The sequence below is a fragment of the Streptomyces coeruleofuscus genome, from assembly GCF_039532725.1.
GTDB classification, from domain to species: domain Bacteria; phylum Actinomycetota; class Actinomycetes; order Streptomycetales; family Streptomycetaceae; genus Streptomyces; species Streptomyces coeruleofuscus.
The window spans coordinates 940564-997817 of the sequence record NZ_BAAASE010000001.1 but is presented as its reverse complement, the minus strand read 5'-3'; the positions used below and the strand labels follow the sequence as shown (position 1 = coordinate 997817).

48 protein-coding genes, 1 tRNA gene and 1 pseudogene (1 of these 50 running past the window's edge) are annotated in these 57254 nt (G+C 71.7%); 21 read left to right on the top strand and 29 right to left on the bottom strand.

Going from position 1 to position 57254, the window contains the following annotated elements; all coding sequences use genetic code 11:
- The 6 genes from zwf to ABFX81_RS04300 form a co-directional block, all read left to right on the top strand.
- Positions 1-1496: the 3' portion of a glucose-6-phosphate dehydrogenase gene (gene zwf / locus ABFX81_RS04325; protein WP_086842038.1), read on the top strand. The gene continues 172 nt to the left of window position 1, outside the view; 1496 of the gene's 1668 nt are visible here — the last part of the coding sequence; its start codon lies off the left edge, out of view; its stop codon occupies positions 1494-1496.
- On the top strand, positions 1493-2428 hold the full coding sequence (opcA, locus tag ABFX81_RS04320) for a glucose-6-phosphate dehydrogenase assembly protein OpcA (protein WP_086842040.1): 936 nt from the start codon (positions 1493-1495) through the stop codon (positions 2426-2428). Before zwf ends, opcA begins: the two co-directional genes overlap by 4 nt.
- Complete coding sequence (gene pgi, locus ABFX81_RS04315) at positions 2421-4085, top strand: glucose-6-phosphate isomerase (RefSeq protein ID WP_086842042.1); 1665 nt, start codon at positions 2421-2423, stop codon at positions 4083-4085. The genes opcA and pgi overlap by 8 nt, the downstream gene beginning before the upstream one ends.
- A gap of 1 nt (position 4086) precedes the next feature.
- A complete protein-coding gene (gene gnd, locus ABFX81_RS04310; RefSeq protein WP_086842044.1) occupies positions 4087-4971 on the top strand; it encodes a phosphogluconate dehydrogenase (NAD(+)-dependent, decarboxylating) in 885 nt (294 codons plus the stop codon).
- 3 nt (positions 4972-4974) lie between these two features.
- Complete coding sequence (locus tag ABFX81_RS04305; protein ID WP_086842046.1) at positions 4975-5562, top strand: histidine phosphatase family protein; 588 nt, start codon at positions 4975-4977, stop codon at positions 5560-5562.
- 73 nt (positions 5563-5635) lie between these two features.
- The gene (locus tag ABFX81_RS04300; RefSeq protein WP_086842048.1) at positions 5636-7102 is read left to right on the top strand and encodes a membrane-associated oxidoreductase; all 1467 of its coding nucleotides are present in this window, start codon (positions 5636-5638) and stop codon (positions 7100-7102) included.
- On the opposite strand, the gene ABFX81_RS04295 is transcribed toward ABFX81_RS04300, so the two are convergent.
- Complete coding sequence (locus tag ABFX81_RS04295; protein ID WP_086842050.1) at positions 7089-8885, bottom strand: TIM barrel protein; 1797 nt, start codon at positions 8883-8885, stop codon at positions 7089-7091. The genes ABFX81_RS04300 and ABFX81_RS04295 overlap by 14 nt on opposite strands.
- A gap of 14 nt (positions 8886-8899) precedes the next feature.
- Positions 8900-9775 (bottom strand): shikimate dehydrogenase, encoded by an 876-nt coding sequence (locus ABFX81_RS04290; RefSeq protein ID WP_086842052.1) that lies wholly within the window; start codon positions 9773-9775, stop codon positions 8900-8902.
- Between the two features lie 142 nt (positions 9776-9917).
- Here ABFX81_RS04290 and ABFX81_RS04285 point away from each other — a divergent pair, with 142 nt between their 5' ends.
- Entirely contained in the window at positions 9918-10589 is a 672-nt protein-coding gene (locus ABFX81_RS04285; RefSeq protein WP_086842054.1) for a TetR family transcriptional regulator, read from the top strand.
- Positions 10590-10765: 176 nt separating this feature from the next.
- Positions 10766-12124, top strand: coding sequence for an MFS transporter (locus ABFX81_RS04280; RefSeq protein WP_086842056.1), 1359 nt, complete (start codon positions 10766-10768; stop codon positions 12122-12124).
- A gap of 46 nt (positions 12125-12170) precedes the next feature.
- On the opposite strand, the gene ABFX81_RS04275 is transcribed toward ABFX81_RS04280, so the two are convergent.
- Positions 12171-12581: a VOC family protein gene (locus ABFX81_RS04275; RefSeq protein WP_086842058.1), complete on the bottom strand. Its 411-nt coding sequence runs from the start codon at positions 12579-12581 to the stop codon at positions 12171-12173.
- Positions 12582-12825: 244 nt separating this feature from the next.
- Here ABFX81_RS04275 and ABFX81_RS04270 point away from each other — a divergent pair, with 244 nt between their 5' ends.
- Entirely contained in the window at positions 12826-14058 is a 1233-nt protein-coding gene (locus ABFX81_RS04270) for a serine hydrolase (protein ID WP_086842059.1), read from the top strand.
- A 99-nt stretch (positions 14059-14157) separates the two neighbouring features.
- Here the strand turns inward: ABFX81_RS04270 and ABFX81_RS04265 are convergent, their stop codons facing one another.
- Positions 14158-15219, bottom strand: a complete 1062-nt coding sequence (locus ABFX81_RS04265; protein WP_086842061.1) for a Rossmann-fold NAD(P)-binding domain-containing protein — start codon at positions 15217-15219, stop codon at positions 14158-14160.
- Positions 15220-15369: 150 nt separating this feature from the next.
- Positions 15370-16029 (bottom strand): GTP cyclohydrolase II, encoded by a 660-nt coding sequence (gene ribA / locus ABFX81_RS04260; protein ID WP_059421618.1) that lies wholly within the window; start codon positions 16027-16029, stop codon positions 15370-15372.
- 41 nt (positions 16030-16070) lie between these two features.
- On the opposite strand from ribA, the gene ABFX81_RS04255 reads away from it, so the two are divergent.
- Positions 16071-16799, top strand: coding sequence for a creatininase family protein (locus tag ABFX81_RS04255; protein ID WP_086842063.1), 729 nt, complete (start codon positions 16071-16073; stop codon positions 16797-16799).
- A 158-nt stretch (positions 16800-16957) separates the two neighbouring features.
- On the opposite strand, the pseudogene ABFX81_RS04250 reads toward ABFX81_RS04255, so the two are convergent.
- The 5 genes and pseudogenes from ABFX81_RS04250 to ABFX81_RS04230 all read right to left on the bottom strand — a co-directional run.
- Positions 16958-17830: pseudogene (locus tag ABFX81_RS04250) on the bottom strand (lysylphosphatidylglycerol synthase transmembrane domain-containing protein); the annotation flags it as partial.
- A 368-nt stretch (positions 17831-18198) separates the two neighbouring features.
- Positions 18199-19170, bottom strand: a complete 972-nt coding sequence (locus ABFX81_RS04245) for a class I SAM-dependent methyltransferase (RefSeq protein WP_428837142.1) — start codon at positions 19168-19170, stop codon at positions 18199-18201.
- 71 nt (positions 19171-19241) lie between these two features.
- Complete coding sequence (locus ABFX81_RS04240; protein ID WP_086842067.1) at positions 19242-20447, bottom strand: glycosyltransferase; 1206 nt, start codon at positions 20445-20447, stop codon at positions 19242-19244.
- A complete protein-coding gene (locus tag ABFX81_RS04235) occupies positions 20444-20842 on the bottom strand; it encodes a 6-carboxytetrahydropterin synthase (protein ID WP_086842069.1) in 399 nt (132 codons plus the stop codon). Before ABFX81_RS04235 ends, ABFX81_RS04240 begins: the two co-directional genes overlap by 4 nt.
- 193 nt (positions 20843-21035) lie before the next feature.
- Positions 21036-22016 (bottom strand): MDR/zinc-dependent alcohol dehydrogenase-like family protein, encoded by a 981-nt coding sequence (locus tag ABFX81_RS04230; protein ID WP_086842071.1) that lies wholly within the window; start codon positions 22014-22016, stop codon positions 21036-21038.
- A gap of 108 nt (positions 22017-22124) precedes the next feature.
- On the opposite strand from ABFX81_RS04230, the gene ABFX81_RS04225 reads away from it, so the two are divergent.
- Complete coding sequence (locus tag ABFX81_RS04225; RefSeq protein ID WP_086842073.1) at positions 22125-22883, top strand: CDP-alcohol phosphatidyltransferase family protein; 759 nt, start codon at positions 22125-22127, stop codon at positions 22881-22883.
- A gap of 11 nt (positions 22884-22894) precedes the next feature.
- Here ABFX81_RS04225 and ABFX81_RS04220 read toward each other — a convergent pair whose 3' ends face one another.
- A complete protein-coding gene (locus ABFX81_RS04220) occupies positions 22895-23275 on the bottom strand; it encodes a winged helix-turn-helix transcriptional regulator (RefSeq protein WP_059421625.1) in 381 nt (126 codons plus the stop codon).
- A gap of 113 nt (positions 23276-23388) precedes the next feature.
- On the opposite strand from ABFX81_RS04220, the gene ABFX81_RS04215 reads away from it, so the two are divergent.
- Entirely contained in the window at positions 23389-23790 is a 402-nt protein-coding gene (locus tag ABFX81_RS04215; RefSeq protein WP_086842075.1) for a Rid family hydrolase, read from the top strand.
- 30 nt (positions 23791-23820) lie between these two features.
- Here ABFX81_RS04215 and ABFX81_RS04210 read toward each other — a convergent pair whose 3' ends face one another.
- On the bottom strand, positions 23821-25320 hold the full coding sequence (locus ABFX81_RS04210; protein ID WP_086842077.1) for an ABC transporter substrate-binding protein: 1500 nt from the start codon (positions 25318-25320) through the stop codon (positions 23821-23823).
- A 167-nt stretch (positions 25321-25487) separates the two neighbouring features.
- Between ABFX81_RS04210 and ABFX81_RS04205 the strand changes: the two genes are divergently transcribed.
- Together ABFX81_RS04205 and ABFX81_RS04200 are read left to right on the top strand one after the other, a co-directional pair.
- Positions 25488-26450, top strand: coding sequence for a nucleotide-binding protein (locus tag ABFX81_RS04205; protein WP_086842079.1), 963 nt, complete (start codon positions 25488-25490; stop codon positions 26448-26450).
- A 42-nt stretch (positions 26451-26492) separates the two neighbouring features.
- Entirely contained in the window at positions 26493-26885 is a 393-nt protein-coding gene (locus ABFX81_RS04200) for an SCO5389 family protein (protein WP_086842081.1), read from the top strand.
- Positions 26886-26898: 13 nt separating this feature from the next.
- Here the strand turns inward: ABFX81_RS04200 and ABFX81_RS04195 are convergent, their stop codons facing one another.
- Entirely contained in the window at positions 26899-27441 is a 543-nt protein-coding gene (locus ABFX81_RS04195) for a hypothetical protein (protein WP_086842083.1), read from the bottom strand.
- 171 nt (positions 27442-27612) lie between these two features.
- On the opposite strand from ABFX81_RS04195, the gene ABFX81_RS04190 reads away from it, so the two are divergent.
- Entirely contained in the window at positions 27613-28224 is a 612-nt protein-coding gene (locus tag ABFX81_RS04190; protein ID WP_086842085.1) for an HD domain-containing protein, read from the top strand.
- Between the two features lie 23 nt (positions 28225-28247).
- On the opposite strand, the gene ABFX81_RS04185 is transcribed toward ABFX81_RS04190, so the two are convergent.
- The 7 genes from ABFX81_RS04185 to ABFX81_RS04155 form a co-directional block, all read right to left on the bottom strand.
- Complete coding sequence (locus tag ABFX81_RS04185; RefSeq protein ID WP_086842087.1) at positions 28248-29102, bottom strand: alpha/beta fold hydrolase; 855 nt, start codon at positions 29100-29102, stop codon at positions 28248-28250.
- 143 nt (positions 29103-29245) lie between these two features.
- Entirely contained in the window at positions 29246-31288 is a 2043-nt protein-coding gene (gene fusA, locus ABFX81_RS04180) for an elongation factor G (protein ID WP_346137631.1), read from the bottom strand.
- Positions 31289-31627: 339 nt separating this feature from the next.
- Positions 31628-32542, bottom strand: a complete 915-nt coding sequence (locus ABFX81_RS04175) for a YceI family protein (protein WP_086842090.1) — start codon at positions 32540-32542, stop codon at positions 31628-31630.
- A 228-nt stretch (positions 32543-32770) separates the two neighbouring features.
- Positions 32771-33607, bottom strand: coding sequence for an NmrA family NAD(P)-binding protein (locus ABFX81_RS04170; protein WP_086842092.1), 837 nt, complete (start codon positions 33605-33607; stop codon positions 32771-32773).
- A gap of 101 nt (positions 33608-33708) precedes the next feature.
- On the bottom strand, positions 33709-34836 hold the full coding sequence (locus ABFX81_RS04165; RefSeq protein WP_086842093.1) for an iron-containing alcohol dehydrogenase: 1128 nt from the start codon (positions 34834-34836) through the stop codon (positions 33709-33711).
- Positions 34833-35702 (bottom strand): dioxygenase family protein, encoded by an 870-nt coding sequence (locus tag ABFX81_RS04160; protein ID WP_086842095.1) that lies wholly within the window; start codon positions 35700-35702, stop codon positions 34833-34835. The genes ABFX81_RS04165 and ABFX81_RS04160 overlap by 4 nt, the downstream gene beginning before the upstream one ends.
- 54 nt (positions 35703-35756) lie before the next feature.
- A complete protein-coding gene (locus tag ABFX81_RS04155) occupies positions 35757-37496 on the bottom strand; it encodes an FAD-dependent monooxygenase (RefSeq protein ID WP_086842097.1) in 1740 nt (579 codons plus the stop codon).
- 212 nt (positions 37497-37708) lie between these two features.
- On the opposite strand from ABFX81_RS04155, the gene ABFX81_RS04150 reads away from it, so the two are divergent.
- Positions 37709-39535 carry a sigma-54-dependent Fis family transcriptional regulator gene (locus ABFX81_RS04150; protein ID WP_346137630.1) on the top strand — a complete coding sequence of 609 codons (1827 nt, stop codon included), beginning with the start codon at positions 37709-37711 and terminating at the stop codon, positions 39533-39535.
- 98 nt (positions 39536-39633) lie between these two features.
- Here ABFX81_RS04150 and ABFX81_RS04145 read toward each other — a convergent pair.
- A tRNA-Leu gene (locus ABFX81_RS04145) sits at positions 39634-39718 on the bottom strand.
- Positions 39719-39860: 142 nt separating this feature from the next.
- Between ABFX81_RS04145 and ABFX81_RS04140 the strand changes: the two genes are divergently transcribed.
- Positions 39861-41195: a DUF2254 family protein gene (locus ABFX81_RS04140; protein WP_086854152.1), complete on the top strand. Its 1335-nt coding sequence runs from the start codon at positions 39861-39863 to the stop codon at positions 41193-41195.
- 42 nt (positions 41196-41237) lie between these two features.
- Here ABFX81_RS04140 and ABFX81_RS04135 read toward each other — a convergent pair whose 3' ends face one another.
- The 3 genes from ABFX81_RS04135 to sucC are packed head-to-tail and all read right to left on the bottom strand — an operon-like array spanning position 41238 to position 44896.
- On the bottom strand, positions 41238-42779 hold the full coding sequence (locus ABFX81_RS04135; RefSeq protein ID WP_086854153.1) for an aldehyde dehydrogenase family protein: 1542 nt from the start codon (positions 42777-42779) through the stop codon (positions 41238-41240).
- A gap of 44 nt (positions 42780-42823) precedes the next feature.
- On the bottom strand, positions 42824-43756 hold the full coding sequence (gene sucD / locus ABFX81_RS04130; RefSeq protein ID WP_086854154.1) for a succinate--CoA ligase subunit alpha: 933 nt from the start codon (positions 43754-43756) through the stop codon (positions 42824-42826).
- A 9-nt stretch (positions 43757-43765) separates the two neighbouring features.
- Entirely contained in the window at positions 43766-44896 is a 1131-nt protein-coding gene (gene sucC / locus ABFX81_RS04125; RefSeq protein ID WP_086854155.1) for an ADP-forming succinate--CoA ligase subunit beta, read from the bottom strand.
- Positions 44897-45073: 177 nt separating this feature from the next.
- Here sucC and ABFX81_RS04120 point away from each other — a divergent pair, with 177 nt between their 5' ends.
- The 4 genes from ABFX81_RS04120 to ABFX81_RS04105 all read left to right on the top strand — a co-directional run bounded on the left by ABFX81_RS04120 (position 45074) and on the right by ABFX81_RS04105 (position 51668).
- The gene (locus ABFX81_RS04120; RefSeq protein WP_086854156.1) at positions 45074-46756 is read left to right on the top strand and encodes a thiamine pyrophosphate-binding protein; all 1683 of its coding nucleotides are present in this window, start codon (positions 45074-45076) and stop codon (positions 46754-46756) included.
- Between the two features lie 10 nt (positions 46757-46766).
- Positions 46767-48008, top strand: a complete 1242-nt coding sequence (frc, locus tag ABFX81_RS04115; RefSeq protein WP_086854157.1) for a formyl-CoA transferase — start codon at positions 46767-46769, stop codon at positions 48006-48008.
- A 4-nt stretch (positions 48009-48012) separates the two neighbouring features.
- Positions 48013-50157, top strand: coding sequence for an acetate--CoA ligase family protein (locus tag ABFX81_RS04110; protein ID WP_346137629.1), 2145 nt, complete (start codon positions 48013-48015; stop codon positions 50155-50157).
- Between the two features lie 122 nt (positions 50158-50279).
- Complete coding sequence (locus ABFX81_RS04105) at positions 50280-51668, top strand: MFS transporter (RefSeq protein WP_086855412.1); 1389 nt, start codon at positions 50280-50282, stop codon at positions 51666-51668.
- 149 nt (positions 51669-51817) lie between these two features.
- Here ABFX81_RS04105 and ABFX81_RS04100 read toward each other — a convergent pair whose 3' ends face one another.
- The 5 genes from ABFX81_RS04100 to ABFX81_RS04080 are packed head-to-tail and all read right to left on the bottom strand — an operon-like array spanning position 51818 to position 57117.
- Complete coding sequence (locus ABFX81_RS04100; RefSeq protein WP_086855413.1) at positions 51818-52876, bottom strand: TIM barrel protein; 1059 nt, start codon at positions 52874-52876, stop codon at positions 51818-51820.
- Between the two features lie 46 nt (positions 52877-52922).
- Positions 52923-54374, bottom strand: coding sequence for an alkaline phosphatase family protein (locus tag ABFX81_RS04095; protein ID WP_086855414.1), 1452 nt, complete (start codon positions 54372-54374; stop codon positions 52923-52925).
- A complete protein-coding gene (gene eboE, locus ABFX81_RS04090; protein WP_346137628.1) occupies positions 54371-55540 on the bottom strand; it encodes a metabolite traffic protein EboE in 1170 nt (389 codons plus the stop codon). Before eboE ends, ABFX81_RS04095 begins: the two co-directional genes overlap by 4 nt.
- 3 nt (positions 55541-55543) lie before the next feature.
- On the bottom strand, positions 55544-56464 hold the full coding sequence (locus tag ABFX81_RS04085; protein ID WP_346137627.1) for a TatD family hydrolase: 921 nt from the start codon (positions 56462-56464) through the stop codon (positions 55544-55546).
- Positions 56464-57117: an EboA domain-containing protein gene (locus ABFX81_RS04080; RefSeq protein ID WP_346137770.1), complete on the bottom strand. Its 654-nt coding sequence runs from the start codon at positions 57115-57117 to the stop codon at positions 56464-56466. Before ABFX81_RS04080 ends, ABFX81_RS04085 begins: the two co-directional genes overlap by 1 nt.
- Positions 57118-57254 lie beyond the last annotated feature (137 nt).

The following is a 57254-nucleotide window of genomic DNA, read 5'->3' as shown; positions in this document are numbered from 1 at the left end:
CACGCGACCGCCGTCTGCCCAGGATCGCGGGCCCGTCCGGGCTCGTCATCTTCGGCGTGACCGGCGACCTGTCCCGCAAGAAGCTGATGCCGGCCGTGTACGACCTGGCCAACCGCGGCCTGCTGCCGCCGGGCTTCTCGCTGGTGGGTTTCGCCCGCCGGGACTGGGAGGACCAGGACTTCGCGCAGGTGGTGCACGACGCGGTCCGGGAGCACGCGCGCACCCCGTTCCGCGAGGAGGTCTGGCAGCAGCTCGCCGAGGGCATGCGGTTCATCCCGGGCGACTTCGACGACGACACGGCGTTCAAGCAGCTGCGTTCGGCCGTCGAGGAGCTGGACGCCTCCCGGGGCACCAGCGGCAACTACGCCTTCTACCTCTCGGTGCCGCCGAAGTTCTTCCCCAAGGTCGTCCAGCAGCTGAAGAAGCACAAGCTGGCCGACGCCCAGGAGGGCTCCTGGCGCCGCGCCGTCATCGAAAAGCCGTTCGGTCACGACCTCGACAGCGCCTGCGAGCTGAACGCGATCGTGCACGACGTGTTCGACCCGGAGCAGGTCTTCCGTATCGACCACTACCTCGGCAAGGAGACCGTCCAGAACATCCTGGCGCTGCGCTTCGCCAACCAGATGTTCGAGCCGATCTGGAACCGGTCGTACGTCGACCACGTGCAGATCACGATGGCCGAGGACATCGGCATCGGCGGCCGCGCGGGGTACTACGACGGCATCGGCGCCGCCCGTGACGTCATCCAGAACCACCTCCTCCAGCTGATGGCGCTCACCGCGATGGAGGAACCCGCCGCCTTCGACGCGGCGTCGCTGCTCACCGAGAAGCTGAAGGTGCTGCGGGCCGTGCGGCTGCCGGAGGACCTGGGCAGGCACACCGTGCGCGGGCAGTACGCGGCGGCCTGGCAGGGCGGCACGAAGGTCCGCGGCTACCTGGAGGAGGAGGGCATCGACCAGGCCTCCTCGACCGACACCTACGCCGCGATCAAGCTCCAGGTGGACAACCGCCGCTGGGCGGGTGTGCCGTTCTACCTGCGCACCGGCAAGCGGCTGGGCCGCCGGGTGACGGAGATCGCCGTGGTGTTCCAGCGGGCCCCGCACTCCCCCTTCGACTCCACCGCCACCGAGGAGCTGGGCTCCAACGCGATCGTCATCCGCGTCCAGCCGGACGAGGGCATGACGGTGCGGTTCGGCTCCAAGGTGCCGGGTACGTCGATGGAGATCCGGGACGTGACGATGGACTTCGCCTACGGCGAGTCGTTCACCGAATCGAGCCCCGAGGCGTACGAACGGCTGATCCTGGACGTCCTCCTGGGCGACGCCAACCTGTTCCCCCGTCACCAGGAAGTGGAAGAGTCCTGGAAGATCCTCGACCCGATCGAGCAGTACTGGGCCACGCACGGCAGGCCCGCGCAGTACGTCTCGGGCAGTTGGGGACCCGCGGAAGCCGACGAGATGCTCGCACGAGACGGACGGAGCTGGCGCAGGCCATGAAGATCGACCTGACCGACACCACGGCAAGCAAGATCAACAAGGCGCTGGTGCAGGGCCGCCGCGCCATCGGCACGCCCGCCGTGGGCATGGTCCTGACGATGGTGATCGTCACGGACGAGGAGAACGCCTACGACGCGATCAAGGCGGCCGAGGAGGCCTCGCACGAGCACCCCTCGCGCACCCTGGTCGTCATCAAGCGGCACGCCCGCACCCCGCGCGACCGCACGCAGTCCCGGCTGGACGCCGAGGTCCGGGTCGGGGCCGACGCCGGCACCGGCGAGACGGTGATCCTGCGGACCTACGGCGAGGTGTCCGACCACGCCGACTCGGTGGTGCTGCCGCTGCTGCTGCCGGACGCCCCGGTGGTGGTGTGGTGGCCGATGGACGCGCCGGAGGTGCCCTCGAAGGACCCGCTCGGAGCGCTGGCCCAGCGGCGCATCACCGACCTGTACGCCGTCGCGAACCCCCTGGAGATGCTGGAGAGCCGGGTCCGCTCCTACGCGCCCGGCGACACCGACCTCGCCTGGACCCGGCTGACGCCCTGGCGTTCGATGCTGGCGGCGGCGCTGGACCAGGCCCGGGCGAAGGTGATCTCTGCGGCCGTCGAGGCCGAGGCCGAGAACCCGGCCGCCGAGCTGCTGGCCCGCTGGCTGGAGGCGCGGCTGCACGTCCGGGTCGACCGGGTGGTCACCGCCGGGCCGGTGGTGACGGCGGTCCGCCTGGGCACGGAGAACGGCGAGATCGTCATCGACCGCCCCGAGGGACCGCTGGCCACGCTGACGCTGCCGGGCCAGCCCTCCCGCACCCTCGCCCTGAAGGTCCGTGCCACCTCCGAACTCATCGCCGAGGAGCTGCGGCGCCTCGACGCGGACGAGATGTACGCCATCGCCCTGAACGGCGAGGCAACCGAGGAGACCCCTGCTCATGTCTGACTCCCCCTCCGGCTCCCCCAGCCTCACGCGGCGGCCCGAATGGACCGCCCTGGAGGACCACCGCACGGACGCCCTGCCGCAGCCGGATTTGCGTGAGCTGTTCGCGGCGGACCCGGGGCGCGCCGAGCGCTACGTCGTGCACGTCGGCGACCTGCGCATCGACTACTCCAAGCACCTGGTCACCGACGAGACGCTGGCCCTGCTCCAGGAGCTGGCCACCGCCACCGACGTGTTCGGGCAGCGCGACGCCATGTTCCGCGGCGAGAAGATCAACGCCACCGAGAACCGGGCCGTCCTGCACACCGCGCTGCGCGCCCCGCGGGACGCGGTGGTCGAGGTCGACGGCGAGAACGTCGTCCCGGGCGTGCACGCCGTGCTCGACAAGATGTCCGGCTTCGCGAACCGGGTGCGCTCCGGGGAGTGGACCGGGCACACCGGCAAGCGGATCCGGAACGTCGTCAACATCGGCATCGGCGGCTCGGACCTGGGCCCGGCGATGGCCTACGACGCGCTGCGGCCGTTCACGGCCCGGGAGCTGACGTTCCGCTTCGTGTCGAACGTGGACGGCTCCGACCTGCACGAGGCCACCCGCGACCTGGACCCGGCCGAGACGCTGTTCATCGTCGCGTCCAAGACCTTCACCACGATCGAGACCATCACGAACGCGACCTCGGCGCGCTCCTGGCTGCTGGACGGCCTCGGGGGCGACGAAAAGGCGGTCGCCACGCACTTCGTGGCGCTGTCCACGAACGCCGAGAAGGTCGCCGACTTCGGCATCGACGTCGACAACATGTTCGAGTTCTGGGACTGGGTCGGCGGCCGCTACTCGTACGACTCCGCGATCGGCCTGTCCCTGATGATCGCCATCGGACCGGACCGCTTCCGGGAGATGCTCGACGGCTTCCGCATCGTCGACGAGCACTTCCGCAACGCCCCCGCCGAGGCCAACGCCCCGCTCCTCCTGGGCCTGCTGGGCATCTGGTACGGCAACTTCCACGGCGCCCAGTCGCACGCGGTCCTGCCGTACAGCCACTACCTGTCGAAGTTCACCGCCTACCTCCAGCAGCTCGACATGGAGTCCAACGGCAAGTCGGTGGACCGCGACGGCCGTCCCGTGGAGTGGCAGACGGGGCCGGTCGTATGGGGCACGCCCGGTACCAACGGGCAGCACGCCTATTACCAATTGATCCACCAGGGCACCAAGCTCATCCCCGCCGACCTGATCGGCTTCGCGCGGCCCGTCGCCGAGCTGAGCGACGAACTGAAGGCGCAGCACGACCTGCTGATGGCCAACCTGTTCGCGCAGGGGCAGGCGCTCGCCTTCGGCAAGACCGCCGAGGAGGTGCGGGCCGAGGGCGTGCCCGACGAGCAGGTGCCGCACCGCACGTTCCAGGGAAACCACCCCACCACGACGATCCTGGCCACCGAACTGACCCCGTCGGTCCTCGGCCAGCTGGTCGCCCTCTACGAGCACAAGGTGTTCGTGCAGGGCGCGGTCTGGAACATCGACTCCTTCGACCAGTGGGGCGTCGAGCTCGGCAAGGTGCTCGCCAAGCGCGTCGAGCCCGCCCTGACCGAGGGCGCTGACGTCCCCGGTCTCGATCCGTCCACGGCCGCCCTGGTGGCCGCCTACCGCAATCTTCGGGAAGTGAACTGACATGCAGATCGGTCTTGTGGGTCTCGGCAAGATGGGCGGCAACATGCGCGAGCGCCTGCGCAACGCCGGCCACACCGTCATCGGCTACGACACCAACCCGGACAAGTCCGACGTCGCCAGCCTGGCCGACCTCGTCAACCAGCTGGAGGCGCCGCGCACGGTCTGGGTCATGGTCCCGGCCGGCGACGCCACCCAGCACGTCATCGACCGTCTGGCGGACCTCCTCAAGCCGTACGACACGGTGGTCGACGGCGGCAACTCCCGCTGGACGGACGACGAGAAGCACGCCGAGGAGCTGAGCAAGCGCGGCATCGGCTTCGTCGACGCGGGCGTCTCCGGCGGCGTGTGGGGCCTGAAGAACGGCTACGCCCTGATGGTCGGCGGCGAGAAGGAGTACGTCGACCGGCTCCGGCCGATCTTCGAGGCGCTCAAGCCGGAGGGCCCGTACGGCTTCGTCCACGCGGGCAGCGTGGGAGCCGGGCACTTCGCGAAGATGGTCCACAACGGCATCGAGTACGCGATGATGCAGGCCTACGCCGAGGGCTGGGAGCTGCTGGAGGCCGTGGACTCGGTGGACAACGTCCGCGAGGTGTTCCGCTCCTGGCAGGACGGCACCGTCATCCGCTCCTGGCTGCTGGACCTCGCGGTCAACGCGCTCGACGAGGACGAGCACCTGGAGGGCCTGCGGGGCTACGCCCAGGACTCCGGCGAGGGACGCTGGACCGTGGAGGCCGCGATCGACAACTCCGTGCCGCTGCCAGCGATCACCGCTTCCCTGTTCTCCCGGTTCGCCTCCCGGCAGGACGACTCGCCGCAGATGAAGATGATCGCGGCACTGCGCAACCAGTTCGGCGGCCACGCCGTCGAGTCCGCGAAGAAGGCGTAGGACGTGGGAGATCTGCTGCTGGTCCGCCACGGCGAGACGGAGTGGAGCCGGAGCGGACAGCACACCAGCTTCACCGACCTGCCCCTCACCCCGAACGGCGAGGAGCAGGCCAAGTCGCTGGCTCCGCTGCTGGCGGGCCGTTCCTTCGCTCTGGTCCTGACCAGCCCGCTCGGCCGCGCGGTGCGCACCGCCGAACTCGCGGGCCTGACGGGAACCGTGCGGGACGCGGACCTGCACGAGTGGTACTACGGCGCCTACGAGGGCGTCACCTCCGAGGAGATACACCGCACCCGCCCCGACTGGGACCTGTGGACCGACGGGGGCCCGCCCGGCCCCGACGGCGAGCCGGGCGAGTCCCCCGAGGAGGTCGGCGAGCGCGCCGACCGGGTGCTGTCCCGGGTGGCCGGCGCGCTGCCCGAGGGCGATGTGCTGCTGGTGGCGCACGGCCACTTCCTCCGCGCCCTGACAGCCCGTCGGCTGGGGCTGCCGCCCTCGATGGGGCGGCTGTTCCGGCTGGAGACGGGCACGGTCTGCCGGCTCTCGACCGAGCACGGGCGGCCCGTGATCGCGGAGTGGAACACCAGGGCGTGAACACCGCCGCGTAACCGGCCCCGGCCGGGGGTGAGTTGACAGCCTCCGGCCGGGCGCGTCAGAGTCCCCGCTGATGGAGATCGAGGACATGACACCCGCCGAGGAGCGGGTGTGGCGCGCCTTTCCGCGCGGGGATGACGTCGACTTCCGCGGGCCTGCGGACGAGGACCCGGCGCGGGGCGCGGACTGGGGACCCGAACGGACCGTACGGGCGGCCGTGCTGCGGGCCCTGCTGTTGAGCGCCCCGCAGGAGGACGGGGAGACGGCCGCCCTCCGGCTGGCGGGCGCGCGGATCACGGGCGTGCTGGACCTCAAGTACGGAGAGGTCGACCGCGCCGTGCGTCTCAGTGGCTGCCACTTCGAGGACGTCCCCGTCCTGTACGGGGCGCGGCTGCGGCAGCTCAACCTGCGCGAATCCGCCCTGCCCGGACTGGACGCCGCCACCCTCCGCGTGGACGGCGTGCTGCGCATGTCGGACTGCCTGTTCGAGGGGCCCGTCCGGCTCGGCGGGGCGCAGATCTCCGGGGCGCTCTTCATGGACAGGGCCGAGATCGACGAACGGCCCACCGATCAGCCCGCGCTCCAGCTCAACCACGTGACCATCGGCGACGGCCTGTCGGCGCAGGGACTGCGCACCCGCGGCGAGGTGCGCCTGACGGGTGCCTCGGTCGCCGGGACGATCGACCTCAACGGGGCGCGGCTGGAGGCCGGCACCGGTGAGGCCGCCCTCGACGCGGAGACGCTCACGGTGGAGGGCGACGTCCTGCTGCGCGACGTGGACGTCCTCGGCTGGATCGGCCTGCGCGGCGCCCGGATCGCGGGCCGCCTCGACCTCTCCCACGCGCGGCTGGCGAACCCCGGTGACACGGCACTGCGCGCCAGCAGTTGCACCGTCGGGGAACTCTGGCTGCGCAGGAGCCCGCCCATGACAGGTGCCCTCAACCTGCGCCGCGCCCAGCTGGACGTCCTGTTCCTCGAACCGGACGTGGTCCCCGGGGAGGTCCTGCTCAACAGCTTCGTCTACACCTCCCTCACCCCGCACGAACCCGCCGAGCGGCGCCTGGCGATGCTGGAGCGGGACCGCGAGGGCTATGTCCCGCACGCCTACGAGCAGTTGACCGCGGCCTACCGCCGGATCGGCGACGACGACGCCGCCCGCGTCGTCCAGCTCGCCAAGCAGCGCCGCCGCCGCGGCACCCTGCCGTGGTACGGCCGGCTGTGGGGCTACGTCCAGGACGCGGCCGTCGGCTACGGCTTCCGGCCCTTGCGCGCCGCCGGCTGGCTGGTGTCGCTGCTGGTCATCGGCTCCCTGGCCTACGCGCTGCACCACCCCAAGCCGCTGAAGGCGGACGAGGCCCCGCAGTTCAACCCGGTCTTCTACACGCTCGACCTGCTGCTGCCGGTGATCTCGTTCGGGCAGGAGGGCGCGTTCGCCCCCACCGACGGCTACCAGTGGCTCTCCTACACCTTGGTGCTCACGGGCTGGATCCTGGCCACGACGGTCGTCACCGGCATCACCCGGTCGGTCAGCCGCCAGTGAGGGCCCGCACCGCGTGCTGGGCCGCCAGCCGGACGGGGGCGTTGGGGGCTCCGTAACCCCGGTAGCCGTCGTCGCGCTGGACCAGTTCGAAGAAGACGCGGCCGACGGTGCGGGTGTAGCAGTGGCGGAAGACGCCGTGGGCGTCGCGGTCGTAGAGGATGCCGAGGTCGCGGTAGGTCTCCAGCTCGCCGTCGGCGAACTCGAAGCGGGCGGCGAGATCGTCGTAGTAGTTCGCCGGGACGGGCAGCAGAGCGCCGCCGGCGTCCCGGAGGCGGCGGGCCGAGGCGACCACGTCGTCGGTGGCCAGGGCGATGTGCTGGGCGTGGACGGTGTCGTCCGTGGGCGCGGGGCCGACGGTGAGGGCGATCCGGACGCTGCCGTCGGCGTTGGTCACGGCACGGCTGCGCAGCAGACCGTAGGGGTCGGCGACGTCCACGCTCTCCTGGGCGTGCAGGCCGAGCACGCCCCGGTGGAAGAGGGCCGCCTCGTCGAAGTGGTGCCAGGGCTGGACGAGGGCGAGATGGTCGATGCGGCGGACGGTCGCCGGCGCGGGCGCCGGGTCGGAGTCCTCGAAGTCGGCCCGCCAGTCGGGCAGGCCCGGACGGCCGGTGGCGCAGAAGAAGAGCTCCGTGCCGTCGGGGGCGGCGACCGCGTCGAGCGGGGCGTCACCGGGTGCGCGGCGGCGCGGCAGGACGGGCGCCAGCAGTGCCTCCGCACGCCGGGCCGCCGCGCCCGGGTCCGGTGACTCCAGCCCGATGGCGGCGAGCTGGGTCCCGTCGCGGCGGACGGCCGGCCCGGTGTTGACGAGGATCCGGGCCTCCCCCTGCTCCCACAGGGCGACGGGCTTGCCGCGGTGGCGGGCGGTACGGGCGAAGCCGAGGGCGCCGAGCAGGGCGGTGAGGGGTTCGGCGTCGGGCGTGACCAGCTCGGCGAAGGCGACACCGGTGGGGACGACGGGCTCGGGCAGGGCGGCCCGGCCCACCGTCTCCTGGAGGACCAGCAGGGAACGCCGGGCGTCGACGGCGGTCGGACCTGCTTCGGCCTGCCGGAAGACGTCGTTGAAGACCTCCAGGGAGAGCGGTCCTTCGTAGCCGGTGCGCAGCACGTGCCGCACCAGGCCGGCGACGTCGAAGCCGCCCTGTCCGGGGAAGCAGCGGTAGTGGCGGCTCCACTGGAGGACGTCCATGGCGAGCAGCGGGGCGTCGGCGAGCTGGAGGAAGAAGATCTTCTCGCCGGGGATGTCCTCGATGCCCTTGGGGTCCGAGCCGCGCGAGAGGATGTGGAAGCTGTCCAGACAGGTGCCGAGGGCGGGATGCCCGGCCGACTCGACGATGCGCCAGGCGTGGTCGTACGTACTGACGTGCCGGCCCCAGGCCAGGGCCTCGTAGGCCACCCGGATGCCGAACTCCTGGGCCAGGCCGGCGAGCCGGCCCAGCTGTTCGGCGGCGAGGGCGTCGTCGTCCACCGCCCGCGGGGAGACGCTGGAGCAGACGAGGACCGTGTCGGCGCCGAGCCTGCGCATCAGCTCGAACTTGTGGCGGGCCCGCCGCAGGTTCCGGGTGAACTCGTCCTCGGGGACGGCTTCGATGTCCCGCATCGGCTGGTACAGGTCGATGGAGAGGCCGAGGTCGGCGCAGCGGGCGCGGATCTCCTCGGGGGTGAGGGGGCTGGCCAGCAGGTCGTTCTCGAAGATCTCCACCCCGTCGAAGCCGGCCCGGGCGGCGGCCGTGAGCTTCTCGGTGAGGGATCCGCTGAGGGAGACGGTGGCGATGGACGTACGCACGTGGGTACCTCTCTTCAGTTCGATGCCCCTACGGCGCCGGCCAGTTGGGTCAGGTCCGCCAGCATCCGCGCGGCGTCGGGTTCCCGTCCGGTGAACAGGCGGAACGCGTCGGCGGCCTGGAAGGCGGCCATGCCGCCGCCGTCGAGGGTGGCGCAGCCCAGCGCGCGGGCGGTGCGCAGCAGTTCGGTCTCCAGCGGACGGTAGACGACCTCGGCGACCCACAGCCGGGGGTGGAGCAGCTCGGCGGGCAGCGGCAGACCGGGGTGGGCCGCCATGCCGGTGGGCGTGGCGTGGACGATGCCGTCGGCCTGTGCGAGCAGTCGCGCCTGCCGGTCCGGGGGTGCGGCGGCGGCACGGTCCTGGCCGAACGCGCGGTTCAGGGAGCCGGCCAGGGCGGCGGCCCGTTCGGGCAGGGCGTCGACGACGGTGACCCGCTCGGCGCCGAGGGTGAGCATGGCGTGCGCGACGGCCGCGCCCGCGCCCCCGGCGCCCAGCTGCACGACCCGCTCCAGGGGCGCGTCGGGCAGTCCGCGCGCGAAGGACGCGGCGAAGCCGGTGACGTCCGTGTTGTGGCCGACGGCCCGGCCGTCCTCGAAGACGACGGTGTTGACCGCGCCCAGCGCCTCGGCCTGCGGCGCGAGCGCGTCCAGGTGCCCGATGACGAGCTGCTTGCACGGGTGCGTGATGTTGAGCCCGTCGAACCCGAGGTCGCGGGCGGCCCGCACCAGATCGCCCACCGCCTCGGGGGGCACACCGAGCGGGTCGATGTCGATCAGCCGGTACAGCAGGCGCAGGCCCTGCCGGTCGCCCTCCCGCTCGTGGAGTGCCGGGCTGAGCGACGGGCCGATACCGGAACCGATCAGTCCGACGAGATACGAGTCCTTGGGCACACGGGCCTCCCGAGCGGCTCAGTAATGTACGAACTAGTACGTTAGCTATATCAGCCGAGCTCGACCACGGGAAGGCCCCGGTGGGATCAGGCCCCTGCTCCTAGAATCACCGGCACCGGCCCCCTCCGCCCGAAGGAACCTGATGACCAGCGTCGAAGAACCGGCACGTCCTGGCGAGCGCGAGCGCGTCCGTGACGCCGCCCGCACCCAGGCCGAGATCCTCGACGTCGCCACGCAGGAGTTCGCCCGGGCCGGCTACGACGGGGCCCGCGTGGACGAGATCGCCGCCCGCACCCGCACCACGAAGCGGATGATCTACTACTACTTCGGCGGCAAGGAACAGCTGTTCACGGCCGTGCTGGAACGGGCCTACGGCGTGATCCGGGAGGCCGAGCAGCAGCTCGACGTCGAGCACCTGGACCCGGTGGCGGCCATCCGCCGTCTCGCCGAGGTGACCTTCGACCACCACGAGCAGCACCCGGACTTCATCCGCCTGGTCAGCATCGAGAACATCCACGAGGCGCAGCACATCGCCGCCTCCGGGAAACTGGCGAGGATCGGCTCCCCCGCCCTGGACGTGATCGGCCGCATCCTGGAGGAAGGCCGCAGGTCAGGTCTGTTCACGGCGGACGTCGACGCCGTCGACCTGCACGCGATGATCTCCTCCTTCTGCTTCTTCCGGGTCTCCAACCGGCACACCTTCGGCGCGCTGTTCGGCCGCGACCTGGTCGACCCGGCGCAGCGCGCGCACTACCGCGCCATGCTGGGCGACATGGTGATCGCGTACCTCACGGCGGAGCGCGCGGCGGACTGAACGTGCGGCGCCGTACGTCGGCGCACGACCCCTTGACACCGGCGGCACTCGGGCGCAGCATCCCTAGCCATCCCCTACTAACTACCCAGTGGGTTAATTAGCCGCGATCCGGCACTTCCCCCTTCGCTAGCCCTTCTGTTCCCTCCGCCTATGGTGGAGCCCGCTAAGGAGCCGCCGTGTCCGTCCCCGCCACGCCCCGAGGGGCCGCAGCCCCACCCGGTCAGCCCAGGAAAGCCGCGACCGCCGCATGGATCGGCAGCGCGCTGGAGTACTACGACTTCTTCATCTACGGCAGTGCCGCCGCACTGATCTTCCCCGAGGTGTTCTTCGACGAGTCGGACCCGGCCACCGCGACCCTGCTGTCGCTGGCCACGTTCGGCGTCGCGTACGCCGCCCGCCCGGTCGGCGCGCTGGTCCTCGGCCACTTCGGCGACAAGCTCGGCCGCAAGAAGATCATGGTCTTCACGCTGATGCTGATGGGCCTGTCGACGTTCCTGATCGGCTGTCTGCCGACCCGGGACCAGGTCGGCACGCTCGCCCCGGTCCTGCTGGTGCTCTGCCGGGTGCTCCAGGGCATCTCGGCGGCGGGTGAACAGGCCAGCGCCAACTCCATGACGCTGGAACACGCGCCGCCGGGCCGGCGTGGCTTCTTCACCAGCTTCACCCTCAGCGGCACGCAGGGCGGCCAGCTCCTGGCCACGCTGGTCTTCATCCCGGTCGCCGCGATGCCCGAGGACCAGTTGCTGTCCTGGGGCTGGCGGGTGCCGTTCTGGCTGAGCGTCGCCGTCGCCGTCGTCGGCTACGTCATCCGCCGCAAGCTGGACGAGACCCCCGCCTTCGCCCAGCAGGCCGCCGAGCAGGGCGTCGTCAAGATGCCGCTGGTGGTGCTGCTGCGCGAGCACTGGGCGGATGTGCTGCGGGTGATCGCGGGCGCGCTCATCGCCTCGGTCAGCACCATCTTCACGGTGTGGGCACTGGCGTACGCCACGAGCGACGCGGTCGGCATGTCGCGCACCGCCATGCTGTGGGTGGGCGCCCTGGCCAACCTCGTCGCACTCGCCGCGATCCCGCTGTGGGCCACACTGTCCGACCGGATCGGCCGCCGCCCGGTGTACCTGATCGGTGCGGCCGGCAGCGCGGTGACGATGTTCCTGTACCTGTGGGCCGTCTCCACGGGCTCGTACCCGCTGACGTTCGCGCTGGGCATCCTCTGCTTCGGCGTGGTCTACAGCGCCGCGAACGGCGTGTGGCCCGCCTTCTACGGCGAGATGTTCACGACCCGGGTGCGGCTGTCCGGCGTGGCCATCGGCACGCAGATCGGTTTCGCGGCGGCCGGCTTCGCGGTGACGTTCGCCGCGCGGATCGCGGGGCCGGGCGGCGACGACTGGTCGGCGGTGGCCCTGTTCACGGCGGCCCTGTGCGTGCCGCCGGTCATCGCCGCGCTGTCGGCTCGCGAGACCCACCGGGTTCCGACGGAGGCGCTGGGCGTACGCCCGGTCCGGGCGACCACGGAGCCGGAGAAGGTGACGGCCTGAGCCCGGACCGCTCCCGCCGGGCCCTCGCGGGCCCGGCGGGGTCTCGTCAGCCGTTGGACCAGGCCCGGCGGCACAGCACCAGGCGGTAGCCGTCGGGGTCCTCGATGGTGACGCCCCATGCGTTCCAGTAGGGGTTGGGGGATTCGACCCGCTTGCCGCCGTGCCGCTCCAAGCGGGCGATCAGGTCCTCGGGGACCGGGCCATCGGCGTAGACGACCAGTAGATCCTCCTCCGTGGGGCGGGGCTCCACCGGCCGGGCGGACTCGTGCACGAGCTCCAGATGCCAGTCGGCGTCGGGCCAGCCGAGCATCAGCAGGTCGTGGTGGCCCGGTTCGGATCCGCCGTCGGACCGCCACACGACACTGAGCCCGAGCCCCTCGCGCCAGAACCGCTCGGCCGCCGCGAGGTCGCGGGAGGGGCGGGCGATCCGGATGTGGCTGCGACCGTTCACGGGCATGGCGACCTCGTCTCGTGGCGTCCTGATCTGCGGCGGCGATCCGCCTCGCAGCCTAGGAGGCCGGCTGCCGCCTGACATCGGCCGTCGGTCCTGCGCCCCGGAACCTAGGACTCGGCGTGCACGACCTGGATCAGGTTGCCGTTCTCGTGTGATCACGCGTGGTTCCTGCACGAGGATGGGGTCTGAGGCGGTCCGGGCGGGGTATGCCGGATCTCACCTCGACGAGCGCGACGGAGGATGAGCGATGGCACAGCTGCGACAAGAGGTCGACCCGGATGAGGCCGGGCTGGATCCAAAGGCGCTGAGCCGCCTGGACCGGCACTTCGCCGGTCTCGTCGACGAGGGCCGGCTGCCGGGCTTCCTCGTGTCCGTCGCCCGCGCCGGACGCGTCGCCCACCTCACGACGCACGGCCTGCGCGACATCGCGGCCGGGCAGCCCGTCGAGCCGGACACGCTGTGGCGGGTCTACTCCATGACGAAACCGGTGACCGCGGTCGCCGCGCTGCTGCTGGTGGAGGAGGGCCGGCTGTCGCTGGACGACCCGGTCGCCGACCACCTGCCGGCCTTCGCCGACCCGCGGGTCTACGTCGACGGCTCCGGGGCCGACGTCAGAACCCGCCCGGCCACCGGCCCGATACTCGTCCGGCACCTGATGACCCACACCTCGGGCCTGACCTTCGGCTTCTACCACACCCACCCGGTGGACGCCCTGTACCGCGAGGCCGGGCTGGAGTCGTCGGTGCGGCCGGGCTCGGACCTGGCCGAGACGATCGAGGTGTACGCGAGTCTGCCGTTGCAGTTCGAGCCCGGCACGCAGTGGAACTACTCGGTGGCGAGCAACGTCCTGGGCCGGGTCGTCGAGGTCGTGTCGGGGCAGCCGCTCGACGTGTTCTGCGCCGAGCGGATCTTCGGGCCGCTCGGCATGACGGACGCGGGTTTCCACGTCACGGACGAGCAGGCGCCCCGGCTGTCCGAGATGTACGGGGAGAAGGAGGGCGGCGGCATCGAGCGGATCGCCGGGCTGCCGCTGCGCGGTGGCCGGCCGCGGTTCCTGTCCGGCAGTGGCGGCATGGCGGCCTCCGCCCACGACTACCACCGCTTCATGGAGTTCCTGCGCCGCCGGGGCGAACTCGACGGCGTCCGGCTGCTCGCCCCTCGGACGCTGGACCTGATGACCCGCAACCACCTGCCCGGCGGCGCCGATCTGCGGGCCTTCGGCAGCCGCCCGGCCCACGACGAGCCCGGCAACGAGGGGGTCGGCTTCGGGCTCAACGTCTCCGTGGTGATCGACCCGTCCCGCACCCAGGCGCCGTCCGGACTCGGCGCCTACGGCTGGAGCGGGGTGGCCACGACGACGTTCTGGGTCGACCCGGGCCGCGACCTGACGGTGCAGTTCATGACGCAGGTGCGGCCCAGGACCTCCCACACGGTCTTCCGGGACCTCAAGAAGTTCGTCCACGAGGCCGTGTCGGGCTGACCCCCGCCACTGGTCGACCCGGAGCGTGAACCCGACGCCGTCCCGGGTGAGTTCACTCAGCCACTGCTCGGACCGTGCCGCTCGCGGGGACGGACCAGGTCAGTGGTCAAGGGGCTCCCCCGTGCCGAGGCCGTGTTCGCGGCATGCCTGACGGAACCGGTCCAGACAGCGGCCCCAGGGCCCGGTGACGCCGAAGTCGAGCAGGTGGGGCAGGAGGGCGGCCGAGAAGTCGGCGCTGGACTCCAGCGGCAGCAGCGAGGGCAGGTTGTCGATGGCGATCAGGTCCAGCGGGGGGTCTTCGCGCAGCCTGCGGACGGGCTCGTCCCAGTCGGTGGTCTCGTCGTACACCGGAAGGACGTTGAGCGGGGAGCCGACGTCGCACGTGACGTCGCACAGGGTGCGCAGGCGGCGCTCCGGGGTGTCGAGGTCCTGCTCGCGGAGGAAGGGCGGGACCGGGCTGGTGGCGAGCACCGCGTTCACCATCACGTCGTGAGCCAGCAGGGCGCGGCGGTCCAGGTCGCGGGTCTCGGCGAGGTCCCAGCAGGTCGGGTCCGCACCGGCCGTGGCGAAGGCCGTGCGGGCACCGCGGCCGCTGCGCCCCAGGGCCCCGACGACCAGGCCGGTGAACTCGGCGTCGTCCGGGCCGGGCTTCAGCGTCTCGTCCAGGGCCTCCTTCGTCGTGGGCGCCAGCGGCGCCCGCAGCCGGCCTCGGTGCTGGAGCACCGCCAGGGCCGCGCCCAGATATCCGGCCCAGAACCCGAAGGCGGCGAGGCGCCGCCCGGTGTCGTCCACCAGGTACTCCAGGTCGAACAGCGCCCCGCCACCGGCGGCGAACCGGCGCAGCAGGCCGGCCGCTCCCGGCTGGCCCTTGTAGGCGTGGCCGAAGAAGATGTGCCGGTGCGTCAGCTCGGCCGGATGGTCGGGGAGTTCCTTCAGGCCGAGCACGACGGCGTCCCGCGGGGCCGACACCCAGGAGCCCGCGGGCACGACACGGCAGCCGGCCGCCTCGTACTCCTCGGTCGGGAAGACCCGCTGCGGGGAGTCCTCGACGGTCAGTGCCACTCCGTGCTCGACGAGCCGCCGGGCGTCGCCGGGCACGACCGGTGTGCGTCGCTCGGTCGTTCGGGCCTCGTGGCGCAGCCACAGATGGAGCTCGGTCATACCAGGTGGGCCTCCGGACGTGAGGCGCCGGCCGCAAAGGACCGGCGCTCAAGGGGCGGACGTCCACGAAGCGTACGCGGCCCGCCCGGGGGTCGCGCACGAATGCGCCCAGGTCACGTCGAGGGGCTCCGGATCTGCCCCGGCGTCGTCTCAGGAGGAGCTGACCACCGCGTCGAGGTGGGGCAGGTGGTGGTCGAGGCGCTCCCGCTTGGTCCGCAGATAGGTGATGTTGTTCTCGCACGGCGGGATCAGCAGGGGCACCTGCTCGGCGACCTCGATGCCGTGGTTCACCAGCGCCTCGCGCTTGCGCGGGTTGTTGGACATCAGGCGGACGGACTTGACGCCCAGGTCGTCGAGGATCCGGGCGGCCACGCCGTAGTCGCGGGCGTCCACCGGCAGGCCGAGGGCGAGGTTGGCCTCGACGGTGTCCAGGCCCTCCGCCTGGAGGGCCATCGCGCGCAGCTTGGCGAGCAGGCCGATGCCGCGGCCTTCGTGCCCTCTGAGGTAGACGACGACACCGGCGCCCTCGGCGACGACCGCGCGCAGCGCGGCGTCGAGCTGGTCGCCGCACTCGCAGTGCTGGGAGCCGAAGGCGTCGCCGGTCAGGCACTCGGAGTGCAGCCGGATGAGCACGTCGTCGGTGCCGAGGTCGCCGTAGACCAGCGCCACTTGTTCGTCACCGCGGTCGTGGTCCAGGTAGCCGACCGCCTGGAATTTCCCGTACACGGTGGGCAAGGGCGCATTCACGACGCGTTCCACGCCGGTCCGCTGCGGTGACTTCTTGCCGAGTACGCCAATTTTTTCTGTCATGATTCTCGAGTTCCTAAGCAGAGACGAAAGGCCGTGACGTTATGAGTGACTTGGTGCCGGCGGACACCACGGAAGACGTACGGACGCGGGGCGCCGGTGTCTCACGGCAGGTCGCGGTGCTTCCCGTGGGGAGCTTCGAGCAGCACGGTCCGTATCTCCCGCTGGCGACCGACACGCTCGTCGCCTGTGCCGTCGCGCGGGAGATAGCCGGCGCGTACCCGGTGCACCTCCTTCCTCCGGTGACGATCTCGTGCTCGCACGAGCACGCGGCCTGGCCGGGGACCGTGAGCATCTCCTCGGTGACCCTTCATGCGGTGGTACGGGACATAGCGGCTTCGCTCCGCCGGTCGGGCGTCGACGCCCTGGTGGTGGTCAACGGGCACGGCGGAAACTACGTACTGGGCAACGTCGTTCAGGAATCCTCCGCCCGCGGCGAGCGGATGGCGCTGTTCCCGGCCCCGGAGGACTGGGAGGCGGCGCGGGAGCGGGCGGGTGTGGTCGCCTCGCTGCTCACCGACATGCACGCGGGGGAAATAGAGACCTCCATCCTTCTGCACGCTCATCCCGAAATGCTCCGACCCGGTTATGAGACTTCCGATTTTGTCGCTGACGACCGGCGTCATCTGCTCACCCTCGGCATGTCCGGTTATACCGATTCCGGTGTCATCGGCCGTCCTTCGCTGGGTTCGGCGGAAAAAGGGAAGGAACTCCTGGCGAGCCTGGCGGATTCCTTCGGGGCGTATTTCTCACTGCTGACCTCCGACGCGTAGTCAGGCACGGTCGCGGTGCCGGGTCCGGGGGCCGGTGAGGCGGACTCGGACCCGGCGCGCAGGCCCGCGTACCAGCGGGCGACGAGCACGACCAGGCCGGGCAGGCTCGCCACGAGGCTCAGCACCCCGTAGACGACCGCGACGGCGAGTCCCCGGCCGGCGCCCAGACCCGCGGCGCCGAACGCCCAGGCGGTGACGCCTTCCCTCGGCCCCCAGCCGCCGACGTTCAGCGGCAGGCCCATGGCCAGCAGCGCGAGTACGGCGAGCGGCACCAATACGGACACCGAGGCGGCGGCTCCGGCGACGCGGGCGGCGAGGACGAACATGGCGACGTAACCCGCCAGGACGACCACCGAGGAGACCACGACTCCGGGCCCGTTGCGGCGGGACAGCAGCCCCTCCCGTGCCTCGGTGAGCATGGCGCGCAGCGCCCGGCCCCGGCGGGAGGGCGCCGAGCGGTTCATGCGCAGGGCGAGGACCACGGCGAGTGCCCCCAGTGCAGCCAGGACCGCGAGCGGGGCGATGTGCCGGGCCTGGGCCAGCACCGGGGACGGCATGGTCAGCAGGACCACGGCCCCGAGGGCGAACAACGCGATCTGCCCGGCGGCCCGTTCGAGGACGACGGCCTTCACGCCCCGCCGCACGTCCCCCTCGCTCTGCCCGTGCCGCACCGCGCGGTGCACATCGCCGAGCACCCCGCCGGGCAGCGCCGCGTTCAGGAACAGCGCCCGGTAGTAGTCGGCGACGGCCGGCCCGAACGGCAACCGGATCCTGAGGCTCCGGGCGACGAGCGCCCATCGCCACGCGCTGAACACGGTGGTGACGAGCCCGATCCCGAGCGCCAGCACCAGGGTCATCGCGTCGATGCGGCGCAGCCCGTCCAGGAAGACCCCGGTGCCCAGCCGCCACAGCAGCACCCCGAGGATGACGACTCCGGCGAACGTACCGAGGTGGGTACGGACCTTGCGGGAGCCGAGCCGGGCGAGAACGGTGCGGACGGGACCGGGACGGGAGGGCTCCGGGCCGGTCATGGGCACCGGGGTCCCGGCGTCGGCGACGGGGCGTGCGGAGACGGCCGGCTCGCCGGGTCGGCGCACGCCCGTGCCGTCGGCGACCGGGCACGGCACCTCCGGATCGGCCGGGGGCGCGACCGCGACCCCGGTCCCGGCGGGCGAACGCCGGCCCATCGCCGGCGGCCCGTCCGGGGCGGTGGCGCCGAGCCCGCGCGACGGCTCGGCGACTGCCGGGGACGGCGCCGGAACTCCGGTTCCATCGAGCCGGCCCGGACCGTCGGCGGTCTCGGCGCTCTCCGGCAGCCGGGCGGCGTCAGCGGGATTCAGCCGCACGCGCGTCCCCGCCACCGCACCCCGAGGCGCGACGTCCGTCCCCGCCCGTGAACTCATGACGCTCCGCCCTCCGGGCGGCACAGAGCCAGGAGGTCGGTGTGGTGGACGGTGACGCGCAACCGGCCGGCGGCGCAGTCGGCCAGGCGTTCGGCCAGGTAGGCGTCGGCGCGGGCGCGCAGGTCGGGGCGCTGCTCGACTGCGGCGCCGACCCAGCCGCGCAGCCACTGCTCGGTGAGCGCGGCCTGCTCGGGGCCGAGCCGCCACGGGCTCGGATGCAGCCGTACCGTAGCGCCGTGCTCGGAGAACGCCTCGGCCGCCGCCGTCACCGCGTCGGGACCGAGCAGACCGTCGCGGCGCTGGTGGTCGTTGAACGCCTGGGCTATCTCCGAGTCCAGCGGATGTGACGGCGTCAGCTCCACGCGGCCCGCGACGGACAGCGTCAGCAGGGCGGGGCAGCCGGCTCCGGCGCAGGCGGCGGCGAGGGTGTCGATCTCCTCGCGGGTGAGGACGTCCAGCAGGGCGGACGCCGTCACCAGGGACGCACCGCGCAGGGCGTCCGCGGTGAGGCGGGCGACGTCACCGCGCCGCGTCTCCACGGTGACCCGGCTGCCGTCGGCGGCGGTGCGCGGGGAGGCGACGGCGGCGAAGTGCAGCAGGTAAGGGTCGCGGTCGTGCAGGACCCAGTGCTGCGTGCCGTCCAGACAGGGGGCGAGCCAGCGGCCCATCGAGCCGGTACCGCACCCGAGGTCGTGGATGACGACACCGCCCGGCTTGCCCGGCAGGTTGGCGAGCCGGATGCGCAACGGGTCGAGCAGATCGTGCGCCCGCGCGGCGACGTCGGCCGGCTCCCGCAGCTCCAGCCACTCGGGCGCGTAACGGGGCGGATCCTCGGGATCGGCCTCACGCAGCTTCACGGTGGGCCGCGCGCCGGGCGTGCCGGAGGGGCCCGCGCCCGGGATGACGGCATCCGCGGACTCCGCGGCCCGCCATGCCCCGGGACTCCCGCCCGGAATCAGTCCGTCCATCGACTCGGCAGCCTCCCTCGGCCCGGGCTGGGCCGGAATCGTCCCGCTCTGCTGGGTCGTCACCGGGTTCGTCATGCGGCCCTCCGGGGGTCGTTCGGGAGCCGGCGCAGTACCGCCGCCAGGCTCTGTGCGGTCGCCGCCCAGCCGCCGAGGGCGGCGCGGCGGCTGCGGGCGGCGGCCTTGAGACGACGGCGTACGTCCGCTTCGCCGAACCAGCAGCGCAGTTCGGCGGCGATGGCGGCGGAGTTCTCCGGCGGGACGAGGATGCCGGGCACACCGCCGTCGGGAGCGCGGCCGACCGCCTCGGGGAGCCCGCCGACGTCCGTGGCCATGACCGGGATGCCGCGCGCCAGTGCCTCGGTCACGGCCATGCCGTACGTCTCGGCGTAGGAGGTGAGGACCATCAGGTCGGCGGTGGCGTAACTGGCGTCGAGCACGGCGCCGGACTGCGGACCCGCCAGCTCCAGCCGGTCCTGAAGGCCGTGCTCGGCGATGAGGGACCGCAGATGGGCGACGTACTCCGGGTCCTGGGTGAGACTGCCGACGAAGACGCAGCTCCACGGCAGGTCGGTCACCGTGGCCAGTGCCTCCACCAGCCGGTGCTGTCCCTTGCGCGGGGTCACGGCGGCCACGCACAGGAGCCGTGAGACGCCGTCGGTGCCGGGCGCGAGCGGCGCGATGTCGGCGCCGGGCGCCGCGACGTGCACCCGCTCCGGGGGAAGGCCGTGGTGGGCGACCAGCCTGCGGACCGCCCAGTCGCTGGTGGCGATCACCGCCGGCACCGCCCGCAGCACCGCCCGTTCCTTGGCGTCGAGTTCGGCGGCCACGGCCGGGTCGAGCCCGGTCTCGTCGCCGAGCGGGAGGTGGACGAGGACGGCCATGCGCAGTCGTTCCGCCTCCGGCACGACGATCTCCGGGACGCCGCAGGCGACCAGCCCGTCGAGCAGGACGACGGCACCGTCGGGCAAGCCGCTCAGGGCGCGGGCGAGTTCCGTACGGGCCGCCGCCCCCGGCCGGGGCCAGTCACCGGCCACGGCGTGCTTGGTCACCTGCCAGCCGAAGCCGGGCAGGTCCAGGCACACGCGCCGGTCGTAGGCGTTGCCGCCGCTGGGCGCGGCCGGGTCGTCGACGCCGCCCGGCAGCACGAAGTGCACGGTGCGCAGGGACATGGGGATGATCTCGGCGTTCTTCAGGGTGGCGTGCTGCACGGGAACATAATTCAGCCGCGCCGGTGCCGGTCCGCTCTGCCCGGGCCGTTCGATCGTCGTGTCGGTCACAGCGCACGCTCGTAACTCGCCCACGCGATGTGTGATTCGTGCAGGGTGACGGTCAGGCCCGCGATGCCCTTGGCGCCCTCGCCCAGCGCGCCCTTGTGGATGCGCTCGGCGAGCCGGTCGGCGATGACCTTGGCGAGGAACTCCGTGGAGGTGTTGACACCGGCGAAGTCGGGCTCGTTGTCGAGATTGCGGTAGTTCAGCTCGCTGACCACCGCCCCGAGTTCCTGGGTCGCCAGACCGATGTCGACGACGATGTTGTCCTCGTCCAGCTGCTCGCGCCGGAACGTGGCGTCAACGAGGAACGTGGCCCCGTGCAGGCGCTGCGCCGGTCCGAAGACCTCGCCGTGGAAGCTGTGGGCGATCATGATGTGATCGCGGACGGTGATGCTGAACAACGGACGACCCTCCAGGTGCGGCGCGTCTGCTCCCCCGCCATGGCTGCCGGGGATGCCGTGTATTACGGCTCCTTGCCTTCCCCTGTTCAGTCTCCGGTACGTCTTTTCTCAGGTCAGGCGCATTCGCCGTGTCCACCCGGCACTGAAGTCGCACGGAAGCCGTACCGGATGGAACGATTCGTCAGTCGATGCGTCAATCGCTCTCGCCGTAGCGGACCCGGTGACACAGCGCGGGAATCTCGCCGGAGGCGAGCTTCGGCAGCACGTCCGGCAGGTCCTCGAAGGCGGATTCGCCGGTGACGAGGGCGTCGAGGGCCGGGTCGGCGAGCAGGTCGAGGGCGAGGGCGAGCCGGTCGGCGTAGGTGCGGTTGGGGCGGGCCGGGGAGACGGTGCCGACCTGGCTGGAGCGGATGACGAGCCGCCGGGAGTGGAAGGCCTCGCCGAGCGGCACGCTGACCTGCCGGTCGCCGTACCAGCTCAGTTCGAGCACGGTCCCTTCGGCGGTGAGGAGTTCCAGGGAACGGGCGAGGCCCTGCTCGGTGGCGCTGGCGTGGACGACCAGGTCGCACTCGCCGAGGGCGTCCTCGGGGGAGGCGAAGCCGACACCCAGGGCCTTGGCGATGCCGGCCCGGCCCGGGTCGGCGTCGACCAACTGGACGCGGACACCGGGGAACCGGGCGAGCAGGGCGGCCACCGAGCAGCCGACCATGCCCCCGCCGACCACGGCGATCCGGTCTCCGACCAGGGGCGCGGCGTCCCACAGCGCGTTGACGGCGGTCTCCACGGTCCCCGCGAGCACGGCCCGTTCGGCCGGCACGGCGTCGGGTACGGGTGTGACGGCGCTCACCGGGACGACGTACCGGGTCTGGTGCGGGTAGAGGCAGAACACCGTACGGCCGGCGAGCGCCTCGGGTCCCTCCTCCACCACGCCGACGTTGAGGTAGCCGTACTTCACCGGGCCCGGGAAGTCGCCCTCCTGGAACGGCGCCCGCATGGCGGTGTGCTGGCTGACGGGCACGCCGCCGCGGAAGACCAGCGTCTCCGTGCCGCGGCTGACGCCGGAGTACAGCGTGCGGACCAGCACCTCGCCCTCGCCGGGCTCCGGCAGGGCGACGTCCCGGATTCCACCTCGCCCAGGCGAGTCGATCCAGAACGCACGTCCGGTGTGCTTCATCGAAGTCCTCCTGAACGATCGGGAAGCTGCTTGCGTACCGAGGGGTGCACAGGCCGCGCACAAGGTAGCGGCGTTGATCGACTCTGTCACACGGCCGGAGGGTGTTCGGTGGCCCTGAACAACACGTACGACGCGAGGCTCCAGCAGGAGACCGCCCTGGGGGCGGGAGTGCAGATCCTGCTGCTGGCCCTGATCGGAACGGCGATCGGGATGGGGCCGGCGGGCTGGCTGACGGGCCTCGCGTTCGCGATCGCCACCTGGGCGGTGCTCTCCCGGGCCCTGCACCGTTCCCGGCTGCGCTCGTTCGGCGCGGCGAACCGGGTCACCCTCGGCCGGGCCACCCTCGTCGGCGGGGTCACCGCGCTGGTCGCGGACTCCTTCCAGAGCTCGCCGCCCGTGTCGCTGCTCGTCGGTCTGACGGCGGTGGCGCTGATCCTCGACGGTGTCGACGGCAAGGTGGCCCGCCGCACCGGCACCTCGACCCCGCTGGGCGCGCGCTTCGACATGGAGGTCGACGCGTTCCTGATCCTGGTGCTGAGCGTGTACGTCTCGATGCAACTGGGCCCGTGGGTGCTGCTGATCGGCGGCATGCGGTACGTCTTCGTCGGCGCCGCCCGCGTCTGGCCCTGGCTGACCGCCGCACTCCCGCCGAGCACGGCCCGCAAGACGGTCGCGGCGCTCCAGGGCGTGCTTCTGCTGCTGGCGGGCGCCGATCTGCTGCCGTACGCCGCCAACTTCGGGGTCGCGGCCCTGGCTCTGGGCCTGCTGGTGTGGTCGTTCGGACGTGATGTGCTGTGGCTGTACCGGACCTCGCGGGTCGAGAAGGCCCCGGCCCGGCGGCAGGTGCGGGAACTGGTCGCGAGCTGACGCCCGGCCGGTCAGGCGTCGAACCGGTCGCGCGCCGACTCGATGTGCCCGAGGTACTCATGGGTCCAGCCGCAGATCAGGTCGACCGTGGCGCGCAGGGCCCGGCCCGGTTCGGTGAGGGTGTACTCGACCTTCGGCGGCACGGTGGGATGCACCTTCCGGTCGACCAGGCCGTTGCGCTCCAGCATCCGCAGGTTCTGCGTGAGCATCTTGTGGCTGACGCCCTCGACCTCGTCACGCAACTCGCTGAAGCGCAGGGTGCGTTCACCGAGGGCCTCGATGATGAGCAGCGCCCACTTGTTGGCCACGTCCGAGAAGATCTCCCGCGCCAGGGAGTCGGCCCGCCGCAGGTCCGCGTTCTCCGGCAGGTCCCTCAACTGCTTGGTCACCATCTGGTTCCCCAGTCACTGAAAAGTGCGTTCTTCCAGGTCGGCCCACACTCTCCTACGGTTTCCGAGTAACCACAAGAGAGCGCGGATGCGCGCTCGACGGAAGGACGGGAACCATGACCACGATCGACGTCTACGACCACGCCATACCGGCCGAGGCCCACTTCGGCTACGCGCAGGCGATCAGGTCCGGCGATCTGATCCACGTCTCCGGACAGCTCTCGTTCGACGAGGCGGGCGGCTTCCGCCCGGAGGACGACGTCGCCGCTCAACTGGAGGGGACCTACGCCAACATCGACAAGGTGCTGGCCCACTACGGCGTCACGCGCAACCAGATCGTCTCGCAGACGCTGTACGTGGTCGACCTGGTGAAGAACGCCGACGTGATCGCGGAGCGCAACCGGGCGTACTTCGGTACCCACCGCCCGGTCAGCACGGCCCTGGGCGTCACCGAACTCACCTTCCCCGGGCAGGCGGTCGAGATCAGCTGCGTGATCGACACGAAGCTGCCGGCCTGATCCAGGGCGGCGGCCCCTGGCGGGAGCCGGTCAGCGACGCGTCCCGGTGCCCACCAGGGCCCGCTCGTACGGGTCGAGGACGACGCCCCTGACCTTGGTGGAGACACCGGCGATGATCTGCTGATGGGCCAGCGGCACGACCGCGTCCGTGCCGAGGATCGCTGCCTCGGCGGCCATGGCCGCGTCCTGCCGCTCGCCCGTGCCGTCGGTCCCGTCGGCCTTCTCGACGGCCCGGTCGACGTCCTTGTCGCACAGCAGGGCCAGGTTGTAGCCGCCGTCGCAGGTGTAGTCACTGGCGAGGACGCCGACGGGGTCGCCGGTGTCCAGCAGGCTGTTGCGGGCGCCGATGAACGCGTCGAACCTCCCGGCCAGCGCGTCGCTCTCCAGCCGTGAGTACTCGCGCACATCCAGCTTGACCGTGAAGCCGGCCTTTTCGAGCTGCTGTTGCACGACCTGGGCGACCTCGGGCAGTTCGGGCCGGTTGTCGTAGGTGGCGAGGGTGATCCGCGTGTCGTCGGGCCGGGCGGCGTCCGCGCGCCCCTTCGGCCGCACGCGCTTGCTGTCGGCCCATGTGACGGCGGGACCGTAGATGCCCGCGCCCGGGTCCGCGTACCCCTCGAAGACACCCTTTACGATGACGGAGGAGTCGACCGCCGTACGCGCGGCGGCGCGCAGCTTCGGGTCCTTGAAGGGACCACTTGTGGTGTTGAGTTGAAGGCTGGTCGTCCGGGTAGTGCCGGCTTCCTCGAGGGTCGCCTTGTCGAGGGTGGCGGCCTGGGCGACGGGGAGCGCCTCGGCGATGTCGACGTCGCCGGTGCGCACCGCGTTGGCACGCGCGGTGCCGTCCTTGACGAAGCGCGCGTCGATGCCCGAGGCGTGGGCGCGGCCGCCCCAGTAGTCGTCGAAGCGGTCGAGAGTGGCGGAGCCGCCGCTGTCGACCTCGGTGATCGCGAAGGGCCCGGTGGCGGTGCCGACGGGCGTGGGGGCGCCCTTCTTCTCGTACGCCTTCGGGGAGAGGATCGCCAGACTCGGGCTGGACAGGCGCATGGGCAGGACGGGGTCGGCCGCGGCGGTGGTGACACGGATGCCGCGGCTGCCGTCGGCCTCGGCGTCGAGGCTGACACCGGCGAGGGCGGCGGGCACGGGCTTCGCCTTCGTGGCGCGGGTGAGCGCGTCGGCCACGGCGGACGGGGTGACGTCCGTACCGTCCTGGAAGGTGGCCTCGCGCAGGGTGAACCGCCAGGTGCGGTCGCTCTCGCGGCGCCAGGCCTCGGCGAGCGCGGGGGCCGCGGCACCGTTGGCGTCCAGGGCGGTCAGCCCCTCGGTGACCCCGAGCCGGCTGAGGAGCGTGGCGTCGGCGCCGTACGGCGAGAAGTTCTCGGCGGGCGGGAAGGCGAGGGCGACGCGCAGCCGCGAGCCCGACGGCCCACCGTCCGACGACGACTCCCCGCCGGGGGAGGCGAAGCAGCCCGCCAGGCCCGGGACGAGGACGAGGGCGGCGAGAAACCGGAACGAACTCTTGATGCTCACATGACGCACTTGCACAGCATATGCATCAAGGTCGAGGCGCCGGCCGACCGGGGGTCCGCCACTCGGACGCCGTGCAAGTCCCATACGGAGCAAGCAATTTGACAGCAGCGACGATCACTCCCTAAACCTAACCACATGACATTCATTTTCAAAACGGTGGAGCGGTCGTGAGGGTCGCGTTCGTCGGCAAGGGCGGCAGCGGCAAGACCACGCTGTCGGCGCTCTTCTCCCGCCACCTGGCGCGCTCCGGCGCCCCGGTCCTCGCCATCGACGGCGACATCAACCAGCACCTGGCCGAGGCGCTCGGCGAGGAGGAGAAGTCCGCCCCTCCCCTGGGTGAGCGCCTGGGGGAGATCAAGGACTTCCTGCGCGGCACGAACCCCCGCATCACCTCCCGCGAGGCGATGATCAAGACAACTCCCCCGGGACGCGGCTCCCGACTCCTGCGCCCACTCGGCGACGACGAACTGCACAGCCGGCACGTCGGCCGGGCGGGCGGCGTCCCGCTGATGGTCACGGGCGAGTTCGACGAGTCCGACCTGGGCGTGGCCTGTTACCACTCCAAGCTGGGCGCGGTCGAGCTGTACCTCGGCCACCTGGCCGACGGCCCCGGCGAATACGTCGTGGTCGACATGACGGCGGGCGCGGACGCCTTCGCCTCCGGCCTGTTCACCCGTTTCGACCTCACCTTCCTGGTGGCGGAACCCACCCGCAAGGGCGTCTCGGTCTACCGCCAGTACCGCGACCAAGCGGAACAGTTCGGCATCCGCATCGCGGTCGTCGGCAACAAGGTGACCTGCGAGGACGACCTCCTCTTCCTCAAGGAACAGGTAGGGGACGACCTCCTGGCCTACCTGGTCCAGTCCCCCTGGGTCCGCGCGGCCGAACAGGGCCGCACCGAGGGCGGCCTGGACGCGCTGGACTCCCTGGAGCCGCACAACCGCCACGCACTCACGATCCTCCGCGAGGCCGTCGACTCCCACCCCCGCGACTGGGACCGGCTCCACCGACACGCCGTCGAGTTCCACCTGCGCAACGCCCGCGCATGGGCGGACGCCCGCACGGGCGAGGACCTGGCCGCCCAGATCGACCCGGACTACGTCCCGGGCGGCACCCCGCTGAACACCTGACTCCTCCGCCCTCACCGCCAACAGACAGGACGACACTCCCCCATGTCTCTCGACGTCTCCCCGACGCTCCTCGCCGAAGCCGAGCAGGGTGACATCCGGGAGGAGGACTTCGTGGACACGGTCCGCACCTCCCTCCCCTACGCCTACGACCTGATCGCCTCCCTCGCCACCGACCTCCACGACGGCCAGGCCGACTTCACCGACAACCAGACCCCTCCCCCGTCGGAACAGGAGCGCGGCCAACTCCTGCGCGCCCTCGCCAGCGACGCGATCCGCACCAGCCTGGAACGCCACTTCGGCATCACGCTGGCCTTCCAGAACTGCCACCGCGTGGCGGCGTTCCGCCCGGGGTCGCGGGACGGGGAGACGTACGCGCGCTTCACGTCCGTGCGGTCCCAGATCCTGAACCAATCGCCTGAGTTCAGGGACTGCTGACCCACCGCGCCGGCTACTCGATCCCCGTGGCATCGAGTAGCCGGACCACGTCCTTGCGCCCGTATCCGAGCAGTCGGGCGCGGTCAGCGGCCATCAGCACCAAGTGCGCGACGATCTTCGCCGCGTATCCGTTCTTGTTGTCCGCGTCGAACCATTCCTGGGGCTTCTCGACACCCAGGCTGTTCATCACCAGCCCGTGTTGCCGGCGGACCTCCGCGACGGTACCGGCGACCGCGTCCATGAGCGTCTTCCCCGGCCGCTCGCACTCCAGGGCGAAGCAACCCCAGTCGGCCGGCACGCACCCCTCCGGCGGACGCGCCCGCAGCCCCGCATACCTCTCGTCCCCGAACCCGGAGGCCCGGAACTCGTCGTGCACCAAGGAGAACCGATGGAACCCGGGCGGAACCGGAGGCGGTGGAGGCGTGTACTCCCACCCGGCGTCCTCGTACAACTGCCGCTTCACCTCTTCTTCTTCGGCATGCGTCACGGTGAAGCCGTTGGCCTCGTTGCGCCCGGTCGTCGTGCCGTCGGGGTTGCGGTGGAAGTGCAGGCCCATGGTGTGCTCCCGCTGCTGTGATGACAATGGACGAGAAGTTCCCGTCACCAGCTCGAACGGCCCGCGGAGGCAGCCCGTGCCCGCTTCTCCGCAGCATCACCCGATCGCGTGGAAACAGGCGGCGTGGGAACTGGCCGACCAAGCGGGCTCGGCGGTTGTTACGCTCCCCCGGTGAGGATTCCGAGCCCCGCAGAGATCCAAGCGCTGCACGAGAAGCACGCGCCCACCGCCGAAGCGTTCACGCTCGTCCACACGCACTGCGAGATCGTCTGGGGAATCGCCGAGCAGCTCCTCTCCGCGCCCCACCTCGCTCACCTCGACGCCGAACTGGTCCGCGCCGGCTGCCTCCTCCACGACATCGGCGTCTATCGCCTCTACGGGGACGACGGACGGCTGGACCACGAGAATTACATCCGCCACGGACTGCTCGGCCACGAGATCCTCGAGGCGGAGGGCTTCCCCGAAACCCTCCGCCGCTTCTGCTCCCACCACACCGGAGTGGGACTCACGCGGCACGACATCGTGAGCCAGGGACTGCCCCTCCCGCCCGCCGACTACCTGGCGGTCACCGAGGAGGAAAGGCTGGTGATGTACGCGGACAAGTTCCACACCAAGTCCAGGCCGTCGGCGTTCCTCTCCCCCGACGAGTACGCCGCCCACGTCCGCCGCTTCGGCGAGGACAAGGTGACCGCCTTCCAGGACTTGCGTGCGGAGTTCGGCGACCCGGACCTCGACCGGCCGGTGCCGTGCGGCGGCAGCATCCAGCGGGTGGCCGGTCCGTAGGTGACTCACGGCGCCGGCTGGGGCTAGCTGCCCGAGGCCTGGTCCAGGAAGGCCACCAGGGCCGTCACGAACCCCTGCGGATCGTCCCTCCACGGAAAGTGCCCGGCCCTGTTCTGCACGACCAGTTCGGCGCCCGGGAACAGCCCCGCGTACTCCGTCATCACGCGCGCGGGCCCCGCCACGTCGTACTCCCCGGCGAGGACGAGGACCGGTGAGGGAAACGCGGCGAGGGAACTCCGGGTGACGTGGGGGTCGAAGGCACCGTCGGAGGCATAGAGAGCGGCGGCTTCGTCGTTGCGCTGTCGCTGCTCCGCCGCACGGAAGGCCCGGGCCTCGTCGTCCCAGCGGGCGAACCAGAAGGGGGCGACGGCGTCCCAGTCGGCGGCCTTCGCCCGGCCGGCCGTGATGGCCTCCAGGGACGCGTACGCCGCGGCGAACCACGGCTCGTCCCGGCGCAGGCGTGCCGTCCCCAGGCGGTCCTCGGCACTGATGTCGAGGCCGACGGCGAAGACGCTGGGCGTGATCAGGGCGAGCCGGCCCACGCGGTCCGGATGGCGGGCCGTGTACAGCGCGGCCAGGTTGGCACCGGCGGAGTGCCCGAGCAGGTCCAGCCGCTCCGGACCCAGCTCCTCGCGGAGCGCCTCGACATCGGCGACCTGCCGGTCACAGCGGTACGACGCCGTGTCCGTCGGAACAGCCGACCGGCCCGTGCCCCTGAGGTCCAGCCGGATCAGGGTGCGGCGGGCGGTCAGACCACCCAGGTCCCCCAGGTAGACCGAGTCCTGCATCGGTCCACCGGGGAGGCAGACCAGAGGCGGGCCGTCCCCCGTCGCGTGGTAGGCGAGGGTGGTGCCGTCGGAGGCGGTGAAGGTGGGCATGGGCGCGAGGGTGGCAGGAGGGGGAGTCCGGGGCAACCGGATATCCGCCGGGGCGCCAGCCGTCCGCCTGGCGTCGACGGTGGCGTCCTAGCCGTCAGCGGGTCGGCCCCTCCCTTTCCGGGGAGGGACCGACCGCCGGCCCGCTACCGCACCGGCGTCGCGACCGGCGCCGGCGCGTAGCCGGTGGGCCGGGTCGTGAAGGTGCCGCGGCCCTGGGTGCGGCTGCGCAGGCGGGTCGCGTAGCCGAAGAGTTCGGCCAGCGGCACGGTGGCCGTGACGACCGCCGCGCCCGCGCGGGTGGCCGAGCCGGTCACCCGGCCGCGCCGGGCGGCGAGGTCGCCGAGCACGCCGCCCACCGCGTCCTCGGGCACGGTGACCGTGACCTCGGCGACCGGTTCCAGGAGGACCATCGCGCAGGTACGCAGGGCCTCGCGGAGGCCGAGGCGGCCGGCTGTGCGGAACGCCGTGTCCGAGGAGTCCTTCACATGGGTCGCCCCGTCGGTGAGCGTGACGCGCAGCCCGGTCACCGGGTGCCCGCCGAGCGGCCCTTCGGTGAGGGCGTCGCGGCAGCCGGCCTCGACCGCCCGGACGTACTCCTGGGGCACGCGCCCGCCGACGACGGCCGACCGGAAGGCGAACCCGCCCTCCTCGTACGGCTCCACGTCGAGGACGACGTGGGCGAACTGCCCCGCTCCGCCGTCCTGTTTGACGTGCCGGTAGACGAGACCGGAAACGCCCCGGGCGACCGTCTCGCGGTAACTGACCCGGGGGCGGCCGACGTTGACCTCCAGTCCCAGCTCGCGCCGGAGCTTCTCCATGGCCACCTCCAAGTGCAGTTCGCCCATGCCCGACAGTACGGTCTGCCCGGTCTCCGGGTCGGTTCGCACGACGAGCGAGGGATCCTCCTCGGTCAGCCGGGCCAGCCCGGACGCCAGACGGTCGGTGTCGCCTGTCCTGCGGGACTCGACGGCTACCGAGACCACCGGCTCGGGCACGCCCGGCGGTTCCAGGACGAGCGGGGCGTCCGGCGCGCACAGGGTCGAGCCGGCGCGGGCCGACTTGAGCCCGACGACGGCGACGATGTCCCCGGCGACCGCCCGCTCCAGCGGTGCGTGCCGGTCGGCCTGGACGCGCAGGATGCGGCCGATCCGCTCGGTGCGGCGCGCGCTCGCGTCCCACAGGGTGTCTCCCTTCTCGATCGTTCCGGAGTAGATCCGCAGGTAGGTCAGCCGTCCTGTCGGGGTGGCGTGCACCTTGAAGGCGAGGGCGGCCGGTGGTGCCGCCGGATCCGCGGGCCGCTCCTGTTCGTCACCGTCGTACGTGCCCCTGACCGGCGGCACGTCCAGCGGTGACGGCAGATAGGCCACGAACGCGTCGAGCAGCGGCTCGACACCGCGGTTGCGGTACGCGGAGCCGCACAGCACGACCACGCCGTCACCGTCCCGGGTCAGGTCCCGCAGCGCCGCGGAGAGGGTCCGCTCGCCGAGCGTGCCCGTGTCGCAGAACTCCTCCAGGGCGCCCGGATGGAGTTCCGCCACGGCCTCCTCCAGCGCCCGGCGGCGTGCGAGGGCCTCGTCCCGGAGATCGTCCGGCACCGGCGCGTCCTCGACGGCGTCGCCGTCGGTCCACACCAGGGCGCGCATGCGTACGAGGTCGACGACGCCGGTGAAGGTGTCCTCCGAACCGATCGGCACCTGCACGACCAGTGGGGCCGGGTGCAGCCGATCCCTGATCGACGCGACGGCCGCGTCCAGGTCGGCACCTGCGCGGTCCATCTTGTTGACGAACGCGATCCTCGGTACGCCGTGCCGGTCGGCCTGCCGCCACACCGACTCGCTCTGCGGCTCCACCCCGGCCACCGCGTCGAACACGGCCACCGCACCGTCGAGGACGCGCAGCGCACGCTCCACCTCGTCGGCGAAGTCGACGTGCCCCGGGGTGTCGATCAGGTTGATCCGGTGACCGTCCCAGGCGCAGCTCACCGCCGCGGCGAAGATGGTGATGCCCCGGTCCCTCTCCTGCGGGTCGAAGTCGGTGACGGTCGTGCCGTCGTGGACCTCGCCGCGCTTGTGCGTGGTTCCGGTGGCGAACAGGATCCGTTCGGTGACGGTGGTCTTGCCGGCGTCGACGTGGGCGAGGATGCCGAGGTTGCGGACGACGGCGAGCGGGTTGTGGTTGATGCGCACGGCCCAGGGCCTTTCGAAAGGTTCAGGAAAGGGGCAGCGCGATTACCGGGCGAGGCGGGCGTGGCGACGAGCGTGCACAGCCTGCCGACTTCACGTCGGCAAGCTGTGAGCGGGCCTTCTCAGACGTTCGTCCCGGTCATCCGGTGCCGCCGCGCAGCGGACACCGGAGCGACGAGGACACGAGGATCACCTCGTAGCGCGGCAGGGAGACGGTGGCAGCGGTGCGGTCACGCATGGCCGTCTCCCTTCGTTCGTCACGTCGGTGCGCCGCCGCTCACGTCGTGGGCGGCGCCGGGTACTCGGTGAGTGTAGGGAGGGGTGAGGGAAGCGGGCCAGGGATTATTCCGGCGGGGTCGGTGTGTCGTGGGTCCGGTACATCGCCTGGACGTCCAGCTCCAGTTGCACCGTCGGACCGACCACCGCGATGCCCCGGGCCAGCATCGAACGCCAGTTCAGCGTGAAGTCCTCGCGGTGCAGCTCCGCCGTCGCCAGGGCCGCGCAGCGCAGTTCCTGCCCGTAACCGCCGTTCACCGTGCCGAGGTACGTGGTGTCCAGCGAGACCGAGCGGCTGACGCCGTGCATCGTGAGGGAACCCAGCAGCGTCCACTTGCTGCCGCCCCGGTAGGCGAAGCGGGCGCTGGTGAAGTCGATGTACGGGAAGCGTTCGACGTCCAGGAAGTCGGCGGACCGCAGGTGGTTGTCGCGGGTGGTGTTGCCGGTGGTGATGCTGGAGGCGTCGATGCGGACGTGCACCCGGGAGTCGGTCATGTCCTGGGCGATCCGGATCCCGCCCTCGAAGCGTTCGAAACGGCCGTGGACGTGGGCCATGCCGACGTGCTTGGCGATGAACCGGATCGCGGTGTGCGGCGGGTCGAAGAGCCAGGTGCCGGGCGTCGGCAGCTGGAGGGACTCGGCCGGACGCAGCCACACCCGCTCGCTGGGCGTGGAGGTGCCCACCTCGATCTCGATGGTCTCGCGGTGCGGCTGAAGGCCCTCCGCCGCGATGAGCAGGCTGTACCGGCCGGGCGGCAGCGCCGCGAGGAAGTAGCCGTACGGGTCGGTCGTCCCGCGGGCCGCCACCCGGTGGGTGTCCAGCGCGGTGACGGTGACGTCCGCGGCCGCCAGGGGCGAGCCCATCGGGTCGACGACCTCGCGGGCCACGGCACCCGCGCCGGAGGGAAGGGGGAGGGCGAGGCCCGCCGCTCGGGCCGAGGCGCTCTTGAGTCGCCGGCGCCGGAGCAGTGCGAGGGCCATGTGGTTCACCTTTCTTCGGGGTGGCACGGCCGTACGGGCGGCGGTTTCAGCGCACGCCGACGGCCGCACCATGCTGCGGTCACACCCCCTTGCCGATCTTGCGGGACCGGCCTCCGGGACGGGTGTCTCATTACGAGACAGCCGCAGACGGCGGAGACAGCCTGCGGCGGCCCGGAGACGTCCGGAGACAGCCTGCGACGCCCGCAGCCGGAGTCAGCCGCCCGGCGCCTACGCCTTGAACGCGTCCGCGTGTTCCGCCGCCCACTGGGCGAAGGTGCGGGCCGGGCGGCCGGTGACCTTCTCGACGGTGCTCGCGACCGTGCGGCCCACCTCGGGAGTGTTGCCGTACGCCTCGAGCAGGAAGCCGATGACGTTCTCCGGGAGGCCCGCCGCCCGCCACTGCTCGACGGCCTGTTCCTCGGTCAGTTCGACCAGCGCGATCTCCCGGCCGACGGCGGGGGCGATCGTCGCCACCTTGTCGCCGACGGTGAGCAGCTCGGGACCGGTGATGACGTACTCCTGGCCCGCGTGCGCCTCCTCCGTGAGCGCGACCGCGGCGACGGCGCCGATGTCGCCCTCGTGGACCATGGCACTCAACCGGGAGACGAAAGGCTCCCGCACCTCACCCGAGGCCACGATCCCGTCCGCCCACTCCAGGGCGTTGGCCATGAACTCGACCGGCATCAGCACGGTCCACTCCACACCGTCGTCGGCGCGCACCGCGTCCTCCAGCGGGGTGGGTCCGCCGCCGTGCAGCACGGTGATCCGGCGGACGCCGGCCGAGCGGGCCAGCTCCAGGATGCGCGGGCCGGTCTCCAGCGGGGTGAGGGCGGCGCCGCCGAAGGTGATCAGGTGGAGGCCGGTGATCCCCTCCAGCGCCGGGGCCAGGCCGTCGGGTTGCGTCAGGTCGCCCTCCACCACCTCCACACCGGCCGGGAAAGTCGCCTTCGCGGCGTCCCGGGTAAGGGCGCGGACCTCGTGGCCCCGGGCGAGCAGCTCGGCGACGACCTGGCGGCCGACGGTACCGGTGGCGCCGGTGACAAGGATCTTCTGCGTCTGTGTCATGGAACGACCGTAGAAAACCTTGCGGTCACCTTCTGTCCGCAAGTCCTCGTCCCCGGAGGGTGGTTGACGAGAAGGTGGTTGCCTCTAGAAGGTTGTTGCCTCTAGAGGGTGGTTGCCTCGGCCGGCTCCGGCGGGCCTCCCTCGTACGCCGCTCGCAGCACGGCCCGGACGTCGTCCGCCGTCACCGGGCGTGGGTTGGCGTACGGTTCGCCCGCGACCCGGTCCGCCGCCGGTGTCACGTCGCCTTCCGCGAGGCCGAGTTCGGCGAGCGACCGCGGTGCTCCGAGGCGCCCGGCCAGCTCCCACAGGGCGCGGGGCGCGTCCTCGGCGCCGAGGGCCCGTCGCAGTACGGCCAGCGTGTGCGGGGCGGCGGGGGCGTTGTGGGCCAGGACGTACGGAAGGACGACGGTGTGCGTCTCGGCGTGGGGCAGTTGGAAGGTGCCGCCCAGCACGTGGCACACCTTGTGGTGCAGCCCCATCGTGGTCGAGCCGAGGCAGGTGCCGCACAGCCATGCCGCGTACAGCGCCCGGCTGCGCGCGTCCAGGTCCTCCGGGGCGGCGGCCAGTCGCGCCAGTGCCTCGGCCATGGCGCGCACGCCCTCCTCGGCCATGACGGAGATCAGCGGCGAGGTGTCCGGGGCGTACAGCGCCTCGACGGCGTGCGCGAGCGCGTTGACGCCGCTGGTCACCGTCAGCGGCACGGGCAGGGTGAGGGTGAGCGTGGGGTCGTAGACGACGCTGCGGGGCTGGACGACCGGGTCGCGGCCGGTGCGCTTGGTGCCGTGCTCGGTCAGGCCCCACACGGGGGTCATCTCGGAACCCGAGTAGGTCGACGGCACGGCGATCAGCGGCAGTCCGGTGCGCAGGGCGATCGCCTTGCCGAGTCCGATCGCGGAACCGCCGCCGACCGCTACGCAGCCGTCCGCCCCGGCCGCCCGTACGGCCGCGACGGCCCGGTCTGCGTCCTCGACGGGTACGTGCATCCGGGCCTCGGCGTGCACTCCGACGCAGGTGTCACCGAGCGCGTCCGCGACCGCCCGGGCGACGGCTTCGCCCCGGCTGCCGCACACCACGAGCAACCGCCGCAGGCCCAGGCGCGCGGCCTCGCCCGGGGTCGCGGTGACGGCCGCGCCGGGCCGGAACACGACCCGCACGGGCCGGGTCTCGTACGAGAAATCGCTCTGGAAGCTCGGGGAGCTCTCGAATCCCTGGAAGCTCGGGAACGTCATGCGGCACGCTCCAGGACGAGGTCGAAGCGGGCGTGCCGGAACGGGTTCGCCACGCCGAACTCCCGCGCCAGGGACGGGTCGTCGGTCTCCGCGAAGTCCTGGACCAGGCTTTCCTTCACGGCGAACACCGCGTCGGAGTCGAGGTAGTCGCCGCCGGCCACGAAGATGTGCGTGGTGACGGGCGTGTGTCCCTCGGCCGTGGCGATGAAGTGGATGTGCGCGGGGCGGTAGGGGTGCCGCCCGGTGGCGCGCAGCAGCCCGCCGACCGGGCCGTCGGTCGGGATCGGGTACGGCGCCGGGACGCAGGTGCGGAACCAGAAGCGGCCCTCGGAGTCGGCGGTGAACAGTCCGCGTCCGTTGCCCGCGGGCTGCACGCCGGGCTGTTGGACGTCGTAGTGGCCCTTGTCGTCGGCCTGCCAGACGTCGACGACGGCACCCGGAAGGGGTGTGCCGTCCTCGGACAGCACCCGGCCGCTGACCACGCACGGCTCGCCGCCGCCCACCAGGTCGATGTCGTCGCCGAGCGCGCGGACCGGCGACTCGGTCATGTGGAAGGGCCCGAGCACGGTCGACTCGGTGGCGCCGGGCGCGCGGTGACCGTTGACGGTCTCCACGAGCATGGACAGCCCGAGCACGTCCGACAGCAGGATGAACTCCTGCCGGGTGTCGGTGCAGGCCTGCCCGGTCGCCGTGAGGAAGGCGATCGCCCGCTCCCACTCCTCCTGGGTGAGCCGGGTCTCGCGCGCGAATTCGTGCAGATGGCGGACGAGGCCGGTGAGCAGCTCACGCAGCCGCGGGTCGGCGGCCCCCTGGAGGCTGGCGAGGGCCTGCTCGGTGACGCCGGTCCCGGTCGCGTCGGTGGTCATCCCGGCTCCTCGTCGTCGACGTTCGCTGCTGCCCTTGCTTCCATGATTGCGCGCTCAGGCGTGTCCGAGGACGGTCCGCAACGCGTCCGCGAGCAGTTCCCCGGCGTCCGGTGCGGCGGACGCGTGCCGGAAGGCGACGAAACCGTCGGGGCGCACGAGCAGGGCGCCCGCGTCGGAGATCTCGCTCAGGCGCGCCCAGTCGCCGTACGGGTCCTCGTACTCCTGCCCGGGGCCGATCACCACCGTGGCGACCGGGAGGTCCTGAGCCGAGGCGGCCCGCACCCAGTCCTCTCCCCCGATGCCGGTGAGCAGGGTGAAGCGGCCCCGGCCGACCGTGTCGAGGGTGGAGAGCGTGCGGGAGCCCGAGGTGATCCAGGCGTGCGGGAGCCGGGCGCCGGGGCGGGTGGACGGCTGGTGGTGCAGCTCGGGGTCGCGGGCGAAGCCGGGGTCGGGCGTGCCGTCCGGGACGATCGCGCCGGAGGCGTAGCGCTGGTTGAGGTCGACTCCGTGCGCGTTGAACTCGTACGCCTTGAAGGCGATCGCCTCGCGCAGCTCGGCGCGCTGCTTCCCGGCGGCCTCGGTGCTGTCCTTGCGGGCGGTGATGTTGGCCCACAGCTGCTCGGGGGTCTGCGGGGAGAGACCGTCCAGGGCCTCGAAGACCGGGGCGGTCTCGCGGATGGACTGGTTGGCGCGGGTGACGACCTGCCGGCCGATGGGCGCGCGTTCGGCGGTGTAGCTGTCGAGCAGCCTGGGGTGCGCGGTGCCGTCGAGGACGAGTTTGAGCTTCCAGGCCAGGTTGTAGGCGTCCTGGACGGAGGTGTTGGAGCCGAGGCCGTTGGACGGGGGATGCCGGTGCACGGCGTCGCCGGCGCAGAAGACGCGGCCGTTCGCGTAGCGCTCCGCGTACATCTCGTTGACGGTCCACGCGGAGGACGACTTGATGGTGACGGGGATGTCGTCGTCGCCGACGAGCTTGCGCACGACGGATTCGGCGTACTCGGTGGTCAGGTCGGGGGCGCCCGCGGTGACGTCGTAGCCCCACACGATCAGCCACTCGGTCCAGGGGCGGACGCAGCGCACCAGGCCCGCGCCGATGCCGCCGACCGTGGCGCCGGGCGCGAGGACCCAGTAGAGCGTGGAGGGGCGGTGGGCGGTGTACTTGGCCAGGTCCGCCTCGAAGACGATGTTGATGCTGCCGGCCACGCCCATCTGGCCGCCCATCGGCAGCCCGGCGTCCGCGGCGACCTTGGACCGTCCGCCGTCGGCGCCGATCAGGTACTTGGCGCGGATCTCGTACGTGTCCCCGCGCAGCCGGTCGCGGACGGTGGCCGTGACGCCGTCGGCGTCCTGGGTGTGGGAGAGGTACTCGGTCTCGAAGCGCAACCGGGTGCCGCGGGCGACGGCCGCGTTCACGAGGACCGGCTCCATGAGGTGCTGCGGCATGTCGCACATGCGGGTGGGGCTGGCGAGTTCGTGTTCCGCCTGCACGAGCGGGTCGTTGCCCCAGGAGCGCACCCGGCCCAGTTCCTCGCCCGCCAGGCTGGTGCAGAACGTCGTGTTGCCCATCAGGTGCTGCGGGGTGGCCTGTGCGACGACCTCCTGTTCCACGCCGAGGTCGCGCAGCACCTCCATGGTGCGCTGGTTGGTGATGTGCGCGCGGGGTGTGTCGGCGAGGCTCGCGTAGCGGGTCACCACGATGTTGGGCACGCCGTAGGTGCTCAGGGCGAGCGCGGCCGAGGCTCCGGCGGGGCCGCTGCCCACGATCAGGACGTCGGTCTCGACGACGGTGGACACGAGGCTCTCCTACCGGGGGCGGGGGACACGAGGGCGGACATCGAGCGTCCATGATCATGGAGGGGTCCGGCCGGTCACGGGTGTCTCATTACGAGACACCCGGCGGGTTCGTGAGGGGGCGCCGGTCGGCGGGGACGGCAGTTGCCGCCCGTTGTGGTCCGTTGCGGCCCGTTGTTGCTCGTTCAACCGAACCCGTTACGGTGGTGCGTGCCGTGACCACGACCAACTCCTCCCCCGCAGCCACCGCCCTGCCCTCGCTGCGTCTCGCCCGCGAGCGGTTCCTGTCGGGGCGTCCGCTGCCCGGCGGCATTCCGGAGGAGGTCGTCGCGGCGTGGCGGCGGGCGCGGTTCTTCGGTGTGCCGCACGACTTGAAGGAGCCGGCCGTCGCTCCCCCGCGGCCAGTGGAGTCGGCGCTGCTCGGTGCGGCCCGGCCGGTGCTCGACCGGATCGTCCCGGCCCTGGGCGCGGACCGGTCGCTCCTCGTCCTGACCGACGAGCGGCTGCGCGTGCTGTGGACCGCGGGGAGCATGCCCGGGCTCGCTCCGTGTCCCGTCCTGTCGGAGCAGGAGGTCGGCAACAACAGCGCGGCCCTCGCCCTGCGCACGCGGCGCCGGGCCGAGGTGCACGGGCCCGAGCACTTCCTCGACCGGTGGCAGGACGTGTCCGCCGTGAGCGTCCCGGTGCTCGCCCCGGAGGGCGGCCGGGTCGCCGGCACGCTGACCGTCGCGTCCTCCGCGTCGCGGCTGGGCACCGCGCGCTCGCCGCACCCGCAGGCGGCACTCGCCGAGGCCGCCGCCGCGGCGGTCGAGACGGAGCTGCGCGCGCGGGCGGGGCGGGCTGAGCGGGTGCTGCTGGACGCGTATGTGCGGGCGGCGGGGGGATCGGGCCGGGCCGTGGCCGACGCCGCCGGCACAGACCGGGCTGCGGCCGACCGGGCCGTGGTGGTGCTGGACGGTCGTAACCGCCTGATCAGCGACTCCGCGCAGCAGTTGCTGACGCCCGAGGTGCTCGGGGCGCTGGAGCGTACGGCGGTGAGCGCGCGGCAGACGGATGCCGTGCGTGAGGTGGGGCAGCCCGAGGGCACGGGCGTGTCCGAGCCGCCCATGGTGCCCGAACTGCCGGAGGGCGCGGGGCTGGCCGCGCGGATCGATCCGGTACGGCTGGACGGCGTGGTCATCGGGATCGTCGCCGTCCTGGAGCCGCTCGCCGGACCCGTGCCGTCGGTGCCGGCCGTGCCGCGCCCGCCCGGTTCGCTGACCGGCTCGTCGGTCTCCTGGCGGCATGCCGTCGGGCGTGCCGTCGAACTGGCCTGCTCGCCAGAGCCGTTGCTGCTGACCGGTGAACGCGGAACCGGCAAGTCCGCGCTGGCTCTGGAACTGCTCGGCACGGCGGCACGGGCGGCCGTCGAGATCGCCGACGCGGCGCAGGACCCCGGGCTCGAAAAGGCCCTGCCCGCCTGGCCGGCCGATCGCCCGCTCCTGCTCCGGCACGCGGAGCGCCTCGCGCAGCCCGGCGTGGCCGCTCTCAACTCCCTGCTCGACACGCACCCGGACACCCGGCTGCTGGTCACGTACACCCCCGGCGCTCCGGTCGGCCCCTGCCTCCAGCGCCTGCTGGACAAACTGTCCGCCCGCTCGGTGCCCCTCCCCCCGCTGCGGGAACGCGCCGAGGACATCCGGGAGCTGCTGCCGGCCCTGGCGCCGCGGCCGGCCCCCGGGCAGCCACCGCTGACATGGACACTGGACGCCCTGCGCGCGTTCGAGCGGTACCCGTGGCCCGGCAATGTCACCGAGCTGGCCCATGTCGTCCGGGCCCTCGCGGAGCACCGGCGGATGTCGGGTCCGGTCCGCCGGGCGGAGCTGCCGGACGCCGTGCGGGAAGGCCCGGCCGCGCGGCCCCTCAGCCCGATGGAGCACGCAGAGCGCGCCGCGATACTCGAGGCACTGCGCCGCCACGGCGGCAACAAGGCGCGCGCGGCGGCGGCGCTGGGAATCGGCCGGGCGACGCTGTACCGCAAACTGCGGGGCTACCGGGTCTGAGGGGCCGCACCACGCAGCGCCCTGCACCATCGGGGACGTGGAACACAGAAAAGGTGCCGACCAGAACTGGCCGGCACCTCTCGTGCAACTGGAGCAAGTGTCCGAGGGGGGACTTGAACCCCCACGCCCGATAAAGGGCACTAGCACCTCAAGCTAGCGCGTCTGCCATTCCGCCACCCGGACCAGGTGTCTGCCGCCTTGCCGGGGCTCTGCCCGGCGGCGACATGGACAACCATACCAAGGTTTCGCAGTGCCTTTCACCTGCGTTTCCTTCCCCAGGGCGGGGGTCCGGGACCTCGCGCCCCGATACCCCTAGGGTCACACCATGAGTGACTGGATGGTTACGCAGGGCTCCACGGCGAGGCGTCGCGCCCGTCCGCTGTCGCCGCTCAGGGAGTATCTGCGGGACACGTTCTGGTTCGCCCCCATGGCGGCGATGGTGAGCGTCTTCGTGGTCTGGGTGGGGGCCCAGGCGCTGGACACGGCCATCGTCGAAGCGCTCCGGGACGAGGGCGACTACGACACGCTCGACGAGCTGCTGCGGTTCGCGGAGGACGCGAAGGCGGTGGTGAGCGCGGTCGGCTCGGCGATGATGACGTTCATCGGTGTGGTCTTCAGCATCTCGCTGGTGGCCGTGCAGATGGCGAGCGGGCAGTTCACCCCGCGCGTGGTGCGGATCTTCGTCCGGAGCCGGATCACCAAGGCGACCTTCGCGGTCTTCCTGGCCACCTTCGTGCTGACTCTGCTGGTCCTGGCCTCCTTCGACAGCGTCGACGACCCGCGTGCCGTCACCACGGTGCCCCTGGTGCAGTCGGTCCTCACCCTCTGCATGGTCGCGCTGAGCCTGTTGCTCTTCGTGCTGTACGTGAACACCACCCTGCGGCTGATGCGGATCAGCCATGTGATCGCGCGGATCGCCACGGAGTCGTTCCGGGTGGCGGCATCGATGCCCGTGTCGACGGGCGGGCAGGACGACGGCGCCCGCCTCGGTTCCGCGACCGCGTGGGTGCCGCACGAGGGCCGGGCGGGCGTACTGCGCGACGTGCACATCGCGCGGCTGGTGCGCGTGGCCCGCAAGCACGGGGTCGTGCTGCGGCTCATCCCGCGGATCGGGGACTTCGTGGTGCCCGGGATGCCCGTGCTGGCGGTCCACGGCGGACCGGTCCCGCCGCGCAGGGCGCTGCGTTACGCGGTCTCGGTGGGGGTGGAGCGGACCTACCACCAGGATCTCGGCTTCGGGCTGCGGCAGTTGTCCGACATCGCGCTGCGCGCCCTGTCGTCCGCGATCAACGATCCGACGACGGCTGTCCAGGCGCTGGACCGCGTCGTCGAGTTCCTGGCCGCACTGAGCCGGCGACCCCTGGACGCCGCCCTGCACCGGGACCGGGGCGGGACGGTGCGGCTGGTGCAGCCCGTGCCGGGGTGGACCGAGCTGGTGGATCTGGGGTTCACAGAGGTGCGGATGGCCGCCATCGGGAGCCCGCAGGTCTGCCGGCGCATGCTGGCCGGACTGGACGACCTGCTCCTGCTCGTGCCGCCGGAACGGCGGGAGCCGCTGCTCCGCCATCGCGATCTGCTCCGGCAGGCGGTCGACCGGTCCGAGCCGGCACCCGCAGACCGCGCGTTCGCCCTGCACCCGGACCGGCAGGGCATCGGCTGACCGATGCCCTGCCCTTACGGCAGCACCTGGCACTGGCGGTCCTCACGGCAGCAACTGGTACTCCGGGAAGTTCCCCGGCAGCCGCTCCCCCGCCGGTCCCCGTGTCACCGCGCGCACCAGCAGCTCGCCGCCGACGAACGCGCCGTGCCAGGACGCGCCGAGCCCGCCGAACAGCTCGTCTCGGTCGCCGCGGGAACGGGGCCGGCCGTGGCCGGTCTTGAACGCGCGGATCTGCGGGGCGAGTCGCTCGTAGGTCGCCCGGTCGTCCGTGGACAGTGTGGCCACCAGCGCGCCGTTCGAGGCGTTCATCGCGGCCAGCAGCTCCGCCTCCGTGTCGACCAGGACGATCGTGTCGACCGGACCGAACGGCTCCGCGTGGTGCAGCGGAGAGGACGGGGGCGGGTTGAGGAGCGTGACCGGCTGGACGTAGGCCGAGGTGTCCTGGCCGGGCAGGAAGCGGGCGCCGGACGGACTGCCGCGGTGCAGCGGTACGGCACCGCGCTCGATCGCCTCGGCGACCTGGTCCTGGAGCTCCTTCGCCTTGGCCGCGTTGATGACCGGCCCGAAGTCCAGCTCCGGGTACGGGTCGTCCGGCTGCTCCACGGCGAGCGGATGCCCGACCCTGAGCGTGCGGACCGCAGGGAGGTACGCCGCCAGGAACGCGTCGAACAGGTGCCGCTGGACGACGAAGCGCGGGTACGCCGTGCAGCGCTGCTTGCCGTAGTCGAAGAGCTTGGGGACGACCGCGGTGAGCGCGTCCCAGTCCGAGTAGTTCCAGATGCCCCAGGCGTTGAGTCCCTCCTGTTCGAGTACGTGTCGTTTGCCGAGGTCGGCGACGGCCGTGGCCACCGCGGCGCCGGTGTCGCGGCCGCCGACGAAGGAGACGCAGCCGATCTCGGGCGCCCGCACCAGCGCCTGGGACAGCTCGGCTCCGCTGCCGCTGACGAGGGTCACGGGGATCCCCTCACGCGCGGCGAGGGCACAGGCCAGGGTCAGGCAGGCGACACCGCCGTCGGTCGGGGTCTTGGCGATGACCGCGTTGCCCGCCAGTGCCTGGACCAGCACTGCGTGAACGAGCACGCTCATCGGGTAGTTCCAGCTGGCGATGTTGGACACCGGACCGTCCAGCGGGGCCCGGCCGTCGATCATCTCCTCGATGCCGTCGACGTACCAGCGGACCCCGTCGATGGCCCGGTCGACGTCCGCCAGGGCGAGCCGCCAGGGTTTGCCGATCTCCCAGACCAGCAGGAGGGCGAGCAGTCGGCGGTGTTCGGCGAGGGCGTCGAGGGTGGCCGCGACGCGGGCGCGGCGCTCCGGCAGGGGGAGGTGACGCCAGGCGCGGTGCTGGTCGAGGGCGGCGCGCACGGCCCGGCGGGCGGTGGCCCCGTCCAGGCGCGGCGGGCCGGCGATGGGGCTGCCGTCGACGGGGCTGACGGCGGGCAGGACCCGGCCGTCAGCCTGCCAGGCGGCGTTCCAGAGGTTGAGGATCCGGTCGTCACGGAAGGCCTCGGGCGCGGCGGTGAGGCAGCGCTGCCACGCGTCGGCCCAGGTCGTGCCGGATTTGAGGGTGAGGGTGGGTGGCATGGGGTTGCTCCGCTCTCGGTGCACGGTCGGGGGCGGGACCTGGCTCACTGCCGTTGTTCTCCGAGACGCGCTTCGAGACGCTCCAGCACGAGCTTCGCCGTCTCGGTCGGGGTGCTGCCCACGCTCACCCCGGCCGCCTCCAGCGCCTCCTTCTTCGCCTGTGCCGTGCCGGACGAGCCGGACACGATGGCGCCCGCGTGCCCCATGGTCTTGCCCTCGGGTGCGGTGAACCCGGCGATGTAGCCGACGACCGGCTTGGTGACGTGCTCGCGGACGTAGTCCGCCGCCTGTTCTTCCGCGTCGCCGCCGATCTCGCCGATGAGGACGATGAGTTCGGTGTCGGGGTCGTCCTGGAAGGCGGCGAGGCAGTCGATGTGTGTGGTGCCGATGACCGGGTCGCCGCCGATGCCGACGCATGTGGAGAAGCCGGTGTCGCGGAGCTCGTACATGAGTTGGTACGTCAGCGTGCCCGATTTGGAGACCAGGCCGATGCGGCCCGGTTTGGTGATGTCGGCCGGGATGATGCCCGCGTTGGACTGGCCCGGGGTGATCAGGCCCGGGCAGTTGGGACCGACGACCCGGGTGCCCTTCTCCCTGGCGTACGTGGTGAAGGCGACGGAGTCGTGGACGGGGATGCCCTCGGTGATGACGACCGCGAGGCCGATGCCGGCGTCGGCGGCTTCGACGACGGCCGCCCTGGCGAAGGCCGGCGGTACGAAGACGACGGTGACGTCGGCCGCGGTCGCGCGCATCCCGTCGGCGACCGTGCCGAAGACGGGTACGGCCATGGGGGCACCCCCCAGGCCCTTGAGGCACTGGGGGACGTCGAAGTCGACGGTACGGCCCGCCTTGCGCGGGTTGACGCCGCCGACGACGTTCGTGCCGGCCGCCAGCATGCGCCGGGTGTGCTTCATGCCCTCGCTGCCGGTCATGCCCTGGACGAGGACCTTGCTCTCCTTGGTGAGGTAGATGGCCATGACGTCCCCTCAGGCTGTGGTGGCGAGTTCGGCGGCACGGCGGGCGGCGCCGTCCATGGTGGTGACCTGCTGGACCAGCGGATGCGCGTGCTCGTCGAGGATGGCGCGGCCCCGGGGCGCGTTGTTGCCGTCGAGGCGCACGACGAGCGGTTTGGTGAGGCGGACGGTGTCCAGGGCCTGGACGATGCCGTCGGCGACCGCGTCGCACGCGGTGATCCCGCCGAAGACGTTGACGAAGACGGACTTCACGGCCGGGTCGGAGAGGATGACCGACAGCCCGTCCGCCATGATCCGCGCGCTCGCTCCGCCGCCGATGTCGAGGAAATTGGCGGGGCGCGCGCCGCAGCCCGCGACCACGTCCAGTGTCGACATGACGAGGCCGGCGCCGTTGCCGATGATGCCGACCTCGCCGTCGAGCTTGACGTAGTTGAGTCCCTTGACGGCGGCCGCCGCCTCCAGCGGGTCGTCGTGCTCGGCGTCGTCCGCGCCCCAGCGTGCCTGCCGGAAGCGGGCGTTGTCATCGAGTGTGATCTTGCCGTCCAGGGCGAGGATGTGCCCCTGTCCGGTGCGGACGAGCGGGTTCACTTCGACCAGGAGGGCGTCCTCGCGGACGAGGACGCCCCAGAGCCGTACGAGGACGTCGACGGTCTGCGGCGGCAGTCCGGCCGCCTCGGCGATCTCGCCGGCCTTCGCGGAGGTGACGCCCTCGGCGGGATCGACCGGGATGCGGGCCACGGCCTCGGGACGGGTGGCGGCGATCTCCTCGATCTCCATACCGCCTTCGGCCGAGGCGATCGCCAGGAAGCGGCCCGCCGCGCGGTCGAGTACGTAGGACACGTAGAACTCGGCCTCGATGTCCACGGGCTGGGCCAGCATCACCGTGCCGACCCGGTGCCCCTTGATGTCCATGCCGAGGATCTGACGGGCGGTGAGCTCGGCGGCGGCCGGGTCGGCGGCGAGCTTCACTCCGCCTGCCTTGCCGCGGCCACCGGTCTTCACCTGGGCCTTCACCACGACCCGGCCACCGAGCCGGCGTGCGATGTCACGGGCCTCCTTGGGCGAGTCCGTCACCTCGGCCCGCGGCACCAAGATGCCGTGTTCTTCGAAGAGTTCCCTTGCCTGATGTTCGTACAGGTCCATTTCCGGCTCCTGCCTGCTGTGTTTTCTGGGGAGCGACCCCCAGACCCCCGAAAATGCCGCACGCCCCCTGGACACCACCCACCGGATGCGGGATAACAAGCTTCATACAGTATTCGTCGACTGTATGCAATGTACCGTGAGTCGTTCCAACCCCCTACGAAGGGACAGGACTTCGCCATGCCCGACGACACCCAGGACGTGATCTCCGGTGGTCATCTCGTAGCCAAGGCACTGAAGGCCGAGGGGGTCGAGCGCATCTACACACTCTGCGGCGGCCACATCATCGACATATACGACGGCTGCGTCGACGAGGGCATCGAAGTCGTCGATGTACGCCACGAACAGGTCGCCGCCCACGCCGCCGACGGTTACGCGCGCATCACCGGCAAGCCCGGCTGCGCCGTGGTCACCGCCGGCCCGGGGACGACCGACGCCGTCACCGGTGTCGCCAACGCCTTCCGCGCGGAGTCCCCGATGCTGCTGATCGGCGGTCAGGGAGCTCTCAGCCAGCACAAGATGGGGTCACTCCAGGACCTGCCGCACGTCGACATGATGAACCCCATCACCAAGTTCGCGGCGACGGTGCCGGACACGGCACGCGCGGCCGACATGGTCTCCATGGCGTTCCGCGAGTGCTTCCACGGCGCGCCGGGCCCCTCCTTCCTGGAGATCCCGCGCGACGTGCTGGACGCCAAGGTGCCGGCCGTCAAGGCACGCGTGCCCCAGGCCGGTGCCTACCGCGCGTCGACCCGCTCGGCCGGCGACCCGGAGTCGATCGAGAAGCTCGCCGACCTGCTCGTGCACGCCGAGAAGCCGGCCGTCCTGCTCGGCAGCCAGGTGTGGACGACCCGGGGCACCGAGGCGGCCATCGAGCTGGTGCGCACGCTGAACATCCCGGCGTACATGAACGGCGCCGGCCGTGGCACCCTCCCGCCCGGCGACCCGCACCACTTCCAGCTGTCGCGCCGGTACGCCTTCTCCAACGCCGACGTCATCGTCATCGTCGGTACGCCCTTCGACTTCCGCATGGGCTACGGCAAGCGGCTGTCGCCGGACGCGACCGTCGTGCAGATCGACCTCGACTACCGCACGGTCGGCAAGAACCGCGACATCGACCTCGGCATCGTGGGCGACGCGGGGCTGGTGCTGAAGTCGGTGACCGAGGCGGCCTCCGGGCGCGTCAACGGAGGGGCGTCGAAGCGCAAGGAGTGGCTGGACGAACTGCGGGCGGCCGAGCAGACCGCTCTGCAGAAGCGGCTGCCCAGCCTGAGGTCGGACGCCTCGCCCATCCACCCGTACCGGCTGGTCAGCGAGATCAACGACTTCCTCACCGAGGACTCGATCTACATCGGCGACGGCGGCGACATCGTCACCTTCTCCGGGCAGGTCGTGCAGCCCAAGTCGCCCGGGCACTGGATGGACCCGGGGCCCCTGGGCACGCTCGGCGTCGGCGTCCCCTTCGTGCTCGCGGCCAAGCAGGCGCGGCCCGACAAGGAAGTGGTGGCCCTCTTCGGTGACGGCGCGTTCTCCCTCACCGGCTGGGACTTCGAGACTCTGGTCCGCTACGACCTCCCCTTCGTCGGCATCGTCGGCAACAACTCCTCCATGAACCAGATCCGCTACGGCCAGGCCGCCAAGTACGGCAAGGACCGCGAGCGGATCGGCAACACCCTCGGCGACGTCCACTACGACAAGTTCGCCCAGATGCTGGGCGGTCACGGCGAGGAGGTCCGCGACCCCGCCGACATCGGCCCGGCCCTGCGGCGCGCCCGCGAGTCCGGCAAGCCGTCCCTGATCAACGTCTGGGTCGACCCCGACGCGTACGCCCCCGGAACCATGAACCAGACCATGTACAAGTGAGGTGCCCCCGATGACTGCTCCGTCCACCAAGGCCCTCGAAGGCATCCGCGTCCTGGACATGACCCACGTCCAGTCCGGGCCCTCCGCGACCCAGCTGCTCGCCTGGCTCGGCGCGGACGTCGTCAAACTGGAGGCGCCGACCGGCGACATCACGCGCAAGCAGCTGCGTGACCTGCCGGACGTCGACTCCCTCTACTTCACGATGCTCAACTGCAACAAGCGGAGCATCACCCTCAACACCAAGACCGAACGCGGCAAGGAAATCCTCACCGAGCTGATCCGGCGCTCGGACGTCATGGTCGAGAACTTCGGACCGGGCGCGGTGGACCGGATGGGCTTCACCTGGGACCGCATCCAGGAGATCAATCCACGGATCGTCTATGCCTCCATCAAGGGGTTCGGCGAGGGCCCGTACACCAACTTCAAGGCGTACGAGGTCGTCGCGCAGGCCATGGGCGGGTCGATGTCGACCACCGGTTTCGAGGACGGGCCGCCGCTGGCGACGGGGGCCCAGATCGGGGACTCGGGGACGGGCGTGCACGCCGTGGCGGGCATCCTCGCCGCGCTCTACCAACGGGAGCGCACCGGGCGCGGGCAGCGGGTCAACGTGGCCATGCAGCACGCCGTACTGAACCTGTGCCGGGTGAAGCTGCGGGACCAGCAGCGCCTGGCACACGGGCCGCTCGCTGAATATCCCAACGAGGACTTCGGCGACGAGGTTCCCAGGTCCGGAAACGCGTCCGGCGGCGGCCAGCCCGGCTGGGCGGTCAAGTGCGCGCCGGGCGGCCCGAACGACTACGTGTACGTCATCGTGCAGCCCGTCGGCTGGCGGCCGGTCAGCGAGCTCATCGGCCGGCCCGAACTGGCCGACGACCCCGAGTGGGCGACGCCCGAGGCGCGGCTTCCCAAGCTGAACAAGATGTTCCAGCTGATCGAGGAGTGGTCCTCGACGCTGCCCAAGTGGGAAGTGCTGGAGCGGCTCAACGCGCACAACATCCCGTGCGGGCCGATCCTGTCCACCAGGGAGATCATCGAGGACCGGTCGCTGGTCGCCAACGAGATGGTCGTCACCGTCCCGCACCCGCAGCGCGGCGAGTTCGTCACCGTCGGCAGCCCGCTCAAGCTGTCCGACTCACCCGTCGAGGTGACCGGTTCACCCCTGCTCGGCGAGCACAACGAAGAGGTCTACGTCGGCGAACTCGGCCTCGGCGACGAGGAAGTGCGCCTGCTCAAGTCGAACGGAGTGATCTGACGTGATGGCCGAAGACCGGGTCCTGCGGGTGCGCGGCCTCCTCGACTCCGTGCGGGCCGAGGGGCGGACCGCGCTCACCGCGCCCGAGGGCAAGGTGATCGCCGACGCGTACGGGATCGCCGTACCCGGCGAGGAGCTGGCGACCGACGTCGACGAGGCCGTGGCGTTCGCGGCACGCTTCGGCGGGCCCGTCGTGATGAAGATCGTCTCGCCGGACATCCTGCACAAGACCGACGCCGGCGGGGTGATCGTCGGCGTCGAGGGCGCGACCGACGTACGGGCCGCGTTCCGCACCATCATCGACAACGCGCGTACCTACGACCCACAGGCCCGCATCTCGGGTGTGCAGGTGCAGGAACTGCTGCCCAAGGGGCAGGAGGTCATCGTCGGGGCGGTCACGGACCCGACGTTCGGGAAGGTGGTCGCCTTCGGGCTCGGCGGGGTGCTGGTCGAGGTGCTGAAGGACGTCACCTTCCGGCTCGCACCGGTGGACGCGGACGAGGCGCTGTCGATGCTGGACTCGATCCGGTCGGCGGAGATCCTGCGCGGGGTGCGTGGTCAGGCGGGCGTGGACCGGTGGGCCGTCGCCGAGCAGATACGCCGGGTGTCGGAACTCGTCGCGGACTTCCCGGAGATCGCGGAGGTCGACCTCAACCCGGTGATCGCCACCGCGGAGGGGGCGGTGGCGGCCGACATCCGGGTCATCCTGGCCGAGTCGCAGCCCGCGCCGCGCCGGAAGTACTCGCGGGACGAGATCCTCGCGTCGATGCGCCGTCTGATGCAGCCGGCTTCGGTCGCCGTCATCGGTGCCTCCAACGAGCAGGGCAAGATCGGCAATTCCGTGATGCGCAACCTCGTCGACGGCGGTTTCGCGGGCGACATCCACCCGGTGAACCCCAAGGCCGATGACATTCTGGGCCGCAAGGCGTACAAGAGTGTCACCGACGTTCCCGGTGAGGTGGATGTGGCGGTCTTCGCGATCCCCGCCAAGTTCGTGGCCTCGGCCCTGGAGGAGGTGGGACGCAAGGGCATCCCGAACGCCGTACTGATCCCCTCCGGCTTCGCGGAGACCGGTGAACACGAACTCCAGGCGGAGATCGTCGCGATCGCCGAGCGGCACGGCGTCCGGCTGCTGGGGCCGAACATCTACGGCTACTACTCGACCTGGCACGACCTGTGCGCCACGTTCTGCACGCCGTACGACGTCAAGGGCGGGGTGGCGCTGACCTCGCAGTCGGGCGGCATCGGGATGGCGATCCTGGGCTTCGCCCGCACCACCAAGACGGGTGTGTCGGCGATCGTCGGGCTCGGCAACAAGTCGGACCTGGACGAGGACGACCTGCTGACCTGGTTCGGGGAGGACCCGCACACCGAGTGCATCGCGATGCACCTGGAGGATCTCAAGGACGGGCGCGCCTTCGTGGAGGCCGCGCGGGCCACCGTGCCGAAGAAGCCGGTGGTGGTGCTCAAGGCGGGCCGTACGGCGGCGGGCGCGAAGGCGGCCGGTTCGCACACCGGTGCCCTGGCGGGCGACGACGCCGTGTACGACGACATCCTGCGGCAGGCCGGCGTCATCCGGGCGCCGGGGCTGAACGACATGCTGGAGTACGCGCGCGCGTTGCCGGTACTCCCCGCCCCCAAGGGCGACAACGTCGTGATCATCACGGGCGCCGGCGGCAGCGGTGTGCTGCTCTCGGACGCGGTGACGGACAACGGCCTGTCGCTGATGGAGATCCCGCCGGACCTGGACGAGGCGTTCCGGACGTTCATCCCGCCCTTCGGGGCCGCGGGCAACCCGGTGGACATCACCGGGGGCGAGCCACCGTCGACGTACGAGGCCACGATCCGGCTGGGCCTCGAGGACCCGCGCATCCACGCGCTCGTCCTGGGCTACTGGCACACCATCGTCACCCCTCCCATGGTGTTCGCGGAACTCACCGCGCGCGTGGTGGCCGAGTTCCGGGAGCGCGGGATCGAGAAGCCGGTCGTGGCGTCGCTCGCGGGCGACGTGGAGGTCGAGGAGGCCTGCCAGTACCTCTTCGAGCGTGGGGTCGTCGCATACCCGTACACGACCGAGAAGCCGGTGGCCGTGCTCGGCGCGAACTACCGCTGGGCGCGGGAGGCGGGGCTGCTGGGGGGCGGTACATGAGGTGAGGGAGCGGGGGGCCGGCCGACGGTGCGCGTCGGCCGGCCCCGGGACCCGCACGCGCACGAAAGGCATGGGACAGGGGGCGCTGGCCAGATCTTTCGACGCAAGGGGTGCGACACGACATGACAACGACCGATCTGCCCACCACGGTTCCCTACCGGGAGGTCACCGACGCGAACGGACGCGTCTACCGCCTCGGTGAGACCGACATCGACATCATGGGGCGCAAGCGCAAGTGGATGGTGATCCTGCCCTGGATCGGCATGATGGGTATCTCCTCCGCCGAGTACGCGTTCGCGTCCGCCGAGGAGACCCTGCACACGGCACACGCGTGGGACAGCATGCACATCTTCTGGATGATGACCGTGTGGGTCTTCTTCCAGGCCGCGGTGGCCTTCCCCGCGGGCAAGCTGCGGGAGAGCGGAAAGCTTCCGGCCCGCTGGGCGATGTTGTGCGGCGCGGCGGGCACGCTGCTGGGCTACCTGTCACTGGCCTTCGCACCGCACGTCGTCTTCGCCTACATCGGCTTCAGCATGTTCAGCGGCATGGGCGCGGGCATGGTGTACGCGACCTGCGTCAACATGGTCGGCAAGTGGTACCCGGAGCGCAAGGGCGGCAAGACCGGCTTCGTCAACGGCGGTTTCGCCTACGGCTCGGTGCCCTTCGTCTTCCTCTTCAACGGCTACATGGACCTGACCAACTTCCGCTGGGTGCTGGTCTCGGTGGGTGTGTTCCTGGCCGGGGTGGTCGCGTGTTCCGGCTACTTCTTCAAGGACCCGCCGAAGAACTGGTGGCCCGCCTCGATCGACCCGCTCAACCCGCCCGAGGACCCGCGCGCGGCCCGCTCCCTGCGCATGAACCCGCCGGCGGTGCGCCAGTACTCCCCCAAGGAGGCGTGGAAGACCGGCCGGGTGGCCCTGATGTGGTTCTGCCTGGCGTGCACGTCCGGCGTGAACATCTTCGGTATCGCCTTCCAGGTGGAGATCGGCGAGGAGGCCGGGTTCGCGGGCGGGATCGTCGCCACGGCCATGTCCCTGAAGGCGATCGTCAACGGTACCGGCCGCGGTGTCATCGGCTGGCTCTCCGACCTGTACGGCCGCAAACGGTGCCTGCTCGTCGTCTGCGTCATCCTGGGTCTCTCCCAGTACGGCATCCTGTGGTCGGCGGAGGCCGAGAACCTTCCGCTGTTCCTGATCTTCTCCTCGATCTCCGGCTTCGGCGGCGGCGCCATCTTCCCGATGTTCGCGGCCCTCACCGCCGACTACTTCGGTGAGAACAACAACGCCTCCAACTACGGCATGGTCTACAGCGCCAAGCTCGTCTCCGGTCTGGGCGCGGGCATGGGCGCCGTGGTCGTCGGCGCCTGGGGACACTCCGGCGCGTTCATCCTGGCCGGCTCCATCTCGCTCTTCGCCGGCTGCGTGGCCGTGTTCCTCAGCCCGCCGGGACGCGACAAGGAAACGCGCCGTATCGCTCCCAACCCGCAACCGCTCGGCGAGGACACGACCTGACAGGACCGCGGAGCCGTCCGCGGCAAGCAGCCCGCACGTACCGTCCGGCGCCGCACACCGTCCCCTATCGCGACAACGATGGTTGACCGTCCCACACGTGAGGAGGCCCCTCCCCGGCCGGGGAGGGGCCTCCTCACGTTCCTACGGCGTCAGCACTTCTCCCTCAGGGAGTGCAGGTGCGCGCTGGAGCGGCGCGCGAACGTGAAGGACTCGGCCGGGTTGTCGTGCTCGGCCTGCCAGTGGTGGGCCATGCGGTGGCCGCGCAGCCGGGTCACGGCGGAGATGAACCGCTGGTAGTCGATGTCGCCGTCGCCTACGTCTGTCATGCGGTAGCCGTACGGGTTCGACGGGTCGCTGTCGCCGTCCTTGACGTGGAACAGCGGGTAGCGGTCGGGCTGCCTGAGAACGTAGTTGAGCGGTTCGAACGGCGCGGGCGTGCCGTCGGGCCGCTTGGAGAAGCGGAACTGGCCGACGTAGGCCCAGTAGATGTCCATCTCCAGGTAGACGAGGTCCGGGTCGGTCTCCTTGAGCAGGACGTCGTAGAGGCGGACCTTGGGGTTGTCGGTGGCGAAGGAGAACTCCTCGGAGTGGTTGTGCTGGTAGAACTTCATGCCCCTGGCCTTCGCAGCGGCGCCATAGGTGTTGAAGTCCTCGGCGGCGCGCTTCCAGGCGTCGACGGTCGAGCCGTAGCGGAACGGGCCGGCGGCCGTGCCGATGTGCTTGAGGCCGAGGGCCTGGGCGTCGTCGAGGACCTTGGTGAGGTTCTGGGCGAACGTGTAGGCGTTCGGGTCGCTGGAGTAGTAACCGACGTGGCTGCCGATGGGGTTCAGGCCGTGGCTCCGGGCCAGCCGCTTGAGCTGGGCGAGCGTGATGGGGCCGGCCGAGCCCTGGGTGTAGCCGGCGAACTCGACCTCGTCGTAGCCGTACCTCTCCAGTTCGGCGAAGACGGGGCCGAAACCGAGGGTGGAGACCTTGTCGCGGAGGCTGTAGAGCTGGATGCCGAGGCGGCCGGGCGGCAGGACGGGACGGCCTCGGCCCTTGGCGCCGGAGGCCGTGCCGGTGGTGGCGGCCGCGTTGCCGGTGGCGGCGGTCGCGGGGGCGGCGGCACCGAGCAGGGCGGCGGCGGTGGCGCCCGCGGCCACGCCGAGCATGCCTCGTCTGCTGAGGCGGTGGGTGAGTTCGGGGTCGGGCTGGGAGAAGCGGCTCATGCGTGGAACTCCTCGTGATCTCAGGGCGTTGTCAGTGGTGAGTGCTTCACTTGTGACCAGTCGGGACTGAGGGTCCGTCCTCAGTGAGACCGGCGAGTCGGAGCAGCAGTGACTTCACATCGGTGGCCGCTACGCGGTCGCCGACAGCGCGGGGGGTGGAGCAGATGAGGAGCGGACCGTCGTCGTCGCTCGCCGGGAGGCGGCCGTGGCTGCCGCGAATAGGTGAGGGGTCCAGGGGCACGACCGCCATGCGGTAGCGCATGCCGAGTTTCTTGCGCGCCAGTGCGGTGGCCGCCTTGACCTTGACGTAGGGGTCGAGGGGATCCATGAAGAGCTCGACCGGGTCGTAGCCGGGTTTGCGGTGGATCTCGACGAGCTGCGCGAAGTCGGGCGCGCGGGCGTCGTCGAGCCAGTAGTAGTACGTGAACCAGGCGTCGGGTTCCGCCACGGCGACGAGTTCGCCGGCGCGCGGATGGTCGAGGTGGTGGGCCTTCTTGCCCTCGTCGTCGAGGAGTTGCTCGATGCCGGGCAGGCCGTCGAGGACGGCCCGGGTGGCGTCGAGGTCCTCGGGGCGGCGCACGTAGACGTGGGCGATCTGGTGGTCGGCGACCGCGAAGGCACGGGACGCCATCGGGTCGAGGTACTCCATGCCGTCCTGGGTGTGCACCTCCAGCAGGCCTGCGCGGCGCAGGGCGCGGTTGATGTCGACGGGGCGGCTCACCCGGGTGATGCCGTACTCGGACAGCGCGACGACCGTGCGGCCCTCGGCGCGTGCGTCGTCCAGGAGCGGTGCCATGGCGGCGTCCAGGTCGGCGGCCGCCTTCAGGGAGCGCGGGTCGTCGGGGCCGAAGCGCTGGAGGTCGTAGTCGAGGTGAGGGAGGTAGCAGAGCGCCAGGTCGGGGCGCCGGGTGCGGATGATGTGGCGGGTCGCGTCGATGATCCACCGGCTGGAGACGAGATCCGCTCCCGGGCCCCAGAAGTGGAAGAGGGGGAAGGTGCCGAGTCTGTCGGTGAGTTCGTCGTGCAGCGCGGCCGGCCTGGTGTAGCAGTCGGGTTCCTTGCGGCCGTCGGCGTAGTAGACCGGACGGGGGGTGACGGTGATGTCGGTGTCGGCGCCCATGGCGTACCACCAGCAGATGTTCGCCACGGTGTAGCCGGGGTGGGCGCGGCGGGCGGCGTCCCAGAGTTTGTCGCCGGCGACGAGGCCGTTGTGCTGGCGCCACAGGAGGACGTCGCCGAGTTCGCGGAAGTACCAGCCGTTGCCGACGATGCCGTGTTCGGAGGGCGTGGTGCCGGTGAGGAACGTGGACTGGGCGGCACAGGTGACGGCGGGGAGCACGGTGCCCAGCGGGGCGCGGGAGCCTGACTGGCCGAGCGCCTTGAGGCGGGGCATGTGGTCGAGGAGACGGGGGGTGAGGCCGACGACGTCGAGGACGAGGAGTGGTGTGGGGCCTGTCCGGGCCGGGTGTGCGCGCGGGGCGGACGGGTGGGTGCTCACGGCAGCTCCTTCAGTCCGAGGTCCGTCAACAGGTCGCGGGCGAGGGTGAGTTCGGCGGCGATGCCCTCGGCGAGCTGGCTGCGGCCGCGCGGGCGCAGCTCGGGCGGGAGGGCCTGCCAGGTGTAGGTCTCGACCTCCAGGTGGCGGGTGAGCGGGGCCGGGCCGCCGACGAGCCGGGTGAGTGCGGTCTTCAGGACCGGGAGTGTGGAGGTGAGGGGTGCGGCGGGGGCCGCGTGCAGGGGGACGTGGAAGTGGGCGCGCCAGGGTGCGCCGTCGGGCAGGGCGTGGCCCGCGATGGCCTCGTCGAGGTCGTCGGTGGCGCGCAGGCCGGCGGCGGTGGCCGTGCGGGTCTGGTGCAGGAAGCGGGGTTCGGCGAAGGCGGCGAGGGCCTCGCGGACCTCGGGCAGATGGGGGTGCTCGGCGTGGAGAGCGGCGGAGAGCTGGGATTTGACGACGGGGACGCGGGCCTCGGTGAGGGCGTCCAGGGCGGTGTGCGGGTCTTCGAAGGAGGTGGCGAGGTGGCAGGTGTCGACACAGATGCCGATGCGGTCGTGGCCGATCGCGGTGAGCGGGGCGATGGCGTCAAGGGTGGTCTCGACGACGCAGCCGGGTTCCGGTTCCAGCCCGACGCGGATGGAGCGGCCGGTCAGTTCCTCGATGGCGTCGAGGCGTTCGGCGAGGGTGAGCAGGGCGGTGCGGGCTGTCTGTGCGCGTGCGTCGTCGTACGCGGTGCGCCAGGCGAGGGGCAGGGTGGAGATCGTGCCGTCGCCGACGTCGTCGGGGAGGAGCCCGGCGAGGACGCGGGCCAGGGCGGTGGTGTGGTCGAGGCGTTCCGGGTCGGCCCAGTCCGGCTTGTAGACGCGGTACTTGACCTCTTCGGCGCCGAAGCCCTCGTACGGGAAGCCGTTGAGGGTGACGACCTCCAGGCCGCGCCGGTCGAGCTCGGTGCGCAGCCCGCGCAGCGCGGACGGGTCGGTGTCGAGGGCGAGGGCGGCGTCCCTGGCGAGCCACAGCCCGATGCCGAGCCGGTCGCGGCCCAGGCGGCGGCGGACGGGTTCGCAGTGGTCACGGAGCTGGGCGAGGACGCCGTCGAGGGTTTCGGCGGGGTGGACGTTGGTGCAGTAGGCGAGGTGGACGGTGGAGCCGTCGGGGTGGCGGAAGCGCATGGTTCACGCCCCCGCGGCGGGGACGCGGGCCGGCTCGCCGCCGTCGCCAGGGCCGGGGTCCGGCTCGTGCGGGTCCTTCGGTACGCCGCGGAGGATGGAGTTGCCCTCGTGGGTGGCCTCCGTGCCGGTGACGTCGAGGTCCAGGCGGCCGCTGAGCCCGTAGAAGGCGACGGGGTTGCGCCACAGCACCTGGTCGACGTCGTCCTCACTGAAACCCTCGGCCAGCATCAGGTCACCGACCTTGCGGGTCTTCAGGGGGTCGCTCTTCCCCCAGTCGGCGGCGGAGTTCACCAGGACCTGCTCGGTGCCGTAGGCGCGCAGGATCGCGATCATCCGCTCCTCGTCCATCTTGGTGTCCGGATAGACGGAGAAGCCCAGCCAGCAGCCGCTGTCCTTGGCCTCCTTGACGGTGGTCTCGTTGAGGTGGTCGACCAGGACGCGTTCCGGGGGCAGTGCGGACTCCCGGACGGCGTCGAGGGTGCGGCGCAGCCCGGCGAGCTTGTCGCGGTGCGGGGTGTGCACCAGGGCGGGCAGGCCGTGGTCGGCGGCGAGCTGGAGCTGGGCGGCGAGGGCGGTGTCCTCGGCGGGGGTCATGGAGTCGTAGCCGATCTCGCCGACGGCCACGACGTTGTCCTTGACGAGATACCGGGGCAGTGCGTCCAGGACGGGCACACAGCGCGGGTCGTTCGCCTCCTTGGGGTTGAGCGCCAGCGTGCAGTGGTGGGCGATGCCGTACTGGGCGGCGCGGAACGGCTCCCAGCCGAGGAGGGAGTCGAAGTAGTCGAGGAAGGAGGCGGGCGAGGTGCGGGGCTGGCCGAGCCAGAAGGAGGGCTCGACGACGGCGCGGACACCGGCGGCGTACATGGCCTCGTAGTCGTCCGTGGTCCGGGACGTCATGTGGATGTGGGGGTCGAAGATGCGCATCAGGACTCCTTGCCGTGGGGGTGGTCCGTGCCGGGCGCGGGGCCGGCGGACTCGGTCAGGTCCAGGACGCGGTACAGGTCCTCGGGGACGGTGCGGCCGGCGGCGGTGCGTTCGGCGGCGTAGTCGCCCAGCATGCGGGCGAGTTCGCCGTCGCCTCGGGCCCGCCGGGGCAGGTCCGCCACTCGGTCGACGGGGACGCCGGTGAACAGGCACTTCAGTACGGCGTGGCGCCAGTCGTGGGGGGCCAGGTGCCGGGCGGCGTAGGGGCCGACGGCGGCGGCCAGGAGCCGGGTGTCGTTGGTGCGCAGGGCGTCCTCGACGAGCGGGAGGGCGCCGGGGCCGGACACGAGGTGGGGCAGGGCGTGCAGGACGGCGCGGCGCTCATCGGCGGTGCCCTGGAAGTACACCCGCGTCAGGGCGTCGGTCCCGGCACGGGCCGCGTCGAGGATGAGGACGCGCGCGGCGTCGGCGTACGCGGCACCGCAGCGGCGACCGGCTTCGGCGAGGCGCAGTTCCCACGCGGAGATGGGCCCGTGGATACCGGGGTGGGCGGCCGCCTCGTCGAGGGCGTGCTCGAGCCAGGCGAGGGCGGCGGGATCGAGGTGGGTGGTCAGGTGGCGGCGGAGGTCGGCCGGCGAGGAGGCGAGGGCGATGTCGAGGGTGGGTTGGGTGGTCTGGGTGCTGGGGGTGGTGTGGGTGCTGGGGGTGTCCGTGGTGGCCAGGGAGTTGGCGTTCTCGGGGGCTTGGGCGTCCCGTGCGGCGGCGGACTCGGGGCCCTGGGCATCCCGCG

Bases quoted from the DNA above. Each gene is read 5' to 3' on its own strand.
- opcA (WP_086842040.1), top strand. From the start codon at position 1,493: ATGAAGATCGACCTGACCGACACCACGGCAAGCAAGATCAACAAGGCG.
- pgi (WP_086842042.1), top strand. From the start codon at position 2,421: ATGTCTGACTCCCCCTCCGGCTCCCCCAGCCTCACGCGGCGGCCCGAA.
- gnd (WP_086842044.1), top strand. From the start codon at position 4,087: ATGCAGATCGGTCTTGTGGGTCTCGGCAAGATGGGCGGCAACATGCGC.
- ABFX81_RS04300 (WP_086842048.1), top strand. From the start codon at position 5,636: ATGGAGATCGAGGACATGACACCCGCCGAGGAGCGGGTGTGGCGCGCC.
- ABFX81_RS04285 (WP_086842054.1), top strand. From the start codon at position 9,918: ATGACCAGCGTCGAAGAACCGGCACGTCCTGGCGAGCGCGAGCGCGTC.
- ABFX81_RS04275 (WP_086842058.1), bottom strand. From the start codon at position 12,581: ATGCCCGTGAACGGTCGCAGCCACATCCGGATCGCCCGCCCCTCCCGC.
- ABFX81_RS04270 (WP_086842059.1), top strand. From the start codon at position 12,826: ATGGCACAGCTGCGACAAGAGGTCGACCCGGATGAGGCCGGGCTGGAT.
- ABFX81_RS04265 (WP_086842061.1), bottom strand. From the start codon at position 15,219: ATGACCGAGCTCCATCTGTGGCTGCGCCACGAGGCCCGAACGACCGAG.
- ribA (WP_059421618.1), bottom strand. From the start codon at position 16,029: ATGACAGAAAAAATTGGCGTACTCGGCAAGAAGTCACCGCAGCGGACC.
- ABFX81_RS04255 (WP_086842063.1), top strand. From the start codon at position 16,071: ATGAGTGACTTGGTGCCGGCGGACACCACGGAAGACGTACGGACGCGG.
- ABFX81_RS04245 (WP_428837142.1), bottom strand. From the start codon at position 19,170: ATGGACGGACTGATTCCGGGCGGGAGTCCCGGGGCATGGCGGGCCGCG.
- ABFX81_RS04230 (WP_086842071.1), bottom strand. From the start codon at position 22,016: ATGAAGCACACCGGACGTGCGTTCTGGATCGACTCGCCTGGGCGAGGT.
- ABFX81_RS04220 (WP_059421625.1), bottom strand. From the start codon at position 23,275: ATGGTGACCAAGCAGTTGAGGGACCTGCCGGAGAACGCGGACCTGCGG.
- ABFX81_RS04215 (WP_086842075.1), top strand. From the start codon at position 23,389: ATGACCACGATCGACGTCTACGACCACGCCATACCGGCCGAGGCCCAC.
- ABFX81_RS04200 (WP_086842081.1), top strand. From the start codon at position 26,493: ATGTCTCTCGACGTCTCCCCGACGCTCCTCGCCGAAGCCGAGCAGGGT.
- ABFX81_RS04195 (WP_086842083.1), bottom strand. From the start codon at position 27,441: ATGGGCCTGCACTTCCACCGCAACCCCGACGGCACGACGACCGGGCGC.
- ABFX81_RS04185 (WP_086842087.1), bottom strand. From the start codon at position 29,102: ATGCCCACCTTCACCGCCTCCGACGGCACCACCCTCGCCTACCACGCG.
- ABFX81_RS04175 (WP_086842090.1), bottom strand. From the start codon at position 32,542: ATGGCCCTCGCACTGCTCCGGCGCCGGCGACTCAAGAGCGCCTCGGCC.
- ABFX81_RS04170 (WP_086842092.1), bottom strand. From the start codon at position 33,607: ATGACACAGACGCAGAAGATCCTTGTCACCGGCGCCACCGGTACCGTC.
- ABFX81_RS04165 (WP_086842093.1), bottom strand. From the start codon at position 34,836: ATGACGTTCCCGAGCTTCCAGGGATTCGAGAGCTCCCCGAGCTTCCAG.
- ABFX81_RS04160 (WP_086842095.1), bottom strand. From the start codon at position 35,702: ATGACCACCGACGCGACCGGGACCGGCGTCACCGAGCAGGCCCTCGCC.
- ABFX81_RS04140 (WP_086854152.1), top strand. From the start codon at position 39,861: ATGAGTGACTGGATGGTTACGCAGGGCTCCACGGCGAGGCGTCGCGCC.
- ABFX81_RS04135 (WP_086854153.1), bottom strand. From the start codon at position 42,779: ATGCCACCCACCCTCACCCTCAAATCCGGCACGACCTGGGCCGACGCG.
- sucD (WP_086854154.1), bottom strand. From the start codon at position 43,756: ATGGCCATCTACCTCACCAAGGAGAGCAAGGTCCTCGTCCAGGGCATG.
- sucC (WP_086854155.1), bottom strand. From the start codon at position 44,896: ATGGACCTGTACGAACATCAGGCAAGGGAACTCTTCGAAGAACACGGC.
- ABFX81_RS04120 (WP_086854156.1), top strand. From the start codon at position 45,074: ATGCCCGACGACACCCAGGACGTGATCTCCGGTGGTCATCTCGTAGCC.
- frc (WP_086854157.1), top strand. From the start codon at position 46,767: ATGACTGCTCCGTCCACCAAGGCCCTCGAAGGCATCCGCGTCCTGGAC.
- ABFX81_RS04110 (WP_346137629.1), top strand. From the start codon at position 48,013: ATGGCCGAAGACCGGGTCCTGCGGGTGCGCGGCCTCCTCGACTCCGTG.
- ABFX81_RS04105 (WP_086855412.1), top strand. From the start codon at position 50,280: ATGACAACGACCGATCTGCCCACCACGGTTCCCTACCGGGAGGTCACC.
- ABFX81_RS04100 (WP_086855413.1), bottom strand. From the start codon at position 52,876: ATGAGCCGCTTCTCCCAGCCCGACCCCGAACTCACCCACCGCCTCAGC.
- eboE (WP_346137628.1), bottom strand. From the start codon at position 55,540: ATGCGCTTCCGCCACCCCGACGGCTCCACCGTCCACCTCGCCTACTGC.
- ABFX81_RS04085 (WP_346137627.1), bottom strand. From the start codon at position 56,464: ATGCGCATCTTCGACCCCCACATCCACATGACGTCCCGGACCACGGAC.